Source organism: Halomonas binhaiensis, from assembly GCF_008329985.2.
Classification (GTDB): domain Bacteria; phylum Pseudomonadota; class Gammaproteobacteria; order Pseudomonadales; family Halomonadaceae; genus Halomonas; species Halomonas binhaiensis.
On sequence record NZ_CP038437.2, the window covers coordinates 4,780,520 to 4,838,190 of the forward strand.

Here is a 57,671-nt window from a genome sequence, read left to right on the forward strand (position 1 = left end):
GCTGATACCCTGGCCTGCACTGATCAGGCCCACCAATGCCAGCAGGTTGTCGGCGGTCAGGCTGGGGCCAGAGGCACCCTGCTGATGCAGCCAGTGATTGACATGCTGAGCATAGCCAGAGCGCTTGCCTTGCCCTACCAGCGGGTAGTGTTCCAGAGCTCGCAAGCTGACTGGGCGTGCATCGGTAACCAGTCCTCGGCGAGCCATGAACGCCATTTCCACCTCTCCCACCAGCCGCGACACGATACCGGGTTGGGCAAAGGCATCGGGTGCCGAGGGAATGACCACTAGATCCTGCTCACCGTCCTGAAACTGCTGATATAGGGTTCGACTCATGTCGATGGTGATATCCAGGCGTATATCGGGGCGTTCCTGGGTGAAAGAGCCTAGAAAGCCGGGTAGCCAGGTCAGCGCGGTAAGGTCGGTCAATCCGAGCCTGATACGGCGTAACTGTGTCGGCTGGCGCTTGAGTTCGAGGATGCGCTGAGCCTGGTGGACGGTCGCCTGTGCGTGCTCGAGCAAGCGTTCTCCATCCTCGGTCAGCTGTGCCCCTCTCCGAGACCGATCGAACAGGACCATTCCCGTGGTGTCCTCGAGCTCTCCAATGCGCTTGGAAATGGTCGAAGGGGTGGTATTGAGCCGTTGCGCGGCTCGCTCGAAGGTACCCAGCTCGACGATCTGCACGAAGCTTTCCAGTTGCTTCAGAGTCAGCATGAAACACCTTTGGTGAATTTATCGAATGTATGTAGGTGAAATTAATTCGCTTATTTTCATCTTTCCAGGGCTTTTATAGTGAATCGGCACAAGACTCCTTCCAATAACACCAATCAGGAGAGTCAAGATGAGACATTCGATGACCTCTCGCGGCATTCCCCATCGCAGCAGTGCCTGCCGCGGAAGCCGCTATCGTGGAAATCGCTATCACGCAAGAGTGGCCCTGGTCGCATTGGGCATGGTGCTGGGGCTTTCCCATCAGGCCCTTGCAGACAACTACCCCAGCAAGCCTATCGAGATGATCGTGGCCTTCGGTGCGGGTGGCAGCACCGATACCATGGCGCGCATCTTCGCCAAATATGCTGAAGAAGAACTCGGGCAGCGCGTTGTGGTGGTCAACAAACCGGGGGCGGGCGGCGAACTGGGCTGGACCTATCTGGCCAATGCCGATGCTGACGGCTACACCATTGGCCTGATCAACTCCCCCTCGGTGGAAACCCACCCCTTCACTCGTGCGGAAACCGTGGCCTATTCATTGGATGACCTCCAGCCATTGGCCAATGTGGTCACCGACCCAGGCGTGCTGGCAGTGGCAGCAGACAGCCCTTGGCAGACGCTCGGTGAACTGGTCGAAGCGGTGAAGGCCGAGCCGCGCTCGGTCACCGTCTCCCACGAAGGTGTCGGTGGCGATGATCATCTTGCCGCGCTCAACTTCGCCGATGATGCCGGTATCGAACTCAACTTTGTGTCCTTCAATGGCAATGCCGAGGCGACAGCAGCCCTGCTCGGCGGCCATATTGATGCCTTCGAAGGCAACATGTCGGAAGCCGCTACCCATATCAGTGAGGGCGATGTTCGAGGCCTGGCGGTGTGGTCAAACAAGCGGATGGAGGCGATTCCTGATGTGCCGACCGGTGAGGAACTGGGCTATGACGTGATGTCTTCGGCTTCGCGTGGCCTGGCGCTGCCTGCTGGTGTTCCAGACGAGGTCTACACCCAATTGCTTGAAGCGACGCGAAAGGTCATCGAGAACCCTGAGTTCGAAGCCGAGCTTGCCAGGCTCAACATGCCGCTCGACCCACTGTATGGCGAGGAATATGCCAAGTCGCTGGAGGCTAGCCAGGAACGCTTCAAGGCGCTCTGGGACGAGAATCCGTGGATCGAGCAATGATGACGCTGCAACGCATTGACCGTGTGGTGGCTCTGGCGGGAGGCGCTCTCTGCCTGGCAGTGATCGCCATCGGCTGGGGAATGCGTGGCGATGCCGGGCTTTTCCCCATCATCAGTGCATCACTGGGTATCGTGGCATGCCTCTGGCTGGCGCTTACCCGCCGCCGGGATGCGCCGGACGAGCGGCCTGCGCCGCTTGATGGTCCGCGCCTCGCCCTCTGGTGCCTGAGTCTACTGGCCTTGCTTGTATTGATGGAGCCGCTCGGTACCTTCGTTGTGTTGCCGTTGTTCCTGGTCTTCAACCTACGCTGGCTGGCAAGGCTGCGTTGGCTACCGGCAGTGGTGCTGGCGGGGAGCTTCAGTCTTGCCATCTATCAGGTGTTTGCCCGACTGCTGGCGGTGCCATTGCCGGCGGGTGTATTGGCCAGCTGAGCCAGAGTGACGGAGACATCACATGGACATTCTATTGACGGCTTTTGCCAATGTGTTGACGCCGATGGCGTTGCTGACCTTGGTGCTGGGCACGCTGGCGGGCATGTTGATCGGTGCGCTGCCGGGGCTTTCCTCGACCATGGGGGTGGCGCTATGCATTCCCATTACCTTCAATATGCCGCCGGACCTGGCATTGATCCTGCTGGGTGCCGTGTATGTTAGCTCGGTATTCGGCGGGTCAGTGACCGCGATTCTGTTGCGCACACCGGGTACGGATGCGTCTATTGCCACGGCTCTGGATGGTTATCCGTTGGCGGTGGCTGGGCGTGGAGGGGAGGCCATCGGCATGGCGGCCCTGGCGTCGCTGTTCGGCGGCTTGGTCAGTGTCTTTGTTCTGCTGGCCATTGCCCCGCCGCTATCGACCATTGCCCTGGCCTTCGGGCCCCAGGAATATACCTGGCTGGCGATCTTTGGCCTGGTCACCATTGTCGGGGTGGTCTCCGAACGACCGGTGAAGGGCGTGCTGTCCGCAGCCTTGGGCCTGGTCCTTGCCTGTGTCGGCCTGGATACCTTCACTGGCCTTCAGCGCTTCACCTTCGGCCAGAATGAACTGTTCGATGGTGTACCCCTGTTACCGGTGCTGATTGGTCTGTTCTCGGTATCCCAGGCGTTCAACCTATGCATTCCCCGGGATGGCGGTGTGCTCTCGGGTGAGGCTCAGAGCCTGCAAGGGCGCAGCCTGCCGTACTGGGCAGACCTGAAACGTTGCCTGCGTACGCTGTGGCGTTCCTCGATGATCGGCTCCATTGTCGGCATTTTGCCCGGAGCCGGGACCAGCATCGCCGCTTTTATCTCCTACAACGAGGCGCGTCGTCACTCGGCCTTTCCTGAACGCTATGGAAAGGGGGAGATTGAAGGCGTTGCCGCCTCGGAGTCGGCCAACAATGCGGTGACCGGTGGCACCCTGATCCCCACCTTGACCTTGGGAATTCCTGGCAACGCCGTCACGGCGGTATTCGTCGGTGGATTGACCATTCACGGCATGATTCCTGGCCCCAGCCTGTTTACCCAGCATGCCGAAAGTACCTACACCCTGATCGTGTCGTTGCTGTTCGCCAACGTGCTGTTCGCTGTCCTGGGGTTGTGGTTGTGCCGCTATATGGTGGCAGTGACGCGGGTGCCGGGGGCGGTTCTCGGCCCGATGATCCTGCTGTTCAGCGTTGTCGGCAGCTATGCCCTGCGCAACGAGATGTTTGATGTGTGGCTCACCATCGCCTTCGGGCTGGTGGGGTATTTCATGGAACGCTGGCGCTATCCCGCTGCGCCACTGGTGATTGCGCTGATCCTCGGGCCGATTCTGGAAGTCAATTTTCGTCGCTCCATGCAGATTGCACAGTGGGACTTGACCACTTTCTTCACCCGCCCGTTGTCTTTGGCGCTGTGTCTGCTGGTGGTGCTGTCGTTGCTCGTTCCCTTGTGGCGTCGCTGGCGGATGAGTCGCCGTGTTGCCGCTTGATTCATTCAGGTTACTGGAGAACTTCTATATGACGCTGACCCTGACGTCCGCACATGACGTGGTGGACAATGCCTTTTCTGCCGAGCTGCTGAGCGAGATCCGCGAGCGCTTCCATCATGTCGAGCAATGTCCCTATGCCGGCAAGCGAATTTTCTTCGAGAATGCCGGTGGTTCGTTGACGCTGAAGGCCGTGGTGCAGCGGGTAGCGGAAGTGGCTTCCGTGCCGGATAACGCTCACCGTGACAACGCCGCTTCCCGTGCCATTGAACAGATCGTCGATGACGGACGCGAGGCACTGGCCGATTTCTTCGGTGCCCAAGATGGGGTGATCTTCAGTGGTGAAACCGGCAGTGAGTGCCTGTTTCGGCTGATACGTGCGGCCGCCAATGCCGCACCGGCAGGCGGCAGTATCGTGGCCTGCGAGCTGGAGCATCCTTCCAGTTTCGATGGCACTGCCCAGTGGGCTCGCCGTACGGATAGAGAGTGGTTGACGGTCCCCTTTGATACCGGCGGCGGCCGAGTGACAGCCGAGCATTATGCCAAGGTAGTGCGCCCGGATACCCGGGTGGCGACGATCCTGCATACCAGCCCCGTGACAGGCATGGCCCAGGATGTCGCTGCCATCGCCGAGACCATTCGTGCCATCGCTCCGGACTGCTTCATCATCGTCGATGGTATTCAGCATGCTCCCCATGGCGCTCTGGATGTGGCGAACTATGACGTCGATGGCTATGTGGTGTCGATGTACAAGACGTTCTGCCAGTTCAACAACGGCTATGCCTGGTTGTCGCCTCGCCTGGCCTGTGTCGATCACGATCGCCTGCTGGGCAAGCCGGATGATGCCTGGGAGCTGGGTAGTCGCGACCCTTCGGCCTTCGCGGCCGTGTCGGAAATGGTCGCATACCTGGAGTGGCTAGGCGCACAGTTCACCGCGGAGACATCACGCCGACAGCGGCTATTGGCGGCAGGCGAGGCCATGCATGCCCAGGAGCAGGCGTTGGTAACCCGCTTGATCCAGGGATCACCACGAGTGGAAGGGCTTGGAGCACTCCTTGGTGTGCGCCTGATCGGTGGCACTGATGCGCCTTGGCGGGAAGGAGTGGCATCGTTTGCCGTGGATGGCATGGATGCGCCAACCGTCGTGGCCAAGCTGGGGGAACATGGCATTCGCACCCATGCACGCAAGAACGACGCCTTTTCTGGCAACATCCTGCGCCCCCTTGGGTTGTCCTCGGTAACGCGTATCTCCATGGCCCACTACAACACTATCGCCGAGGTGGATGCATGTCTGGTGGCATTGAAGGCGATTGTGTCAGATCAGTAACTCGGGTGTGCTTCAACTACTCAGGTGTACATTAACGTGCGACGTGTCGATAAAATTGGGTTTCATCGACACGTCGCACCGTCATGTCGATGGTGTCGACATGATCTGATCACGTGTCGAAACTTTGGCACTTTATCGCCATGACATGGCGAGCTTGAACCGGCCTACACCATCTTGCCCGGGTTCATGATGCCCTGTGGGTCCAGTGCCGCCTTGATAGCACGCATGACGTTCAGGGCCTCTCCGTGTTCGCTGGCCATGTAGCGGCGTTTGCCTAGTCCGATACCATGTTCTCCGGTACAGGTGCCACCGGCTGCCAGGGCGCGTTGCACCAGGCGCTCGTTGAACGCTTTCAGGGTGGCCATTTCTTCGTCGCTATTGCGATCGATCACGACCACCAGGTGGAAGTTGCCGTCACCGACATGACCCAGCAATGGTGCGACCAGCCCGCTTTCTTCAACATCCTGCTGAGTCGCTTCGATACATTCCGCCAGCTTCGAGATCGGCACGCAGATATCAGTTGCCAGGAACTCCATGCCCGGGCGCAACTGCTTGGCGGCATAGGCCGCATCGTGGCGGGCCTGCCACAGCTTCTGACGCTCTTCTTCCTGGGTTGCCCAGGCAAAATCGCTGCCACCAAAGTCGTGACACAGTTCCGCCAGGGTTTCGGCCTGCTCTTTCACGCTGGCGTGGGTGCCGTGGAATTCCAGAAATAGCGTGGGTTTCTCTGCATAGTCGAGCCCAGAGAAGCGGTTGACGGCCTGCATGGATAACGCATCAAGCAGTTCAATACGGGCCATGGGAATGCCGTATTGAATCGAGGCGATCACGGTATTGACCGCTCCGGACACGTCCTCAAAAGCCACGGTTGCAGATGAGATGGCCTCCGGCAGGCCATGCAGCTTGACGGTCAATTCGGTGATGATGCCAAGCGTACCTTCCGCGCCGATCAACAGATGCGTCAGGTCGTAACCTGCGGCGGACTTGCGGGCTCTTCCGCCAGTACGCACGATGCGTCCATCCGGCATGACGGCGGTCAGCGACAGCACATTCTCGCGCATGGTGCCGTAACGCACGGTGTTGGTACCGCTGGCGCGGGTCGAGGCCATGCCGCCCATGCTGGCATCGGCACCAGGGTCGACGGAGAAGAACAGGCCGGTGGCGCGCAGATGGGCATTCAACTGCGTGCGCGTCACTCCCGGTTGAACCGTCGCATCCATGTCTTCTGGGCGCACCTCGACGACCTGGTTCATCGCCGAAAGATCCACGCATACACCACCATGCTGGGCAATGACTTGGCCTTCAATCGAGGTGCCGACACCATAGGGGATTATCGGCACGCCAAGCCTTGCACAGGCCTTTACCACAGCGGCAACTTCATCGGTCGAGTGTGGAAAGCACACCACATCCGGCGGTGACGGGTGGTGCCATGACTCATCGCGCCCGTGCTGCTCACGAATACCCGCTGCCGTGGTAATGCGCTTGCCCAGCAGTAGTTCAAGCTCCTTCACCAGTGTTTCGATCACCTCCCGCGTCGGCCGCGGTGGAAGATGGATGGAAGACTCGGCAGGGGAAACGGCATCAGCGTCGGACATGTGGCACCTTGTAGATATAAGGTAGTAGTAAGCAGGCTATTGATTATGCCATCAGCATACCGCAATGAACGTCAGGCTACCGAATGGTTTGTCTGTTGGAAGCCTGTTGTCACAGGAGCCAGTGGTAACAGAGGTCAGTTGTAACAGGACTTATCGGGCTGTCGCATTCACATCTTGCCGCTAGCGAGGCTATTTCCATCTAAGGTCTAACGGTTTTATTTATATTATGTATGACAATCTATGGGGCATGAGGTGGGCTGCTACTTCTCTGTGGTTGCAGTTCCAGGGCCTCGTTCAGATCTCCTCGAGAGCGGATGTACTGCGCCTCGAAATGACCATTGGAGGATGGCATATGCCGAGCAACGCAACTCCCACGATTACCGACATGCAGGTCATACCTGTCGCTGGACGCGACAGCATGCTGCTCAACATCGGTGGCGCCCACTCGCCCTGGTTTACGCGCAATCTGATCATTCTCGAGGACAGCGCCGGAAATGTAGGGGTTGGGGAAGCGCCTGGGGGAGAGACGATCCAACAGTCTTTGGAGCAGGCTCGTTCTCTGGTTCTGGGGCAGCCAATCGGCAAGTTGCGCTCGATGGTGGCATCGCTGCATTCCAGCGGACGGCGTGCTGACTTCGAAGCTTTTGGTCAAGGCTCCTGGACGTTCGAGTTGCGAATCAATGCGGTGGCAGCACTCGAGGCGGCACTGCTGGACCTGATGGGCAAGTTCCTTGATGTACCTGTGGCAGAGCTGTTGGGCGAAGGCAAGCAGCGCGATAGTGTCGAGGTGCTAGGTTATCTGTTCTTCGTCGGTGACGGCCATGAAACACCGCTTGGCTACCGCCGTGGTACGCCGGGCTCTGTCCATGACTGGTATCGCCTGCGCGACGAGGCAGCGATGACGCCGCAGCAGATCGTCGAGCTGGCCCGATCGGCGCATGATCGCTATGGCTTCAGGGACTTCAAGCTCAAGGGTGGCGCGCTGGCTGGCGATCAGGAAATTGAAGCCGTCACGGCACTGCATGAAGCCTTTCCCGAAGCGAGAGTGACCATCGACCCCAATGGCGCCTGGTCACTCGATGAGGCGATTCGGTTGTGCAAGGACCTGCATGGCGTGATCGCCTACGCCGAGGATCCATGCGGGGCTGAGCAGGGCTTTTCCGGCCGCGAGATTCTGGCCGAATTCCGCCACGCCACCGGCCTGCCGGTCGCCACCAACATGGTCGCCACCAACTGGCGTGAGATGGCTCACGCCCTGATGCTGCGTTCGGTCGATATTCCGCTGGCAGACCCGCATTTCTGGACACTTTCCGGTGCTGTTCGTGTTTCCCAACTGTGCCAGGACCACGGGATGACCTGGGGTTCTCACTCGAACAACCATTTCGATATTTCCCTGGCGATGTTCGCCCAGGTGGGCGCGGCTGCCCTTGGGCGTACCACTGCACTTGATACCCACTGGATCTGGCAGGAAGGCGATGCACGCCTTACCCGCAATCCTCCACAGATCGTCGATGGCCGGGTTGCCGTCACTGACGCACCGGGACTGGGCATCGAGATTGACTATGAGCAGATCGACAAGGCGCATCAGCTATATCGCAGCCTGCCTGCCGGTGGGCGCAATGACGCCATGGCCATGCAGTACCTGATCGATGGCTGGGCCTTCGACCCCAAGCGCCCCGCGCTAGTGCGCTGAGGTCCTTCGACGATTGATACAGCGCTTCCTGAGGTAGGGGTACTTTCCTTCAGCAAGAGACAAGGGGAACACAATGAAAAAGCTACTTGGTATTGGCATGTTGACGGTTGTGATGACGCTAGCCGTGGGTGGGCAGGCAATGGCCGAAGATTACCCCACCAAGAGCATCGACATGATCGTGCCGTTCTCGGCAGGTGGCGGTAACGACACCTTCGTACGTGCCCTGCAGCCTCTGCTGGAGGAAAAACTGGGCGAGGACTTGGTCATTCGCAATCTTGCCGGTGGTGGTGGTGCTGTCGGAATGTCTCGCGCGGTTGCATCAAAGCCCGATGGCTACACGTTTCTGGCCGCCAGTAACGCCATGCTGACGCTTGAGGCGATGGGCAATGTTGCCTTCAGTCATGATGATTTCGACTTCATCGCCAAAGTGGTCGAAGAGCCCTATGTCATTGCTGTCGGTGGCGATAGTCAGTACGCGAATCTCGAAGAACTGGTGGAGGCTGCCACCTCCGGCACCACGCTCAAGGTCGGTGTCTCCGGTGTTGGCTCATCAGCACACATTGCTGCGGTAGCCATGGCAAATCGTACCGATGCCAAGTTCAACATCATCCCCTACCCGGGAGGCTCCGAGGCAATTTCCGCGGCAATGGGCGGCCACGTCGATGCAGTCGTGTTGGGTGGAGCCGAGTTGCGTTCTGCGCTGGAATCCGGGCGTCTCAAGGCACTTGCCATGACTTATGACCAACGCAGTGACTCGCTGCCCGATGTGCCGACTTTCCAGGAGTCCGGTTATGACCTGACACTGACCGTCTGGCGTGGCATCGCTGCTCCCAAGGGCATACCCGACGAGGTCAGGCAAAAGTGGGTCGAAGCGATTCAACAAATCGTTGAAGACGGCTCCTATTCAGAAACCGCAGCCAATCTTGGCACCCAGCTTGCGCCACTCTATGGCGACGAACTTGATGCCTTCATTGAGCAGTCGTCCGAGGTGATGACCGAAGCCGCTGGTGATCTGGCGCAGTAACGCTTCAGGGAAAGCCGACCTGACGGCCGGCTCCTCAGACCGGGTAGTGGCGATGCCTCGCTGCTGCCCTGAGGAGAAGCAAGGGAGTTGGGGAAGCCTGGGAGTTGGGGAAGCCTGGGAGAAAGGGAAGCTAGGAGTGTTGAAATATGCAACGTGATATCGGGAAGCCACTGTTTGATCTCGTGCTGCTGGTCACGGCGGCGGCTGCGTTCGCGCTTTCCACAACGCTGCGGAATGTCGAGATCGCCGGTGATCTTTCTGCGTCCTTCTTTCCCAAGCTGATATCGGGGCTGATTGTCCTGTTGGTCATTCCTTGCCTGATCAAGGACATTCGCGAGTGGCGAGCCGCCGGAGAAGGTTCCCCGGCCAGCAAAGAGACTGGAAGCGTGCGGAATGTGGCGCAGTGGGGGCTCATCATTGTCCTCGCCGCCGGCTATATCCTGATTTTTGAAGCATTCGGCTATATCCCGAGCACTGCGCTATTCACCTTCTTTTGCATTATCGGACTGGCGGTTGTCAGCGGTACCTGGGGTCAGCTAAGTGCAATGGCGCGGCTCAAGAGCGTGCTCATGGCTTCTGTATTCGCTGTGATTCTGGCGGTCGCAGTCTTCTATGTCTTCACCGAGCTGTTTGAGATACCGCTGCCTGATTGAAGCGCAGGGCAACGGACGGCCAGTTACTTCCAGGAGAGCGTCATGCTCAGGAGAACGTCATGATTTCCAGTTATCTCGATGGCCTGGAGATGGTGCTGCAATTGGGCACGCTTCTGGCGATTGCTGGTGGCACTCTGCTTGGTATCGTCATGGGAGCGTTGCCTGGCTTGACCTCGGCCATGGCTGTCGCACTACTGTTGCCGGTGACTTTCGGTATGCCTCCGGTCATGGGCATTGGCATGATGCTGGGAGCGTTGTGCGGAGCAGGAGCCAGCGGCTCGATACCCGCGATTCTGCTCAACATTCCCGGTACGCCATCTTCCGTGGCGACCACATTCGATGGTTTTCCCATGGCCCAGAAGGGTGAGGCCGGGCGTGCCCTTGGGTTGGCTATCGTCGCGTCTTTTTTTGGCGGCGTCGCGAGCATGATCATACTGAGCCTTCTGGCACCGCCGATCGCTGAATTCGCGCTGCGCTTTGGCGCGGCCGAGTACTTCTCTCTCAGTATCTTTGGCTTGGTGATCATTGCCTCGGTGGCAGGCAAGTCATTGCTCAAGGGGCTGATTGCCGGCCTTATCGGCTTTTTCGTCTCCACTATCGGTACTGACCCGATCACCGGTGTTGACCGGTTCACCTTCGGTCAGCTGTCATTGCTGACCGGAATCAATCTGTTGCCTGTGTTGATCGGGCTGTTCGCGGTTGCACAAGTGCTCAAGGATGCGTTTGAGTACGATCCACACCAGCGGGTGCAGGATAGCGGTCACCGTATTGATGTTGCTCGGCCACGTTTCGTCGAGACACTGCGCCACTGGAAGGCGATCGTTGCTGGCGTGGCTTCGGGCTCTATCGTCGGCCCTGTACCTGGTGCGGGTGGCAGCATCGCTTCACTGGTCGCCTATGACCAGACGCGGCGTTTTTCCAGGTCCCCGGAGAAGTTTGGTACCGGCCATGCGCCAGGCATCGTGTCGGTGGAAAGCGCCAACAACGCGTTATTGGGTGGAGCGTTGATCCCCACGTTGGCTTTGGGGATTCCTGGTGAGGCGGCCACGGCAGTGCTGCTTGGTGGCCTGATGATTCAGGGTGTCACGCCGGGCCCGCTACTGTTCGACGATCAGAGCGGCACCGTCTACGGCATTTTTGTGGCCTATCTGGTCGCCAATATCTTCATGCTGCTGATCATGTGCCTGGGGATCAAGCTGTTCATTCGTGTGCTGATGGTGCCGCGCAAGCAGTTGCTGGCGGCAATCCTGGTGTTCTGCTTCATCGGGGTCTATGGGGTCGACGGCGATGTCTTCAATCTTTATCTGATGCTCGGTTTTGGCATCCTCGGTTATTTCCTCAACCGCTACCAGTTCGGTACTGCGCCGGTGATCCTTGGCTTGATTCTGGGGCCCATCGCGGAATCCAACCTGCGACGTGGGTTGCAAGCATTCGAAGGGGACTGGACCCCGTTCTTCACTCGCCCGATCAGTGTGACCTTCCTGGTCATCGCCGTCGGGCTGCTGGCACTGACACTGTGGCAGAACCATCGTGCCAATCGGCATCCTCAAACTGCTTCTGGTAACGAAGCATGATATCGGCAGTGTTGTTCCCAATACGACCGGGGCTTCGTCAGGAGCATTGTGGTAGATGTCTCTCCTTGAGAGAACCGCGATAATTCAGTGATCACCATGTGTCGATTCACGCTGCCAATGAATGCTTGAGCAGACGGCAATGGAGGAGAAAGTGTGAGGAGAGGCATATTAGTCAAAAGATAAGCGTTTAATTCTGGAATTGTGTCGTTATGTCGCGCTACTGTTTTCGGCATAGAACATAAGATAACGACACCAAGCCCTGTGATTGCCGCGATGAGCAGTAGGTTGCTTGGATATTTACGCAGACAGGGAGTGTTGAATTGGCAGCAAACTCCTCCAACTTCGGCTTCCTGGCCGAGCATGATGAGCTTTTTGTCGAGCTGGCAGCGGGGGCAGAGCGTGTCTTCTCCAGCGACCCCAATACCACGCTGATCAAGCTGCGCCAATTGGGTGAGGCCCTGGCCCAGCATCTGGCCAGCCGAGCAGGTATCGAGTTCGATGAGCAGACCACTCAAGTGGACCTGCTGTTCCGTCTCAATCGCGAGCTACATTTCGAGCCAGTAATTCGAGAGCTGTTCCATACCCTGCGGATTCAGGGCAATAAAGCGACTCATCAGTTCAGAACCCAGCACCGCGACGCGATGGATGGGCTCAAGGTCGCCCGAGCCCTGGCCATCTGGTTTCACCAATCATTGGGGCGTGATGGTGACAGGTTCAAACCTGGCCCCTTTGTGCCACCTGCCGATCCCAGTGCCCAGTTGACACATCTGCAGGCGGATATCGAAAAGCTCAAGGCTGAATTGGTCGAGGCTAATGAGCAGTTGGATTCCAGCCAGAAACTGGCCGAGCTGGAGGCTCGCGAGAAGGCCGAATACGAAGCCCTGGCACTGGAAATGGACAAGGAGGCGCGCGCGCTTGCCCAGCAGGCCCAGGCACATGAACAGGCACTGGAACAGCAGCGCCACGAATACGAACAACGGCTCAGGGCGTTGCAGCAGCAAATTGCACAACAGGGCGAGAAAGCCCTGGCGACGCAGCGTTACAAGGTCAGTCGTCGCACTCAGGCGGCCAGTGAACGAGTCGAGCTGGATGAGTCGCTCACGCGAATTCTCATCGACCAACAGCTGGTCGAGGCTGGATGGGAGGCGGATAGCGAGAATCTGGCATATGGCAAAGGGGCTCGCCCTGTAAAAGGGGCCAACCGTGCTATCGCGGAATGGCCTTGTGCAGGACGGGACAAGGCGGATTACGTATTGTTCGCTGGCTTGACTCCTGTCGCTGTGGTGGAAGCCAAGAAAGGCAATACCAATGTGGCCGGAAAAATCAGCCAGGCAGAACGCTACAGCCAAGGCTTCAAGAATACTTCCGCCATGCTGCCAGCCTGGCAGCAGGCCGGACGCACCATTGCCTGGCCTGATGTGGACAACGGCCACTACCATGTGCCCTTCGTTTACTCCTGTAACGGTCGACCTTATATACCGCAGTTGGCTGAGCAATCCGGGACATGGTTCCGCGATGTGCGTGAGCCGAGCAATATCAAGCGCGCATTACCGACATTTCACACCCCGGATGGCTTGCTGGACCGACTGACACGCAGCAGGCAGCAGGCTGAGCATAAACTTAAACTGGAACCGTTCGGTTATCTCAAGCTGCGTGATTATCAGATCAAAGCGATTCAGGCTGCCGAGAACGCCGTGGCAAAAGGCGCCCGAACAGCTCTTCTGGCCATGGCCACCGGCACCGGCAAGACGCGGACCATCATTGGCCTGATGTATCGCTTCCTCAAGGCCGAGCGCTTCAAGCGTATCCTGTTCCTGGTCGACCGTCGGGCACTTGGCCAACAGGCGATAGATGCTTTCAATGATGCGCCGCTGGAACAGAGCCTGACACTGTCAAAAATCTACAATGTGGCAGAGCTTGGCGATATGGCTGCCGAGGCAGAAACCCGTATCCAGGTGGCTACGGTACAGGCTATGGTCAAGCGCATTCTGCTGAGTGATGAGCCTCCGCCGGTGGACCGTTTCGATTGCATCATCGTTGATGAAGCCCACCGTGGTTATACCCTGGACCAGGAAATGACCGAAGGCGAACTGGCAACCCGTGATACCCGTCAGTATCTATCCAGTTACCGCCAGGTGCTCGACTACTTCGATGCCGTCAAGGTCGGGCTGACAGCAACGCCCGCCAAGCATACCAGCGAGATTTTCGGCCACCCTGTCTATGTCTATTCCTATCGTGAGGCGGTGGCGGAAGACTGGCTGATTGATCATGAACCGCCACTGCGTTACGAGACACTGTTGTCACGCAACGGCATTCACTTCGACAAAGGCAGCGAAGTGAATGTCATCGATTCGCGTACCGGCACGGTGGAGACCGCCGAACTGGAAGATGAGCTGGATTTCGAAGTCGAGCAGTTCAATCGCCGGGTGATCAACGAGAGCTTCAATCGCGTGATCTGCGAACAGTTGGTCAAGGAACTGGACCCCTTCGGTGACGAGAAGACCCTGATCTTTTGTGCCACGGATCTGCATGCCGACATGGTCAAGCGCCTGCTGGATGAGGCCTTCAAGGCTGAATACAACGGTGATTACCACCAGGCGGCCGTGGCCAAGATCACTGGCCAGAGTGACAAGGTCGACCAGTTGATTCGCTGCTTCAAGAACGAGCGCTACCCCAACATTGCGATTACCGTGGACCTGCTGACCACCGGTATCGATGTGCCGAAAATCTGTCACCTGGTGTTCATGCGCCGGGTACGTTCACGCATCCTCTATGAACAGATGATTGGCCGTGCCACTCGGCGTTGTGACGAGATCGGCAAGACGGTATTCCGCATTCATGACCCAGTTGGCATCTATGCGGCGTTGCAGAACGTCAACACCATGAAGCCGCTGGTAAAGGATCCCAATATCACCTTGCCGCAGTTGGTCGATGAGCTGACCGACCCGGAGCAGCTTCAACAACTGCTGGATAGCCCCGGCGACCAGCCAGGGCAAAGCCAGGCTGATGTTGTGCTCGATCAACTGAGCCAGAAGGTCATGCGCATATTGCGCAAGGCCGAAAACAAGGCTGAACATCATCCCAAGGTACGCCATAAACTGGATGAACTGGAGCAATTATGGGGCGTTGAACCCAAGTTGCTGCATCAGCATCTTCGTCAACTGGGGCCCCGGCAGGCAGCGGACTTTCTCGCCCAACACGCTGGGCTGACTGTCCATCTGGATGATGTGAAATGGATGTTGGGCAGCGACCGCCAGCCTGTGCTCTCGGAGCATGAAGATGAGTGGCTGGAGACAACTCAGAGTTATGGGATACACGAAAAGCCCGCCGACTATCTCGACAGTTTTACCCACTTCATTCGTGAGCAACTCAACCAGTCTGCTGCCTTGGCGGTGGTAGTCAACCGCCCGCGTGACCTGACCCGTGAACAGCTCAAGGAAGTGCGTCTGCTGTTAGATAATCATGGTTACTCGGAAGCCAACCTGAAGTCCGCCGTGCGTGACGAGAGCAACCAGGATATTGCGGCCAGCATCATTGGTCATATTCGGCGCGCAGCCCTTGGCGAGCCGCTGATCCCCTTCGAACAGCGTGTCCGTGATGCCATGGCGCGCATTCATGCGCAGCACGCCTGGACACCCAATCAGCGCAAGTGGCTGGATCGCCTGGCTAGCCAGTTGGTGCATGAAGTCATTATCGACCGAGAGACCATCGACAAGCTTCCTGCCATGGAAGGTGGGGCCAGGCGTCTGGACAAGATGCTGGGTGACCAACTGGATACGGTGCTGGACGAGCTGAGCGAGGCGCTGTGGCCACCCAGGTCGGCCTAAGCAGCTTTGCCCGAGGAAAGTAAGATAAGCCGAGCGGCTATTTTAACTTGTTTGATAAAATGAAATAGCAGCATCGGTATTTCATTTTCCTCCGCGGTACTCTTCGCCAGCACTGCCAACTTATACTGTGAAACCGTCCTGACTCACGCCACCATTGGCAAGGTGCTTGACGCCCTGCAGGGGCTGCAATTGTGGGGTGAGCTGCATATCGTCCGCGAACTCACCGGACACAAGCGCAACCGCGTATATGCCTATAGCGCCTACATTGACCTACTGAATCGAGATGGAACGGCATGGCCAACAACGATATCGTCCAGAAACTCTGGAACCTTTGTGATGTGCTGCGTGATGACGGCATCAACTATTCCGACTACGTCACCGAACTGGTGCTGTTGTTGTTCATCAAGATGGCCCATGAACAGGCCGGTAGCTTGCAAAAGCACCCCTTGCCCGAGGGTTGCCGCTGGACGGATCTCAACAGCAAGTCCGGCACCACGCTGCTGGATGACTACAAGCGCATCCTGCTCAGCCTGTCCACAGGGCGTGATGAGAACAAGCACCTGGTGCATACCGACCCGTTGATCAGCGCTATCTATGCCGACGCCCAGACCCGCTTGCGCGAGCCGCGCCACTTGCAACAGATCATCCAGCGTTTCGATGAGATCGAAGACTGGTTCAGTGACAGCAAGGATGGTCTTGGCGACCTGTACGAAGGGCTGCTGGAAAAGAACGCCAGCGAAACCAAGTCCGGCGCGGGCCAGTACTTCACCCCGCGCCCGCTGATCAACGCCATGGTGCGTTGTCTCAAGCCGCAACCCGGTGAAGTGATTCAGGACCCCGCGGCAGGTACCGCGGGCTTTCTTATCGCTGCTGATGCCTATATCAAGGCGCACACCGATGAGTTGTTCGAACTCACCGCCCAGCAGCAGGCCTTCCAGAAGAACAAGGCTTTCGTTGGTATCGAACTGGTGCCCGGCACCCGCCGCCTGGCGCTGATGAACTGTCTGCTGCATGGTATGGAAGGCGACGACGAAGGTGTGGTGCATTTGGGCAATGCCCTGGGGCAGGCCGGTGTGGACTTGGGCCGAAGCGCCGATGTGATGCTCGCCAACCCGCCGTTTGGCACCGCCAAGGGTGGCGATGCCAGCATTACCCGCGATGACCTGACCTTCAAGACCAGCAACAAGCAATTGGCCTTTCTGCAGCATATTTATCGTGGCCTCAAGCCCGGTGGCCGTGCCGCGGTGGTATTGCCCGATAACGTGTTGTTCGAGGCCGGCGTGGGCACTGATATTCGCCGCGACCTGATGGACAAGTGCAACCTGCATACCATCCTGCGTTTGCCCACTGGCATCTTCTACGCCCAAGGCGTCAAGACCAATGTGCTGTTCTTCACCAAAGGCAGTGCCAGCGACAAACACCAGCAGGAACACTGCACCGAGAATGTCTGGGTCTACGATTTGCGAACCAATATGCCCAGCTTCGGCAAACGCACGCCCTTTGGTGATCAGCATCTCAAACCCTTCGAGAAGGTCTATGGCGATGACCCCAACGGCCAGAGCCCACGCCAGGAAGGCGAATGGAGCTTTGGCGCCCAGGAGATCGAGCTGGCCCCTGAAGCCGCCAATGCCGACGAGAACCAGGGCATCGATGAACGCCTGGCCCATAGCCGCTGGCGCTGCTTCTCCCGCGAGTGGATTCGCGAGCACAAGGGTGACTCGCTGGATATCACCTGGCTCAAGGACAAGGACAGTGTCGATGTCGCCAACCTGCCCGAACCCAGCGTATCAGCAGGAGAAGCCATGAGTGAACTGGTCCAGGCCTTGGGCGAGCTGGATGGTTTGATGCGCGAATTGGGGGCCGGGGAAGAGGCGGATGCGTTGCTTGCGGTGATTAAGAATGTTACGGGTGAGGTAGTAGAGTGAGCTTATTCAAAAGCCCTGATTTGTGGCACTCCAGTCGTTTAGAAGACCTTTTTAGCCATATAATCGGTGGTGATTGGGGAAAAAGTCCTGAGTGCGACGAGTCTGGTTATGAATTGGTAGCATGTATTAGAGGGTCTGAGTTCAAAAACTGGCTTTCTGATAATGGGAAGACAGCAGTCCAACGTAAGGTAAAAATATCAAGCCTTGAAAAAAGGTCATTGGTTCCCGGTGATATTCTTCTAGAAATATCAGGGGGAGGGCCAGAGCAACCTGTTGGTCGAACGGTGCTAATATCGCAATCTGTTATTGATCAATTTTCTGAGAAAGTGGTTGGTACGAATTTTTTAAGGTTAATGCGTCCTTCTGAATATATGGACCCAAGGTTCATAAAATACTTTCTCGATGTTTTTTATTTGTCAGGAGAGATTGTTAACTATCAGGGGGGGAGCAACAATTTACGCAACCTGAAATTTAAAGATTTCTCTCAGGTAGATGTTCCTGTTGCTACGCTCTCAGAACAAAAAATCATCGTCGAAAAGCTCGATACTCTACTGGGCCAGGTGGAAGCCACCAAGGCCCGGCTTGAGCGTATCCCACAGATTCTCAAGCGTTTCCGCCAGTCCGTGCTGGCTGCAGCGGTGAGTGGGAAGTTGACTGAGGAGTGGCGGGGAGATTCTCAATATTCGTCAATTTTCGGTATTCATTGTGCTCCTCAAACTTGGGAAGTGAGTAACTTGGGAGATAAAGTAGAGTATGTGACGAGTGGGTCGCGAGGTTGGGCGAAATACTATTCAGTTTCAGGAGCTTTGTTTGTTCGGTCTCAAGATATTAATACTGATAAGATAGAGATTGAAAGTGCGGCATATGTTTCCCTTCCAGATTCTATCGAGGGGAGAAGGACTAGACTGGAAATAGACGATATTTTATTGACAATTACAGGCGCTAATGTAACGAAGTGTGCGAGAGTTGTTGAGGATCTAGGAGAAGCATATATAAGTCAACATGTGGCATTAATCCGTCTCAAAGAAACTGAGCAGTCTCTATTCGTAGAAATAGCACTAAAAGCCTTAAATGCTGGAAGAAAGCAGTTGACTGATATGGCTTATGGAGGTGGTAAGCCAGGTTTAAATTTGCAGAATATTAAAGATGTGATCCTAGCTTTTCCTTCGTTAGAAGAACAAACCGAAATCGTCCGCCGCGTCGACCAACTCTTCGCCTATGCCGACACCATCGAAAAGCAGGTCAATGCTGCCTTGGAGCGGGTCAATCATCTGACCCAATCGATCCTTGCCAAGGCCTTCCGTGGAGAGCTGACTGCACAATGGCGGGAGGAAAACCCTGAGCTGATCAGTGGGGAGAACAGTGCCGAGGCGCTGCTGGAAAGGATCAAGGCCGAGCGTGCGGCCCAGGCGCCAAAAAAGCGGGGGCGTAAGTCAGCGATATGAGTGCAGAAAAAAAAGACAAGGATAGTGGCCAGCTGCCGCTGTTTGAGTTCCACGAAGCGAATACGCGCATAGTGGAAGATGCTGATGATCACCAGCAGACCGAAGAATCTCCATTCAGCAAGTATATTGTCTATGTTGATGAGAGTGGCGATCACAGTCTGACCAGTATTGATGAAAGCTATCCCGTCTTTGTGCTGGCTTTCTGTGTTTTTCATAAGCGCCACTATAGTGAAGCGATTGTTCCTGCCCTTGAGAAATTCAAGTTTAATCATTTTGGTCATGACCAAGTAGTGCTGCATGAAAATGAGATTCGCAAGGAAAAGGGGGCTTTCAATATTTTCAGGAGTCGCGAGGAAAAGCATGAATTTCTGAATGGCCTGACAAGAATTATCGACCATAGCAACTTTATATTGATCAGTTGCACAATAGACAAGCGAAATATCAGTGGGCAGCATGATGCAGAATCGAATCCATATCACACTGCGTTACGATTCTGCATGGAAACAATTTATGAATTTTTGACTGAAAAAGAACAGCATAGGAAGAAAACGCATGTTGTCGTTGAATGTCGAGGAGCAAAGGAAGATAAGGAGCTGGAACTGGAGTTCCGGAGAATTTGTGATGGAAATAATCGATTGGGGGTAGACATGCCCTTTGAAGTTCTATTCTCCGACAAGAAGGTTATGTCTTCAGGGCTGCAGTTGGCAGACTTGGTAGCTCGACCAATAGGCTTGAGAACCATCCGGTCGGATCAGGAAAATCGTGCTTTTGAAGTGTTAAAGCAAAAATTCTACTGTAATGGCGGACGCGATAAGGTGGGAGAAGGGTATGAAGGTGTGGGCATGAAAATTTACCCTGCCCAGAAAAGCGAAAAGCCCCGATGAAACTCACCGAGACTATAGCGCCGACCGGGAACCCCCAATCCACTTGATGGAAACCATACGTCACTCTGGCGGGGTCGTCAAGTGGCCTCTTGTTTGGGTTGATATAGAGGTGCTGGTGACGTGTCGCTAAGCTGACCGAAATCCGTACCAGCTTGTTCTATCAGGGTAATAGTAGGTTTTCAGACGCCACATTATCAGACCGGTTCTCACTAATGTGAGCCAAGAGGTTAAAGCAGGGAACGGCGCCATGAAGTAGGGTAATGCTCATGGAGCATGTGAGATAACTATATAAGCGGGTCGAGAATTGAGATGCTGAGAAGGTCTACCTTCACCAGTGCCATTCGAAGACCTGACGCAGGAGAGGAGAGCTTCGAAATGAGCGATTTCGATGACAACGCTGAACAGCAGGCTTCCGGCCCTAGTGTTGAAGTAGAGGATAGCGAAGCGGTTGAATTGGTGTGTGAGATTCGCGCACAGATTGCACAACGTGTGACCTTCGCATCCTATCAGTGTGATGTGCCGGTCATCGCTGATCTGGTGATATCCAACCCCTTTGACTATCCACTGGAAGAGCTGACGCTGCATCTCTCCTGTGAACCTCATCTTCTCGGCGAACGCACCTGGACCATCGACCGTATTGCCCCCGAATCGGAGCTACATCTGCGCGATCGCCGCGTCACGATTGCTGGAGGCCTTCTCGATAGCCTTAACGAGCGTAGCCGAGGAGAGGTAACGCTGGAGCTGCGTCAGGCTGATCAGGTTATGGCTACGTACCATCATCGTATCGTTGCTCTGGCACGTAATGAGTGGGGCGGTTCACAGTATATGCCGGAGTTGTTGGCAGCCTTTGTGATGCCCAACGATAGTGCTGTGCAGAGGCTGCTCAAGGAATCTTCAAGGATTCTCGAGAGTTCTGGAAAGCAAGGTTCGCTGGAAGGATACCAGTCGAAGTCGCGTAAGCGGAGCTGGGAAATCGTCTCAGGGATATGGGCGGCCGTTTCCTGTCGGAACCTGACTTATGCTGAGCCCCCGGCCAGTTTTGGCCGTAGCGGACAGAAGATCCGCTTCCCATCGATGATAGAGGAGCATGGGCTAGCGACTTGTCTTGATACGGCGTTACTGTTTGCTGCTGCAATTGAGCAGGCTGGCCTCTATCCCATTATCGTCTTTACCGAAGGCCATGCGCTGACAGGGGCCTGGTTGCAACCACAGAGCCTGCCGTCGTTGACGGTTGATGACCCCATGGAGATCAGGAAAGCCATTGCCCAGCAGGAACTGGTGTTGTTCGAAACCACGATGGCGACTACTGGTCACGCGCTTCCCTTTTCACGAGCGGTGAGTGAAGGGCGCCGCCAGGTTGCGGAAGAAAATGAGAGCCGGTTCATCTATGCGATCGATATTCGCCAGGCTCGTAGTAGAGATATTCAACCGCTGTCTTCGAGCGTTGCGCCTACGGTGGCAGTTGCGGAAAAGGACGACACCGTAGGAGGGGCTCCCCCCCTGGATGAGGCTCCGGATTTACCGCCCTTTGAGGAGCCGCAGCTAGAGGAAGAAGTATCTGCAGAGGTTTCACCAGAGGAACGTCTTGAGCGCTGGAAGCGAAGCCTCCTGGACCTGTCGAAAAGAAATCGCCTATTGAATCTGAAAGCGTCCAATACGGCGATCCCGATTTTCTGCCCTACCCCTGATCAGCTGGAAGACAAGCTTGCTGAAGGAAAGAAGATCAAGATTATTACGCCACCGGAAAAAACGGCATCAGACGGTCAGGTCGATAGAGAGCTTTACCATCTTCGTACCGGTGAAGATTTTGCTGAAAAGTTTGCTGCGGAAGCGCTCTCCAGAAATGAGATCGTCGCCAATGTCGATGTAAGGAGTTTGGAGAAGGGATCCATCGAGCTGTATCGCAAGGCAAAAGCTGATTTTGCGGAAGGTGGATCGAACACTCTGTTTCTTGCCTTGGGGATGCTGAGGTGGGCGCCCAAGGACGATAGCCGCAACAAGTATCGAGCACCTCTAATTCTCATGCCGGTGAAGATTGAGCGGGCCAGTGCGGCATCGCGCCCCTACCTGACCCGCCATGAGGATGACACGGTTTTCAATCTCACCTTGTTGCAAATGCTGCATCAGGACTTTCAGATTGATATTCCCGGCCTGCAGGGCGAGTTGGTGGCTGATGACAGTGGCGTCGATGTCCGCAGGATTTGGGATATCGTTCGTGCGAAGGTAAGGGATGTACCTGGCTTCGAGGTTGTGGAAGAAGTTGTTCTGTCTACCTTCAGCTTCGCCAAATACTTGATGTGGAAAGACTTATCCGAGCGAACGCAGTCGCTCAAGAATGCTCCTTTTGTAAAGCATGTTATTGATCATCCTCGTGAGCCTTATGAGCATGGAGCAGCATTCATCTCGCCACGAGATATCGATCAGAGAGTAGACCCGGCTGAGGTCCTGGCTCCTCTCAATGCTGATGCAAGCCAGATTGTTGCGATTCACGCTTCTGGCGGTAATGGCGATTTTGTGCTGGAAGGCCCCCCAGGCACCGGCAAGTCGGAAACTATCGCCAACATCATTGCTCATAACCTTGGTCAAGGGCGCCGTGTACTGTTTGTCTCCGAGAAGATGGCTGCTCTTGATGTTGTTTATCGACGTTTGAGTGCCTGTGGTCTGGGGGACTTCTGTCTCGAACTCCATTCAGCCAAGGCCAACAAGCGAGCCGTTCTCGACCAGTTGGGAGCTGCCTGGGAAAATCGTGATGCTTTATCAAGCGAAGAGTGGAAACAGAAAGCGGAGCAGCTGGGTGCTATTCGTAGTGAACTGAATGGGCTTGTTACTAGCCTTCATGAGCCTGGTCCCGCAGGTATCAGCCCTCGAGCAGCGATCGGACGTGCCGTGCGCTATGGTGATGTCCATCGTTTACGCCTGAACTGGGAGCGTGATGCGCAGGGAGTTGGTTATGCCGCCAGTCCACCGGAGTTTTCCAGGCTGGAAGATATCTCCAAGCGTCTGGGGCAGCAGTATGAAGTTCTGACTCCTGAAGATATTGAGGCTTTTGGTGGAATCACGCACACCCAGTGGTCATTTGCTTGGGTGGGAGAGTTGATTGCGGCGGCAGCGGGACTGAAAGCCGCATCCGAAGATTTAAGAACCTGCTACGAACTGTTTGCCCGACGTTTTGGAGTGGAAGCAACGAGAGATGATCCAGATGAATATGCCGCTCTTGCTGATGTAGCAGCCCTTGTTCCCGATTGTGCTGACCAGAACCTTGGTTTCGTATTATCTGCGGATGGTCGGGAAGCTCTACAGACACTTGAGAGCCTTGACAATCTGCTAGGCAAGTTCAGGAGTCAGCGTGAACAGGTTGCTGTTGGCTATGTAGACGAACGCATCGCTGGCCAACCATATGAGAGCTGGTCAGCCCAGCTAGAGGCGGCAAAAGGGAAGATCTGGCCGTTCAGTACACTTGCGGTTCGTGCATTGCGTAAGGAAATGGTAGTTCAATTGGGGTTATCCGCTGGAGGTGGTGTTAACCCCACCCGGGACATCGCCGCCCTGCAGTCACTATCGGATCTTCAAGGCGAGATGGATCGATTGTCTGGGCTCCTGCCAGGTGGTACTCCCTGGCAGGGGCTGCAGACCGAGCCTGATCGTCTGGTCCATGCTATCGGCACTGGACACCGGCTTTGTAAAGTGGTCGCGCGACTGGCTGGCTTCGGTCATGACTATGTCGAGCTTCGCACACGTATCGCTCGTATTCTGTCGGATGGCCGCGATACTTTAGCACCAGGCATGCCAGTGGCCACTGCAGCGGAAGAGTTCGTGAAAGCCTATGTGAGGTTCGATGCTGATCGAAAAGGCTATTGCAGCCTGGCAGGAAGCGATGAGGCGAGTACCGTCACTCAATTGGCTGATCTGGAACGTCAATGTTCACTGATTGGTGAACGTGAGCGTCGCTTGAATAGCTGGTGCCAGTGGGTCGCTGTCTGTCGCGAGGCCCGTCAGCATGGCTTGGCCTCAATGATTGAAGCTCTTGAACAAGGAAGCATAAGTGCTGATTGTACTGTTGAGGCACTGCGTACTGCCTATGCATGCTGGGTTGCTCCGATACTAATCGACTCGCGCCCCGCCCTGACTCGCTTTTCGGCAGTTCGTCATGACGATCTGATTCGGACCTTCCGTGAATTGGATAAGGAAGTTGCAGAGCTAACCTCGTCGTATATACGCGCAAGGCTATCGAGTGGTATTCCCCATCGGGAATCTGGGACAGCGGATGCTGGTTATGGCGTGTTGTCCCGTGAGCTGCAGAAGAAAGCTAGACACAAGCCTGTCCGTCAACTCATGACCGAGATGGGTGACTCTCTGACAACACTGACGCCCTGCCTGATGATGTCTCCTCTGTCTGTTGCTCAGTTCCTTCCAACAGACAAGGTGTTTGATCTTGTCGTATTCGATGAAGCGAGTCAGATAACCGTTCCCGATGCCGTTGGGGCAATCGCTCGTGGCCGGCGCAGTATCGTGGTCGGTGACCCTAGGCAGATGCCCCCGACAAACTTCTTCTCGCGAGGTGCCGAGGATAGTGACAACGAGGAAGTGCGTGACCTGGAGAGCATACTTGATGAGGCGCTTGCGGCAAGGGTGCCGCACCACAGGCTTACTGGGCACTATCGCAGCCGGCATGAAAGTCTAATCAGCTTCTCGAATCATGCCTACTATGGTAGTCAGTTGGTGACTTATCCTTCTGCGGATACGACTGAGAGTGCAGTGTCGTTCCGGCGTATCGATGGGGTATATGCCAAAGGAAAATCTCGAACCAATGAGATTGAGGCACGTGCTGTCGTCAAGGAAGTGGTTGATCGCCTGCGTAATCCGGTAACCCGTCATCACTCTATCGGAGTGGTAACGCTGAACTCTGAACAGCAACGCTTGATAGAAGATCTTCTGGATCAGGAAAGGCGATCAGATCCGGAACTTGAGCCATTCTTTAACGAGGGAAGCGAAGAACCTGTTTTCGTAAAGAATCTAGAAACGGTACAGGGCGACCAGCGCGATGTGATTCTGCTGTCAGTAGGTTATGGGCCTACGGAGCCAGGTACTCGCACCATGTCGATGAACTTTGGCCCTCTTAATCGGCAGGGAGGGGAGCGCCGGCTGAACGTAGCGATCACCCGAGCGACGACAGAAGTCGTTGTCTTTGCCAGCTTCGATGCAGCGATGATAGACCTCACCAGAACGTCTTCCGAAGCGGTCAAGGACCTGAAGAATTATATAGACTTTGCTGCACGTGGTCCGGTTGCACTTGGCGAAGCCATCCACTCCATGGGTGGAGATCATGCCTATGACTCCGACTTTGAAATGGCTGTAGCCGAGCGACTGCGCAGCTTTGGCTGGTCAGTGCGTACTCAGATCGGCGTATCAAAATTCAAAGTTGATCTTGGGGTCGTTCACCCAGACTTCCCAGGGAAATTCCTTGCAGGTATCGAATGTGATGGTGCCAGCTACCATAGTTCTCCAGCAGCAAGAGACCGTGATCGGGTACGCCATATTATTCTGGAAAATCTGGGGTGGAGGCTTCTCAGGGTATGGTCAACTGACTTTTTCCAAGATCCGGAAGGTGCTTGCGCCATTCTGAATGCAAAACTCAACGATATTCTGGAAGCAGATCGAGCGGCTTCCGAGGAAATCGAACAGATAGACGACACATCGTGCTCTTCTGGCGAGGAAGGTTTGATAGCGGTTGACCGGGCGGAGGAAGAGGCAGAGACCTCTGAGAAGCTTGATGGGAGTGAAGGAATGGGGGATGAGCTGACTGCTGAAGAGTTGGAGCCGGAGTATCAGCGAGTAGCTGGGCTTGCCTCTACTGGTGTTTTGGACGATCTGGGCGATCGTCATGAAAGTAGCTCGAGCCTAGCTCTGGATCCTGAGCGTTTTCATGACGCTGACTACCAGCCAGTACTACAGGAAATGGCCTTTGCAATGATTGATCACGAAGGTCCTATCACTTTCAAGAGGCTCAGTGAACGTATTGCTAGGGCACATGGCTTCCAACGAACCGGTCGTCAGATTCGACAGACAATTTGGAATGCAATCGATAAGCTCAGGGCGAATCAGGAGACCCCAGACGAGGAGACAGTTTTCTGGCCTGAAGGTGTGACTCCTCTGAGGATGATAGAGTTTCGGGGGTCGAAGGTTGGTCAAGATATTAGAGAGTGGAGAGATATTCCCCACCCTGAAAAACTCGGGCTGATCAGTGACGTATTGAGTGATATTGGGCCTGAAGAAAGCGATGCTCTTGAGAGAGAGGTGGCCAAGAGAATAGGGGCTGGAAGGTTGACGGCTCAGCTACGTTCAGAAATTCGAACACTGACGGCAGATTTCGAGGATATCTAAATTAGGCGTAAAAAAACTCCCGCACTGGAAAGCTAGTGAGGGAGTTTTTCTGGTAAATAGGGTTTTATTCAGTTGAGACGGAGATGTCGATAAGGTTTAGCTCTATTTGATGCAAGGAATCGCAGACTTTTTTTGCATAAAAGTGGTCTCCCACCCAGTTTAATTCTTCTTTTATTGTGTTGATGTCGTACTTTATATCGTTCAGCGATTCCAGAATGTTTTCGTTCACATTTATTAGAGTGCTTAGCAAATATTCCAGGTGTTCCGTGTCCATGGGCGTCTCAAGTAATTTGAAGAATTTTGTTAGTTCTTCAATGTCTTCAGGAAGCAGGGTTCTCGGATCTGTGCAGTAGTGATCGAGGATAGTATTTTAGTTGGATGGGAAAAAACATTGCCTCATGTCAATGAACGTATGCTTAATGTCTAGGCATAACCTATCGATAGATTGTTCATCTTTTTCACCACCTTCCGCAATTCGGCACTCGTGGCTTTGAGGTGCCCTCTTCCAGGGTGACTGTTTCATGGAGCCATGAGGTTTATGGAGCTGTGAGGTGCGCTTATATCAGTTGTCCTATCGATTCGGTCAAGTAGTATTTAGACACAATAATGTCTAAGCATGTTGTTTCATGCGTTTTTTAGACACAACTGTGTCTATGTCGCTTGGCATATGGCCCGATATTCCCTGCATTCCGCCGCTGAGGTTCAACAGGACCTGGTCGACTATCTCAGAGCCTGCCGCAAGGCGGCCAAGCTTTCTCGCACTGCGCTGGCCGAGCGCAGTGCGGTACTTGAGTCGACCATCAAGAAATTCGAGACGACTGAGCAGGTTTTACTCAGGCAGTTTCTGCTGTTGTGGCAGAACCTGGATGATCTGGTCAGGTTGCAGGGACTGACCGAGCCGGAGTCGCCGACTGAGCGCATGCCCACCTCCATAGACGAGGTGCTGTCCCGATGAGCCTTTCTCAATCACAGGCCTGAACCAGGAACGATTACTCAATATTCTGAATCTGCTCGCGCATCTGTTCGATCAACACCTTGAGCTCGACGGCGCAGCGGGTGGTGTCGGCGACCACGGATTTGGATGACAGGGTGTTGGCTTCGCGGTTGAGTTCCTGCATCAGGAAGTCGAGGCGACGGCCGACGGGGCCTTTCTGCTTGAGCTGGCGAGCGACTTCGGCAACGTGAGTATCGAGGCGGTCGAGCTCCTCGGCCACATCGGCCTTTTGCGCCATCAATACCACTTCTGCTTCGAGGCGCTGGGGGTCGAGTTCGACACTTAATACTTCGAGCTTCTCTTCCAGTTGTTTGCGCTGGCGCTCGAGGATTTCGGGCATACGGGCGCGTACTTCGGCAACGACTTCGCTGATCGCGGACAAGCGTTCCTCGATCAGTTCCTTGAGCCTCTGGCCTTCGCGCTGACGACCTTCGATCAGGTCATTGAGGGACTGCTTGAACAGGTCGGTAGCGGCCTGCTTGATGGCGTCCATATCCAGTCCGGAGCTTTGCAGCACGCCTGGGTGGTCAAGCAGGGCGAGGGCATTGGGCATGGGCGCTTCGGGGAGTGCTGTTCGCACTTCCTTCAAGGCTCCGGACAAGGCCTTGAGCCGCTCTGCATTGACTGTCAGGGTTTCACTGGCCTCACTAGGTTCGAAGCGCAGGTTGCATTCCAGCTTGCCGCGGGCGATGCGGTTGCGTAGTGCCTCGCGAAATGCAGGTTCCAGGTCGCGCAGACTTTCCGGCAAGCGAAAGTGTGGTTCCAGGTAGCGTTGGTTCACACTGCGCAACTCCAGCTGCAGGCTGCCCCAGTCGGCTTCATGTTCCTGGCGTGAGAAGGCGGTCATGCTGTGAACCATGGCGGGCTCCTGAATGAATAGATGGGTCTGATAGATGAGCGCTCGGGCCAGTTTACCTGATTGGCTGGCCTACCCGGGGAATGATTGCGGTAGAATGGCGGCCCATTGCCAATTTTCCTGCCTGCCACCTCATGGACTTATCTTCCTGTGTTCGGTGGTGGGCGCCAAGTGAGGTGTCATGTCTTCATCGGACATTCGCCGTCCCAGCGGACGCGCTTTCGACCAGACCCGCGAAATCCAACTCACCCGTGACTACACTCGCCATGCTGAAGGTTCGGTACTGGTGGAGTTCGGTGATACCAAAGTGCTGTGCAATGCCTCTGTCGAGGCGGGTGTACCGCGCTGGCTGCGTGGCAAGCACCAAGGCTGGGTGACGGCAGAATATGGCATGCTGCCGCGAGCAACTCATTCCCGTAGTGGGCGCGAGGCGGCGCGGGGCCAGCAAGGTGGACGGACACTGGAGATTCAGCGCCTGATCGGTCGCTCGCTGCGCGCGGCGGTGGATCTGAAAAAGCTCGGCGAGTTCACCATCACCCTGGATTGCGACGTGATCCAGGCGGATGGTGGTACACGCACGGCTTCTATCACCGGGGGCTGTGTCGCGCTGGTTGACGCCATTCGCCATCTTCAGCGCAAGAAACTGATCAAGAGCGATCCATTCAAGCAGCTGGTCAGCTCCGTATCGGTTGGGTTGTACAAGGGACAACCCGTCGTCGACCTGGATTATCCGGAAGACTCCAAGGCCGATACCGACATGAATGTCGTGATTGCTGAAAGTGGTGAGTTGATAGAGGTACAAGGAACGGCTGAAGCAGGTACCTTTACCCGGTCACAGCTCAACGCCATGCTCGACCTGGCCGAGAAAGCGGGTGCCGAGCTGTTCGAGCATCAGCGCGAAGCCTTGGGGGTTCGTGGCTGAGCTGCGCCTCCCACTAGCCTCTGCGTCTCCCTGGAAACGACAACGCCGGCCCTCGGGCCGGCGTTGAGTTATCCGGCCCGTATCCGGGCCAGACGGCGACGCGAACGGGATTACAGTGGCAGGTCGTACTCGATGATGAGAGGCGCGAACTCGGAGAAGGTGGCATCGTAGTCGATCCAGGCATCCTTCACGTGACGGCGGAAGTTCGGACCGACTACCTGGTAATCCAGGCGCCAACCTTCCTGACGGGAGCGCGGCTCGTCCTGATCCAGTTTCGGCCACCAGGTGTACTCATCGCCATCGCGGTTGATCTCGCGGAAGGTATCGATGAAGCCGGTGGGGCCGAAGACCTGATCCATCCAGGCACGTTCTTCCGGCTTGAAGCCGGGCGTCGTCTGGTTATCGGACCAATTGGCCAGATCCAGTGTCTTATGGGCGATGTGCCAGGTGCCGCAAATGATGTATTCGCGGCGCTTGCGCGCCATCTTGGCCAGATATTCCTGATACTGCGCCATGAAAGCCTGCTTGGCAGCGGGGTCGCTACCGTCGGGCATCAGGAAACTGGCGATGCTGAAACGGTCGTAGTCTGCCTGCAGAAAGCGGCCTTCATGGTCGCACTGCGGGAAGCCCAGGCCGTACATGATGGCCTTGGGAATCTTGCGGCAGTAAAGTCCTACGCCGGAGAAACCATCCTCTTCGGCATCGAGGAAATAGCCCTCGTAGCCTTCTGGATAGAGGATACTGTCGTCTAGTTCGAAGCTTTTGGCTTTGAGGTTCTGTACACAGACGACGTCGGCGTCCTGATTGGCAAGCCAATCGAGGAAGCCTCGACCGACGGCCTCACGTATGCCGTTGACATTGATACTGGCGATTTTCATACATGGTCCCTTTTGCGTCGCGCGTGTATGATACCTGACGTTTCGACGTTTGGGTAAATGGCTAGAATCGATAAACGTGATAGATAGGCGTGTCTTATAGATAGAGGCCCCTTTCTTTCACGATGGCGACTTGGTTTGCCATGTCTCATTAGTCAGGATAGAGCTCCGCGTCGAAAAGCCATAAATCAAGGTATTGCAGTCGGGAGGCCTAGTGGCTGACAAGGCAACTCAACCGTCAGGCGCGACGCGCCTCGAATCCTATCAGCGGGAATTCATCGAATTCGCCATCGAACAAGGCGTACTCAGTTTTGGTGAGTTCACCCTCAAGTCGGGCCGGGTAAGCCCTTATTTCTTCAATGCTGGCCTGTTCAAGACAGGTCGTGCCCTTGCACGCCTCGGACGTTTCTATGCCCAGGCCATCGAAGCCAGCGGCATCTCTGCCGATGTGCTGTTCGGACCGGCCTACAAAGGAATTTCTCTGGCGGCTGCGACCGCGGTCGCGCTGGCCGATCATCATGACCGCGATATGCCTTTTTCGTTCAATCGCAAAGAGGCCAAGGATCACGGTGAGGGCGGAAACATCGTCGGAGCTGCGCTAAAAGGTCGCATTTTGATCATCGATGATGTCATCACAGCCGGCACGGCCATTGGTGAAGTCATGCAACTGATCGACGCCGCCGATGCCCAGGCAGCGGGAGTGGTGGTCGCTCTCGATCGCCAGGAACGTGCCAGTGAAGAGACCGATGCCAGTGCTATCCAGCAGGTCGAAGCACGCTATGGCATATCAGTCGTCAGCATCGTCAGCCTCGAACAGGTCCTTGCTTACCTTGAAGAGCAGGCCGGGGACACGTTGAAAGCCCATGCCGAGGCTATCCGTGCCTATCGTGATCGCTATGGCGTAAGCGCCTGACGTTGGGTATCTACCATGCTTGACGTGGTGCTCTACCAGCCGGAAATTCCCCCGAATACCGGAAATTTGATCCGCCTGTGTGCCAACACCGGCTTCCGCCTGCATTTGATCGAGCCGTTGGGTTTCCAGCTGGATGACAAGCGCTTGCGCCGTGCCGGTCTGGATTATCACGAGTGGGCCCGGGTACAAGTGCACCAGAACTGGGGTACCTTCATGGCCAAGGTCAATCCCACGCGTGTGTTTGCCGTGTCCACCCGAGGGCGACGTGGCTATCACGAGCCGAGCTATCAGGCGGGCGATGCGCTGGTGTTCGGCCCTGAAACTCGTGGTCTGCCTCAAGCCATGATCGATGCGCTACCGGCCGAGCAGCGCCTGCGCATTCCCATGCTGCCGGACAGTCGTAGCCTCAACCTGTCCAATGCCTGTGCGGTACTGGTCTATGAGGCCTGGCGACAGCTCGACTTCAATGGCGCGGCCCTGCCCGTAGCCAAGGATGAACCATGAGTGCCTCCGATCCTGCTCCTCTGACCATTGGCCAACGGCTGCGCAAGCTGAACCCGCGTCAACAGGAAGCGGTGCGCTATATCGATGGTCCTTGCCTGGTGCTGGCAGGTGCGGGTTCTGGCAAGACCAGCGTGATCACCACCAAGATCGCCTATCTGATCCAGGAATGTGGCATGAGCGCGCGGCGCATTGCCGCCGTGACCTTCACCAACAAGGCTGCCCGGGAGATGAAGGAGCGGGTCAGCGGTATGCTCAAGGGTCGTGAAGGGCATGGCCTGACCGTATCCACCTTTCACACCCTTGGCCTCAACATCATCCGTGGTGAACTCAAGGCGCTAGGCTACAAGCCGGGCTTCTCGCTGTTCGACCCGGAAGATGCCAAGGCCCTGCTGCGTGACCTGATGAACAAGGATGCCCAGGTCGATGCCGATCAGATCAACCAGGTTCAGGCGGCCATCTCCAACTGGAAGAACGATCTGGTGCTGCCCGGCCAGGCGCTGTCGCATGCCTCCAGTGAGGATGAACATTACGCTGCCCGGGTCTACGAGGCCTATGTGCGCCATCTCAAGGCCTACAACGCGGTGGATTTCGATGATCTGATCCTGCTGCCGGTGGTGCTGCTGCGCGATAACCCTGATGCCCTGGAGCGCTGGCGGCGCAAGATTCACTACATGTTGGTCGACGAATACCAGGATACCAACATCAGCCAGTATATGCTGGTGCGGATGCTGATGGCCGAGCGTCAGACCTTCACCGTGGTGGGCGATGATGACCAGTCGATCTACGCCTGGCGTGGCGCACGGCCGGAGAACCTCGTCACTCTCGGCGAGGACTTCCCGCGCCTCAACGTCATCAAGCTTGAACAGAACTATCGCTCTACCGGCATCATTCTGCATGCCGCCAATACCCTGATCGCCAACAATCCTCACGTCTATGACAAGACGTTGTGGTCGGAGATGGGCAAGGGCGACCCGATTCGCATTGTGGTCACCCGCCACGAGGAAGCCGAGACCGAGCGGGTCGCCAGTGAGATCCTGACGCGCCGCATCAAAGAGCGTGCCGAATGGCGCGATTTTGCGGTGCTCTATCGCGGCAACTTCCAGGCGCGCCTGCTGGAGCTCAAGCTGCAGCACTACCAGATTCCCTACAAGCTTTCAGGTGGCACCTCGTTCTTCTCGCGCGGGGAGATCAAGGACGCCATGGCCTACCTGCGGTTGCTGATCAATCCGGCCGATGACAACGCCTTCCTGCGCATCGTCAACGTGCCGCGCCGCGAGATCGGGCCTACGACGCTGGAAAAGCTGGCCAATTACGCTACCGAGCGCAATGCATCGCTGTTTGCGGCCTGTCAGGAATTGGGGCTGGCGGAGCAGTTGCCTGCGCGTGCCGTGGAGCGCCTGACGCGTTTTACCCACTTTATTGATGGGGTTCGCCGACGTATGGACGGCGGTGATGCTATCGCCGCCATCCGCGACATGATGCGTGAGATGGATTACGAGGCGTGGCTCTACCAGAACGCCAGCGCGCCGACCATCGCCGAACGACGCATGGGCAATGTATGGATCCTGATCGATCAGCTCGAGAAGTCGATGCAGGCTGATCCGGAAGAGAGTACCGCCAGCGAGGACACCGAAACTGACAGCGTCGAGGCGGCCATCTCACGCCTGGTATTGCGCGATATCCTCGAACAGCAGGCCGAGGAGGATGACTCCGACCGTGTGCAGCTCCTGACCATGCATGCTTCCAAGGGTCTCGAGTTTCCCCATGTCTACCTGATGGGGCTGGAAGAGGAACTGCTGCCGCACCGCAACGCCATCGAGTCGGGTACCGTCGAGGAAGAGCGGCGCCTGGCCTATGTGGGCATCACCCGGGCACGCCAGACCCTGACCATGACCCTGGCTCGCCAGCGCAAGGCGTTCGGTGAAATGATGGACTGTGTGCCTAGTCGCTTCCTCGACGAACTCCCGCCCGAAGACCTGGAGTGGGAAGGGCGCGCCGATCGGGAAGATCCAGAACGCAAGCAGGAACGTGGCAAGAGTGCTATTGCCGGACTGCGTTCGTTGCTGGATTAGGTTATCCCCAGTCGGTTGATCTGCTCCGGGTGTGGATAAGACAAGGGCGGTCTCCCGCCCTTGCTGTTTCTGCTTATTGGATCGATTTTATTAGACTGGTTTTATTGAACTGGTTTTATTGGATTGAGCTTTCTGGCTGCCTGCAAGATTGCCGGCGGGTGTTTGTGGCCAGAAGTCCTACCAGTACCGCAGCGATCAACAGCGGAGCAGCCAACGCCAGAAAATAGCTGGGGCGCTGCCAGCCCTCGTCCATGAGTACGCCAGCAAGAGCTGGACCAATCACCGAGCCGACTCGTCCCATCCCCATTGCCAGCCCGGTGCCGGTACTTCTCAATGCTGCCGGGAAGGTGGTAGGGACTACGACGTAGAGCACCGCGATGGCACCGAACAGAAAGAAGCCCAATGTGATCGCAACGAGGGTGAGTAGAAGCGGTTCATAGGGAATGTTGCTAAACAGCACCATGGTCGCGAACAGGGCCAGCATGATGACAACGGCCAGGCGTCGTGCCCCGAGTCTTGTCGCCAACAGCCCGTAGAGCAGACAGCCGATAGCCCCTCCAATATTGAGCAGCATGGCGCCGGAAATACCTCCGCCAAGGCTCAAGCCGGCGTCCGTCAGGATCTTCGGCGTCCAACTGATCATGAAATAGAAGCTCATCATCACGCAGAAGTAGAGGCCGCAGGACGCCAGGAAAGGAACACGGTACTCACCGGCAAGGAGATCTTTCGGCCCCGAACGTTCCGCGCCTCCCAGACGTTGTTGCGGAAGCTGTTTCAACACGGGCAGGCGCAGCCTGGGGAGAATGGTATTGAGCCGACCCAATGCATTGCGTGGGCGTTTCTCGATCAGGAATTCCAGCGATTCTGGAAAGCCCCACCATACGAGAGGCAGCAGCAACAACGCGGCAAGCCCGCCGAACACAAAAGGTGCTCGCCAACCGAAGTGCTCTATCAGCTCGACAGATGCCAGCCCTCCGAGGGTGGCGCCAACCGGATAGCCGAGTGAAATGATGGCATTGCATAGGCTGCGGCGGCGGTCATTGGCGTACTCCGTCACCACGATATTCACCGTAGCGAGTACTGCCCCGACGCCAATACCCGTGAACAGACGGGTGATGAACAGCTGTACGACATTCTGGGCCAGCGCTGAGCACAGCATGGAAGCCATCAACAGGCTGACACAGAGCAATGCCGTGGGTCGCCGGCCGTAGCGGTCTCCCAATGGTGCCACCAGAAAGGCGCCAAGCCCCATGCCGAGCAGGCCTGCACTGAAGAGAATTCCCAGTGAAGAGGCACTGACAGACCAGTCCTCGGCGATGGCTGGGGCGGTAAAGGCCATGACCAGTACATCGAAGCCATCCAGTGCTGCGATGAGAGTGCATAGCGTGATGATCCATATTTGATAACGAGACATGGGCCTTGAATGCAGGCTGTCCCGAGGGTCCTGGGTATTCATGGTGTTGTTGTTCTCCCGTCAGCGGCTGTCTACCCGTGTGCTGGTGACCTGGCATTGGCATTGTCAAAGGTCGAGGACGAGCCGGGGCGACCTGGCTCTTGAGCAGCAGGGGGTAAACTGGTCATTGGCGGCATGCTCGCTATCGTCGAGGTAGAGGTCACGGTGATCGGGAGTGCCTTCGAGCACACCGGTCAGGCATGTACCGCAAACGCCCTGTTCGCAGGAGACCATGATCTCGACGCCGTTCTCTTCCAGCACCTGGTGAACCGTCTTGTCGGCAGGCACGCTATAGCAGTCGCCACTGCTGGCGATGACGACCTCGAAACTGCCATCGTCATCGCTGCTTGTCGTTGCCCCGGCAAAGTATTCGCAATGCAGGCGGGATTCCTCCCAGCCTTGTTCACGACAGGCTGCCAGCACGGCATCGATAAAGCCCTTGGGGCCGCAGACATACACATGCGAGTTGTCGGGGGCATCACGCAGTGTCTCTACCAGGTTCAGCTGAGTCTCGAGCTGGTCATCAAAGTGAAAGTGCACCCGCGAAGAGAAAGCGGAGGTTTCGAGGTGTTCTGCGAAAGCGGTTCGCGTTCGGCTGCGAGTACAGTAGTGCAGAGTGAAGTCCGATGCGCCATGAGCCAGGTGCTCTGCCATGCAGAGAATCGGCGTGATACCGATTCCACCTGCAAACAGCAGGCTATGAGGGGCGGGTTCCAGAGGAAAGTGATTCTTCGGGGCACTGATCTGCAGGAGGTCTCCAGGCTCGAGACTGTCGTGCATGGCCACTGAGCCGCCTCGGGATTCAGGATCCTTCAGCACGCCAATCCAATAGGAATAGGGCGTTTCAGAACGGTTGCACAGTGAGTACTGCCGGATGATGTCGTCGCTTACGCGTACATCGATATGCGCACCTGCGCTGAAGGCCGGCAGTTGCCGGCCATGGGGATCGGTAAGCTCGAAAACGGCAATATCCTCGGCAGCCATTTCCTTGCGCGCCACTTCGACAATCAGGGAAAGCGTTGGCTGACTCATGCTGACCCTACCTTTTTCAGTGTTGTTTCGGCAGTGGCTTGTTCCTCGGCAATCAGCCGTTCGATGATGCGCCTTGCCTGCACACCGCCACCGTCGATGTTGAGCTTCAGCAACTGGCGGTCGGGATAGGTCGAGAGGTTACGTTGCTGGGCCTCGAGCATGTCGAGATCCTCGGCAAAGATCTTTCCCTGGCCCTCACGAATGGTGGCTGTCAGTTGATCATCTTCAGGCTTGAAGTTGCGGGCCATGCCCCAGAAATACCAGATCGAGGTTTCTGTCTCCGGGGTGATGAAATCGACCACGATGCTGGATGCCTTGGCATCCGCAGGGGCGTCGTAGCCACCTTTACCGGCATGGGCCACGCCTACTTCAATCATGACGTGGCTGGGAGGCGTGAAGCGGCAGATCTGCCAGCGATCCACCGGGACATCGTCTGCCAGGTCATTGCCGCGCAAGGCGGCTTGCCAGAACGGCGGCGCCGGAATGTTTTCCATGGTCCGCGAAGTGACGACTTCCTCACCATTGACCGAGGTTTTCGGGGCGGCTTCCTCGATTTCCGGCTGGCCGATGCTCGAGGCATGAACATAGGTTTCATGGGTGAGATCCATGAGGTTATCGACCATGAGTCGAAATCCGCAGTGGATGTGATAAAGGCCTCCGCCATAGGCCCAGTCAGGGCTTTCTGCCCAGTGCAGGTGAGGAATCTTCTCGGGATTGGCCAGCGAGGCATCTCCCGGCCATACCCAGATAAAGCCGTGGCGCTCTACAACGGGGTAGGTCTTGATGCCAGGAAACCCTTTGACGCGCTGGCCCGGCATGCTGGAGCAATGACCTGTACGCGACATTTCGAGGCCATGGTAGCCGCAGACCAGCTTGCCATCGCGCACGAAGCCCAGCGACAAGGGCGCGCCGCGGTGGGGGCAGAAGTCTTCCACGGCTGCTACTCTGCCTTCCTCATCACGGAAGAAGACAATGGATTCATTGCAGATTTTCCGCCCCAGTGGAGCCTGTTCGAACTCGTCGGGCGTACAGGCAACGTACCAGGTATTCTTGGGGAACATTATCATTGTCCTCATTAGCGTCACGGGAGATGTTATCTTTTGGATCCAAAGTTAAGCTCTGGTAGCACCAATTCGTCAATTTAGACATTGGTTGGATCCAATTGGTGGAAGGAAGCCAATGCAACCGGATAGGAGAAGCCAGTGAGCCGCAGTTCGTCCGATATCGTGAATAGCTTGAGGAAGCTCATCAGCGATGGTCACTACTGTCCGGGAGAACGTGTAGCTGAGCTGCATGTCGCTGAAAAATTGGGTGTTTCTAGAACTCCAGTGCGACTGGCTTTTCGGACGCTGGAGCAGGAAGGGTTGCTTCAGCGGGCGGGTAAACGCGGTTATGTCGTGCGCGAATTTACCGAAGAGGATGTGCAAATCGCAGTAGAAGTACGGGGAGCTCTAGAGGGATTGGCGGCCCGGAGATTGGCAGAGCGTGGCCTATCGCAGCAGGTGGCAGAGCGACTGCAGGAATGTCTGCACCAGGGGGAGGTGCTGCTGGGAAAGGGGTATATCACAGAAGATGACATCGCCACCTGGAGCGATATCAATCGCCGTTTTCATGAGACATTGGTGGCGTCTACCGGAAGCCAGGTCATTCAGGATGCCATAAATAAAAACAACCACTTACCCTTTGCTTCAGCGGACTCGATCATCATTGATACAGAGGCATTGGACAGTGAGTATCAGAAACTGCGCATGGCGCAGATGCACCATAGGCTGGTCTATCAGGCGTTGAGTCATGGAGAGGGGGCCCGTGCCGAGATGCTGATGCGAGAGCACGCTTATGTCGGGCTGCGCTATGTCGAACTGCTGGGAATGGATCCAACTGCTACCGAGTGATCTTTCTGGCCTTGAATTGGATCCAGAGTGTTAGTGGCCTAGAAGCAAGGTGGTTCGAAACGTCATCGACAAGAGCCATGTTCGACAGGTACCGATGCCAAATCAGAGCACAGGGGAATGTGTAGCGTCCCCCGTGCTGCTGCATGTCCATTGTCGTCAGGTCATTGGACCATATAGTCCACTGCTGCCTTCACTTCCTCATCGGACAATGACGCGTTGCCGCCCCTGGGAGGCATGATGTTCAGCCCATTGATGGCGTGGTCATAGAGTGTCTCGATGCCTTGGGCCAAGCGTGGCTCCCAGGCCTTGGCATCACCACGGGTTGGTGCTCCTGCAATACCTGTGTCGTGACAGGCCATGCAGGTTTGTTGGTAGATGGCCTGGCCATCGATAGAGGCGGTTTCCTCTGCGCTTCCTGCGTCATCGGCTGCGGGTTGCTTGTCCGCCTCCTGTGTGGCTTCGCTTTCATCGGCATCGGTGCTGGCAGTCGCCTCGCCGTCGGTCGAGGTCTCGGAGGCGTCTTCGTCAGTGCCTTTACTGCTGGCTTCAGGGCTGTCCTCCGTTTTGGCTGTATCCTCGGTGGCGACGTTGTCTTGCTTGTCACCTGATGTGGCGGTGGCTTCGCCAGCGCTGCTTTCTGTGGCCGGTGCCTCTGCGGTAAGTTCCGGTACGCCTGCCTGGCACTCTTCACCCTTGACGCATAGCTTGCCAACAGGGGCCAGGCGCTTGGCCATCTCGGCATCGTCCTGCGCCATCACCTGGCCGGAAGCCAGTCCCAGTGCCACCAGACAACCCAGGATTGCTGTGCCGGATTCCTTGAAAATTGTCACGCTGTCCACCCCTCATATTCTGCTTATTATTTCGCCTTTCCTTCTTAGTAGGATAATGCCAGAGCTCATTACAACATCGGCAGGCGCATATGGCGGCAGTATAGACAGATCATTACCACCACGAAAACGAGCCATGTTGGCACATGCCGTGTTATGCACAGTCGGCAAGCATCTGATAGCCAATGGATCGAGTGGACAGCAAAGGGCATGCAAGGTAGGATATGGCTCGCCGCGAAACGCGCTTTCGTGGCCTGGCGCCCTTAGCTCAGCTGGATAGAGCGTTGCCCTCCGGAGGCAAAGGTCATAGGTTCGAATCCTATAGGGCGCGCCATGAATATCAGTAAAAACGGCCACTTAGCGAATCATCGCGGTGGCCGTTTTTCGTTTCGGTATGTCCTAGCTTCCCTGCGAACGCTTGAAGTAGCCAATATACGGTTGTCATCGCCGATTCCTGCCTGAAGCCAGCCTCATAAAAGGAAGATTCCTACAGCAATTGTCGTCGCTGCAAACTGCTCCTCTGCTGGTGGCCGTGATACTTCCTTGAGATGTACGCATATTACTGCGCAGACAGCGAGGAAGTTTTCCATGTTAGAGGTCAATGGCGTTCGAGTGTCCCGGGTGGGCGATGTGGTGGAGTGTGACTGCCCAGGAGGTCCGCATACCCTGGTGACGGGGGACAAGGATGTATTGATTCATGACCAGCCCATGGCCTTGTTGGGCGACCGGTCATCTTGCGGGGCCACGGTCGAGCAAGGCATGGCGGTATTTCTACATCGCGCCCTGGACGTGGCCTATGACGGTTGCCGGATGTCGTGCGGTGGCCATGTGCGAATCACGGATGACGAGGCATAGGCCATGTTTGCACTCTTCGCCCCAGGCTCAGGCGTCATACGGGTAGGTGACACCACGGAACACGGCGGCGTGGTGATCAGTGGGCAGGATAATTGGGTGTCGCACGGTAAGGCGGTGGCCGTGGTGGGCGACGTGGTGCAGTGTCCGAAACATGGGGCGCAGCGCATCCTGGAGGGCTTGCCGTCGTGCACCGTCAACGGTAAGGCGGTGGCCTTTCATGGTTGCCTGACAACATGCGGGGCGCGGCTCATATCATCAATGAATCAAATACATTGCATCGGGGCCGATGACGATAGTCCGCGCTCCACGCAGATGAGCCAGAACACACCAACGTACTCACATGCCCCCGTCCCTATGAACCAGGGGTATAACCGACATGTCCAGTTGCTGGATCAAGACGGCAACCCCCTGGCAGGTGTGCTGTACACCCTTGTTAGCGTCAGCGCAGGCAAACTCCGTGGTGTCACCGATGCTGCTGGACGGTCATCTATCATTGAAGGTGTTCAGGGCGATAGCTTCGACGTCTATGTGGGCGTGGAGGAGTCCTGATATGTCAGTCACTCACCTGACCAGCGTTGTGGAGCGTGCTGTACCACTCACCTCTGCGGAAGACACCGATGGAGCACAACTCCGTTTAAAGGTATTTTGGCCGACGACCAATCTCTGGAATGATGCGCATATGGCGGACTACCACAAGGAAGCGTCATCGATTGTGCAGCATTTGATCAGACAACAATACTGGAACCAGGAGGGAGCGGTAGATACTCATAGGTTTACCTGCGAAGACTTCGCCATCCGGGTTCTCTGTGAATACGCAAGTTCCAGGGGGCTGCCGGTAAAACTGTCAACGGGGGTAAGAACCTATCGCAACATGGAAGTCTACTCCCCGGCACAACATGACACGTATGCATCGCATATGTACGGTTTCACTGAAATGGTGATGCTGACTTATGGTGCGCCAGATATGCAGAGGCCCCAAAACACTATTTCACTGAGTAGTCCCGTAGAACTTCGCCCGGGTGATATTCTTGCGCAATCAAAAGATCGGCCCGGAAACCTTGCCCATCATATTCAGCTGGCAACCCGTGTTTCCCCCGAACGCATTGACATTCGCCAAGGCAATACGGGAGGAGCGTTTTACCGCCCAATCTCGACGATTCGCCGTTGGTTGGGAGAGAACCTCGCCGACCCACAGAACACCGCTTATGCAGGGCTTCCCATTGAGTCAGGGCAATACGTCCGGGCCGCTAAAGGTTGGGACTACCGAAACCTGACCACCGGCAGTAAGGCTAAAGATTTTCTGCGTATTTTCGAGTTATACCGTTGGAATTTCAGGGAGTTCAACCGTCCATGATGTCGTATGAGTTCAAAGGCTATTTGGCCGCCCTGGCGGATAGTGACGTATTTGGCACTATTGCAATACTCTGCGGTGTCATTGCACTGCTGGGGCTAATTCGCCAGGTTCGAGAGGGCCTAACGTATCGTGTGGTGAGCTTTCTGCTGTTGATGTCCATATTTGTGCTGCATGCCATCGGGAGTTATTACTTGAGTACTAACCCAGCATAGGGAGCGGTTGCCTATCTTCACTACCACCTTTCCAGCCGAGCCGGAGTAGTATCAGTTGGCCACTGAGGAAGTCATCGACCCACCCCGGGAATTGCGAAGCAGGCGGATGTGTCCAGGAAATATTGGCATGCACTTCGTTGAAAGCATCAGGTCAATAACCGGGCTTATGAGACCTCCTCTATCATGAAGAAGATAATCATTGCTGCGTTATCGTTAGCCACATTGGCGGTATGGCTGAACGTTGGGTACTACAAGTATTATGGCGTCCACGATACTGAGACATTTTTCTTTATCAAGAAACACCCGACACTCCAGATAAAATTTATGAACCTTGCTGCGAGTGATCAGGACCCGAGCTCCTTCTCTTTAATGGATGATGAAGAGAAAGAATGGTTGATGGATTATTGCAAGTATCGGCTGGGAATAATCACCAAAATCGAGTCACAGAGCGATGTAGAAAAGTGTCTGGACTATCCGCCTCTTGGGCAGGGTGTGCATTTCCCATTGTCACGGGATTGAGAGAGCCTCCTGTATCATGAGTCTAAGAAGGAAACTGTTGTGGGGTGTTGGTCTACCGGTCTTGCTGGTGACATGGTTGTATGGCGGGTATTACGTGAAGTATGACGAGTGGACCAACGATACCGTGTTTTTCATCAAGAAATGCCCCACGTTTCAAATCAAGTTTCAACAGATTCTGTATGAAAACGAGGACTTGGCCGATATACGGCGAGTGGACGACCGCCGCCGGGCCATCATCATTGACTATTGCAAATACCGATTGGGCATTATCACGGACTTAACCACACAGGAAGACTTGGAAAGGTGCCGGGCGCTCTAATTTATGCCCTGTTAGCCCTGGCCAGCCCCGCCTATGCGGAGGTATCCGACAAGGTGCCCGGCTACTTGTCCTTGGTGCTATGGCCGTTGGGCGTGGTCGTGTTGCTGGTCATTGGCAAGGTGACGGGGTGGCGTGCCCTTAACATCCTGGCGGTGGTGCTGTCGGCCTTTTGGTTGTGGGCATGGTGGGACTTTGTGTGGGTCGACGACATTTACCCGGCCGCTGTACGGGAGTTGGGAGGCGGATACGCCGTCGCCACTTATGCCCAGCTTGGTGTGTGGGCGTTGTTGCTGGTGGTGAGTCTTTGGCGGTGTGTTAAACGACGTGGCTAGACGTTGGTCAGACCAGCCACAATCAGCCATATGACCCACATCACAGAGGGCATATCCAGAGAAAATGGCATCAGCAACCCTAGGCAGATGCTAAATCCACCGGCAATAGCGCAGCCTACCTCTCAATCAAGTTATGGCGAATCCAGGCGGGGACATCGACCGTTTCGAAACCCTGGTGATGATTGAAAGTCGCTTCCTTTGGCCACGCGACGCCAACACCTGCTGCGAAGACCGCGCGATACTTGAGCAAGTTATTGTCGGGATCGGCTTTCAGTGCGTCGTTGAGCTGAGGGATTGACCACGCTTCACGCTTGAACGTCCGGTCGAGCTGGCGCTCCAGCTCATCCGCCAGCTTGCCGTAGCTGACGGTATCGCCTGCGACAAACACGGTTTCGTTCTTGAAACGAGGCTCATGAAGCAAAATTGCCGCTGTGAGATGCTCGATATCTTCCGGTGTGGTCACGGTGACCTGATTATCCCAACTGCCTAGTGCATGCACTTCGCCTTTCTCGAGATCCACGACGTCGAAGGCCGGTTCGAACAGAAAGCTGGTGAACATGCCCGTTGCAACGATGAGCCATTCGGTGTGGCTTTGAGCGCGGAGCATATCGCGCACGTCGAGCTGTTCATCGAATACGTCCTGGGCGCTGCCTCGGCCAATCGCGTCGTAGTCGACACCAAACTGCCATGGTATATACCTTTTGACGCCGGCTTGAAGCACAGCCGCGGTGATCTTTGTCTGAGTGCCACGGCCAGCCGAGAACCCAATGCAAGAAATGACGGTGTCGTAGGGAGCGAGCAGGGCCGCAAGCGCGTCCTTTTCGGTGGAGACGATATCGCCTGGAACGACCTCGATGTTTAACGCCCTCAGTTCGTCGATTTCCCGTCTTTTGATTGGCTCCGTTGTTTCTATCGTGGATGGTCTCAACAGCACGTGGACTCGCGTAGCGTGATGATCGCGGGCGTGATTGGCCAGATGGCGCAGAACCTCTAAACCCAACTCTCCTGCGCCCAATACCAGTATGGCGTCCTGCTTGTCGGTGCGATTCATGCTATCTCCAACATTGACTGCCTAGATTGAGGTAGAGGATGTTTGCACGAAAGAAATCCCCACATAAGTAGGTACACCAGTGATACCGCAAGACGAAGACAAACTGCTTTCCCGTGCACGAGCGCTCTGCGATGCGATGGAAGACGAGGATGACTGGCTGAAAAGAGAGGTGTTGTCTCACGCCGGCAATCGCTGGGCTTTCAGCGTGATATACGCGCTCAAGGAGGGAGGCAAACTCAGGCATGCCGAGCTTCGCAGGAAGCTTGATGGGGTCACCCAGCGGATGCTGACGAGGACGCTACGACAGCTTGAGCGAGATGGGTTGATCCTTCGCCTGGATCACCAGGAAGTCCCGCCCCGGGTCGAGTATGAGCTAACCTCGTTGGGAGAAGGGTTTCTGTTGCACATCATTCCGATGTGGCTCTGGATCTTTGAGCACGCCGGAGACTTCCGTACGGCTCGGGAAGCTCACTTGGTTGCTTCTAGTGAGCGGCGAGACGGTTCATTGCCATGAATACCAGTAAAAACGGCCGTTTGGAGAGTTTTAGCGGTGGCCGTTTTTCGTTTCAAACAAGCGCCGTGAGTTCACCTTGGTCCAGGCAGCGGTAGGTGAAGGACGGTCGGCCAACCTGGCCATAATGGAAGGATTCGCCCAGCACCCCTCTTTCGGTCAGGTATTTCAAATACTTGCGAATCGAGACGCGTGACATGCCTGTTGCTGGTATCAGGCTTTCTGTGGTGAAGGTGTCTTCCTCCAGCGCCAGAATGGCGCGGGCGATCTGTGCCAGGGATGGGGCCGTGAGCCCCTTGGGCAGGCCATCGCTACCCACCGGCTTGTTGGCCTTGATGGGCTGGAAGAGGTGGTCAAGGTCGCGTTGGGTGGCGTGTTCGCTGACGTGCTTGAGGGTGTGGCGGGCCTGGCGACAGGCTTCCACGGCAATCTGGAAGCGTTCGAACTCGAAGGGCTTGACCAGGTAGTCCCGTACACCCAGGCGGCGGGCTGCGCGTACGGTATCCACTTCGTTGGCAGCCGTGATCAGGACCACATCCACATCGCGGCCGGTGCGTTGCAGGTGGCGCAGGATATCCAGGCCGCTGCGATTACGCAGATAGACATCGAGGAGGACCACATCCACCTCTTCGTGCTCCAGTACATCCAGAGCGCTGGGGGCATCACTGCACTGGGCGACCAGGCTGATGTTGTCGAGCCGATTGAGGTATTCGACGTTGAGGCGCATGACCATGGGGTCATCCTCGACAATCAACACGCGCAATGGGGCATCAGCCATGGGGAACTCCTCAATCATCGGCGCCAGAATACGCTTCATACGGCAGAGTGACCTCTATCAGAGTACCGCGCTGTGGTTCCGAATAAAGGGCCAGGCTACCGGCATGCGCTTCAACCTGTTCGCGCACCATCGCAAGCCCCAGGCCCCGGTGCTGTCCCTTTGTCGACATGCCATGCTGGAAAACACGCTGCTGAAGGGCATCGGAAATACCGGTCCCGGTGTCTTGAACATGCAGCGATAAAAGGGACTCGTCGTATCCCAGCGTCAGGGTGACATAGCGCTCATCCTGCTCGCTCACGGCATCGAAGGCATTTTCCAGCAGGTTGCCGAGGATGATGACCAGGGTATGGACCAGAGCGGGAGCCTCGGGAGCGGGAATCGGTTCTTCCACGTCAATCGAGAAGACGATATCACGCTCGCGCGCCTCGCTTTGCTTGCCCAATAGAAAACCGGCCAGCACAGGTTCCTCTATGTCCTTGACCAGTGCGGCTCCTGGGGCGATATGGTGATCCGCCAGCTCACGCAGATAACGGTGTAGTGCCGGATATTCCTGCATTTGCACCAGGCCGAGCATGGCATGCAGTTTATTCTTGAATTCGTGGGTGGCTGCACGCAACGCTTCTGCATAGCGCCGGACGCCGGTCAATTCTTCGGCCAGCATGTGCACTTCACTGGTATCACGCAAGGTGGCGACCGCGCCGATGATATGCCCCTGATGCTGTATCGGCATGCGGTTGGTGAGAAGCGACAGGCCGTTGATGAGAGTTTCTTTATCCAGCGATGCTTGGCCACTTTGCAATACTTCCATCAGACCGCTTTGGGGCAGGTAGGTGTCAATCGAAGTGCCGTAGGCCGGTATCTCCAGCCCCGCACGCTGCAGCAAGCGGTGGGCCGCCGTGTTGATCAACGAAATACGCCCCTGGTTATCGATCGCCAGAATGCCCTCATGCACGGAGCTGAGAATGGCATGGCGCTCTTCCACCAGGCGTGCAATCTGGTGTGGCTCCAGTCCCATCAGGACACGCTTGAGATAGCGTGCCAGCCAACTGGCCCCCAATGCACCGAACAGCATGAGCAGTACGACACCGAACAGCACGATCTGGCGGTTCTCCGCCAGTCTGTCGCCCAGGGTGCCCAGTGTCACGCCGACAGCGACGGCCCCTAGCACCTTTCCTTCACTATCCACGACGGGGGAGAAACCACGGATGCTGGTGCCCAAGGTACCCTTGGCACGCGAGGCGTACGTCTCGCCTTGCAGGGAAGGCCCTTCATCGCCACCACGGAAATACTGGCCCACCAGGTTAGGATCGGGATGTGTCAGGCGCAGGGAGCGCAGGTTGAAGATGGAAATGAAATCGATATCCAGGCGTTGGCGCAGCTGGTTGATATCGTGCTCCAACGCGCTGTGCGGGGAGAGAATCGCATCGGGCTGATTGGCTTTCTGCAATGCAAGCACGACGTCATGTTGTGCCGCCACTGTCTGGGCAATATTGATCACACGTGCAGATTGCGCATCTTCCTGGGCGTCGCGCAGTGTGGCATCGAACAGCCACAGGGCAATGGCCAGGGTCACGGCAATGCTGCTGGCGACCAGCAATGAGATCAGCACGTTCAGACGTGGAGAAGGGAGTTTTGGCAATAGTGACACCCTGATGTTATCGCAGCCCATGCGATTGTACCGCCTCAGTAAGCCGAGGTGTGGTGCTGAATTCTACCTTCGTGTAATACCCAATACAGCACAGCTGTGCCGGCTTACGGCATCCCGTTTTCATTAATTACAAAACGATTTAGAAACTTGGCAAAGCTTGGTCATTGCTGTGTGGGCCTTATTCTCGGCAGCGTCCACTTTCTCCGCCTCGTCGTGCGGGTCCACAGCATAGGGGAACACGCCAATGAACGGTGCCTCGACACAAACACTGCAAGAGACGCAGTGCGTTTCAGAGACAGCAAGCTCGCTGCGCATCTTCGGCTTGCCGTTGCCTCTTTTCTTCATTGCCTTCGCCGTCATGGCAGTGGCCATTGTCACGGATACTCTGCCGACGGGCATGATCGGCGCGTTGCTGGTGATGGTCATACTGGGGGAATTGCTCGGCTTCATCGGCGATCGCCTGCCCCTGGTCAAGACCTATCTGGGGGGAGGGGCCATCGTGGCCATTTTCGGCGCGGCTGCGCTGGTGTACCTCAACTGGCTCCCGACGGGTGTTACCGAAAATGTCACGACCTTCATGCAAGACGGTGGCTTCCTCAACTTTTATATCGCGGCGCTGATCACTGGCAGTATTCTAGGCATGGATTCCAAGGTTCTGGTCAAGGTGGGATCCCGCTATGCGTTACCGCTGCTGTGTTCGGTGGCTTTTGCAGGGCTGTTCGCCATGGGCGTCGGTGCCTTGCTCGGCTTTTCGCCGCAGGATGCCTTGGTCGTCATTACCTTGCCGATCATGGGCGGTGGCATGGGCGCAGGTGCGGTGCCGATGAGCCAGATTTACGAGCAGCTGCTGGGCCAGCCGGCCAGTTACTACATTTCGATTCTGGTACCGGCACTGGCGTTGGGTAATGTCTTTGCCATCATCATTGCCGGTATGCTCAATGGATTGGCAAAGCGCTTTCCCAGCTGGACCGGAAATGGGCAGATGATGCCAGGGGTGGAGATCGAAGAACGTGAAAGTGTTTTCGATCTTTCCAAGCTGGGCATTGGCCTGGTCGCCGCACTGACATTCTTTGTTGGAGGAGAGATTCTGGGTGATGTGGTTCCCCTGCATCCCTATGCGCTGATGATCATCCTGGTCGCGCTGTTGAAGATAACCAACGTCGTACCAGAGAGTGTCAACGAAGCGGCATCCCAATGGTTCCAGTTTGTGGCCAAGAACTGGACCTTCGCCCTGCTGTTTGGCATCGGCATTGCCTATACCGACCTGGGCCAGGTCATTGATGCCATCTCACTCACCTATGTGCTTATCGTCTTCGCTGTCGTGGCCGGCGCAGCTTTTGGTGCGGGTATCGTGGGCAAGCTGGTGGGCTTCTATCCCATCGAGTCCGCGATCACCGCTGGGTTGTGCATGGCGAATATGGGGGGAACAGGTGATGTTGCGGTTCTCTCTGCAGCACGCCGCATGCAGTTGATGCCATTTGCGCAGATTTCATCACGCCTTGGTGGTGCACTGATTCTGTTGATCTCAAGCATCATCGTGCCGATGTTCTTCGCTGGATAGCGCAGAGACTATTGTTGCTGAAAAGCCCTGGATAAAAGACTTCAATGAAAAGCGCTCTTCGGAGCGCTTTTTTATGGGTATCTTTTTATTTGTTTCTTGTTCATGCAGGTCCGGCAAAGCGCTGGAAAAGAATAAAAAGCCATGCCAATGTATGTTTGGCTGTCTGCAGGTACTGCGGAACGGATCAATCATTGTTCATGGGAAGGCATCATGTCAGCCAGGCTGGAGCAACGCACACTTAAATTATCCATCGCGACGACACTGACCGTTGCCTCTCTCGGGATTCTTTTTGGCCTGGTTTCGGGGGCTCAGTCGATCATTTTTGATGGTGTCTTTTCAGCGATAGACTCGGCCATATCCGCCTTGTCGCTATTCGTGGCGAGACTGCTTGTGCGTGAGACCAGTCAGCGCTTCCAGCACGGTTACTGGCATCTGGAGCCTTTGGTGGCGGCGCTTAATGGCACTATTCTTCTTGTTCTATGCTTTTACGCACTCATCAATGCCGTGCGTGGATTGATCGGGGGTGGTCATGAGCTGGATTTTGGCCCTGCAACAGTTTATGCGGTGATTGTGGCGACGATATGCTTTGGCATGTACGGGTACGAAAGACGTATCAATAAGCGTGTGGATTCTGAATTCCTGCGCATTGATACCCAGAGCTGGCTGATGGCCGGGCTGATCACGTCGGCACTGCTTGGGGCTTTTGTCCTGGCCTGGATACTGGAATCTACTTCTTATGCATACCTGACACGCTATGCAGACTCTTTCCTATTGACCATATTGACGCTTTGTTTCATTCCCGTGCCCATGGCAACCATTCGACGGGCATTCAAGGAGATTTTTCTCATGGCACCGAGCTTTCTGGATCAGGAAGTACATGACGCCATGGAGCCGGTCATGAAACGTGAAGGACTACTGGAATATTATAGTCATGTCGCCAAGAGTGGCAGAAACCATGTCATTGAAATTCATGTCCTGACGACACCCGAGTTCGCAATGAATCATGGAGTGGTGGTCATGGATGAGATACGAGAACAGATTAGCTCAAGTATAAGTATTCCCCCGCAGCGGCGTTGGTTCACGGTCGCCTTTACTGCAGATGAGCGTTGGCTTTGATCTATATAACGGAAGATAAGGAAAAAATCGTCATATACAGAGATGTATAAAGATTCTTTTCTTTTGCGTGATATATTGATCGCTGGTTTATATGTTAAGGCGTTAAAATGAAAAAGATTTATGCCACTGCCGCCTGTGCCGTGCTGCTCCAGGCCTGTGCATCTTCTTCTGCCACGCAAATGTCCCAGCATCCTGACCAGGCAACATTGGAAGGTTATGACTGGAGTCTGGTATCTGCGGTGGATTCCGCTGGCCAGTCTGTTTCAGCCATCCAGTTGGATGCGGATACGCCGCTGGCGCTGTCCTTCTCGGATGAAGCGCTGAGTATCCGAGGCGGATGCAACAATCAGTCGGGAGCCTACCAGTACGATCAGGGCAGCCTGAGTGTCAGCCCGTTGCGTGCGACTTTGATGGCCTGCTCCGCTGAGCTGATGAAGCGCGATGCAGAAGTGGCCGCGCGCTTGGCAGATCCTTTGCAGGCATCGATAGTGGAAGATGGCGACCAGCCTGTGCTGACACTGACGACAGCCAGTGGTGATGAGCTGACCTTCTCCGGAGAGCCGACCCCGGAAACGCTCTACGGCAGCGAAGGCAAGACAGTCTTTCTGGAGGTGGCGGCCGAGACTGTAGCGTGCAGCCATCCGATGATTCCTGACTATCAATGTCTCAAGGTACGCGAGCGTCAGTATGATGACTCCGGCATCAAGATGCCGACCGAAGGCGACTGGCAACTGCTGTACCAGCCCATTCAGGGGTACGAACATCAGGATGGTCGGAGCACGGTACTGAGAACCAAGCAGTACGAGTGGAAGAACCCTCCCCAGGATGTTTCTTCAACCGTATATGTGCTCGACATGGTGGTTGAACAGAACGCTGAAGCGAACTAACTAAGCACTTTTTGAGAGCTGGGCTCAATCAGTCCTGTTGAATTCAGCTCTCAAGAGCTGGGCAGGCGGTATGGCACATCAGGCCAGGAGATGGCTGTTCCATCTCCTGGCCTGTCGTCATTGCAGAGCGAGTATCTCGTCCTGTCAGTAGATATCCAGATCATTGGCGAGCACGACATCGCCGTTATAGTGTGCTTTCACCTCATCGACGACGCCCTCTATCGGAGCTGCGTAATGCAGCACATGGTAGAGCACCAGACGCTTGGGCTGGGCCTGCTGGGCCAATTCCGCCAGTTCTGTGGTCAGGGTGTGAGCATATTGATGATAGGCCTGCCAGTCTTCGGAAAGTTCCTGCCAGCCCTCATGACTGATGACCTCATGGAACAGGAGGTCGGCACCTTCTGCTTGCCGCATGACTTCTTCGTTAAAGGAAGTGTCTCCCGAAAGCACGATGGTCTTGTCGGGAGTGGTGATCTTGTATCCGTAAGCCTTATCCCAGTCACCATGTGAGACCGGGAAAGCCTCGATCTTGATACCGTTCTCTGCGAGTACGACGCCAGGGCTGTCAATTTCGGTGACATTGGCCCGGTAGGCTTCTCGGTTGGTAATCGGGCTTTTATCTTTCAGGCGAGTTTGAGTGTCTTCCGCGAGCATGGCATTGGCACCCTCGCTCATCGCTTGAGTCCCGTCTGGTCCAAATACCTGAATTTGCTGCTCGCGACGCCACCAGTAGGTACCGATCAGTTCGGGGTAGTCGAGAATATGGTCGCTGTGCAGATGCGTCAGGAAGAGATGATTGATCCGGGTCGGATACAGTGCGTCGATATCATACTTTTCGTAAGCCTGTATCGCGCGCTGTACAACGCCAGCCCCAATATCAAACACATAAGCCTCATCGTTATAGATGACAGCAATGCTGGAACCGGCACGCTCGCCATTGGGTACTGGGGTGCCGGTACCTAACATGACAACTTGCGTTTCGGCATTGGCACACGCGGATGCGGCGATACCAAGAACAACGAAAGGGATGGCCAGGAGGACCTTGGTTTTGGACATTCTGCTAATACACTCCCGTTGCATTTGTTCGTAATACGGACTTTTTTGCGATAAGCGCACATGGCAGCGTAAGTGCATCCGAATCGAGTGGAAATGGCACTTAAGTCGGGGGAGCTGGTGGCAAGGTATCGAAACGAGCCACCTGCAGAGCAGTGTTGTCACTGTCGTTCCACAGGTGGCGGCGTGTTGTAGGTGTAGATCAGTGTTGGTCGTCAGGCATCGCGCCGGGCCGGTTTTACCAGCCACTCGCGGCCCTTGAGCATGGCATTCCAGTATAGCCACGGCAGCTGGCGAGCCTTGATCCACCAGGCCAGCCGGGTCGCCTGTGTCGCTTCATTCACCCAGCGAGGGAAGGTCGGCTGCAGTTGACCGTTATAGCCGAACTCGGCCAGTACCACGCGCCCTCGCTCCACGGTCAGCGGGCAGGCGCCATAACCGAGATAGGCTGCGGTCAGCGGCTGGTCGTCGATGGAGGCCAGCAGGTTTTCCGCCACGACAGGTGCCTGCTTGCGTACGGCGGCGGCAGTCTTTGCGTTGCTGGTTCCACTGACATCCCCCAGGCCAAAGATGTCAGGATGATGGACGTGTTGAAGTGTCTCTGGATTCAGTTCGAGCCAGCCTGCGGCATCGGCAAGGCCAGATGTGGCAATGAATGTGGGAGCCCGCTGAGGCGGCACGACGTGAAGCAGGTCGAAGGAGCGTTCCTGCTGGTGTTCCCCATCTTCCCCGGTGACAGCAAAGCAGGCGGTTTTCGATGGGCCATCCACGGCGATCAGACGATGCTGATAGTTCACGTCGATGTCGTAACGAGAGATGTAGCGCTCGAGAGCCGGGACAAAGGCCGATACCCCGAACAATACCGGTGCGGCATTGCAGAAGCTCACCTCGATATCCGCCAGGTGCCCCTGACGGCGCCAGTGGTCGCAGGACAGGTACATGGCCTTTTGCGGGGCGCCCGCACACTTTATCGGCATCGGGGGCTGGGTGAACAGCGCGCGCCCCTTCTTCAATGACTGCACCTGTTCCCAGGTATAGGGCGCCAGGTCATAGCGATAGTTGGACGTTACGCCGTGCTGGCCGAGCGTTGCTTCGAGCCCTTCTATCGCCCCCCAGTCGAGCACAAGTCCGGGTGCGACCACCAGCCGGGTGTAGCCCAGGCGATGGCCGTCAGCGAGCGTGACCTCATGGGCATGTGGATCGATTCGCTCAGCGTGAGTGGTATAGCGGGTTGCTTGAGAAGGAATGACCGCGGTCATGTCGCGCCGGGTATCCGTGGCGGAAAACACGCCATTGCCTACCAGTGTCCAGCCAGGCTGATAGTAATGTGATGTGGCAGGCTCGATGATGGCGATGTCCAGATCGCCACGTCGTTTGAGCAGGCTTGCGCTGACAGCGATGCCCGCTGCACCGCCTCCGATGATCACGACATCATGGTGGCTCGGGGACGTGTGGGGTGTGGCTGTCGTATGGCTCATGAAAGGCTCCATTGGGGTAGAGATACGTCCGTTTTACGCAGGATTCGCAGAAGAGGTCAGAAGCGGCCAATAGGCACCTTGAGATAGACATTGCCATCATCTTCCTCTGGTGGAAGGTGGCCGGCCCGCATGTTGATCTGCACCGAGGGCAACAGCAGCCGTGGCATACCCAGGGAGGCATCGCGTTCGGTGCGTAGCCTGACAAAGGCCTCTTCGCTCACGCCGTTGCCGATATGAATGTTATGGCGGCGCTGTTCGGCCACGCTGGTCTGATACTGGTAGGTATCACGTCCGGGAGCCTTGTAGTCGTGGCACAGAAAGAGGCGTGTCTCGTCGGGCAATGCCAGTACCTTCTGGATCGATCGGTAGAGGGTGCGTGGGTCGCCGCCAGGGAAGTCACAACGTGCTGTGCCGTAATCAGGCATGAACAGGGTATCACCGACAAAGGCGGCATCACCGATCACATAGGTCAGACACGCCGGGGTATGGCCAGGGGTGTGGAGCACATACCCCTCAAGGTGGCCAATATGGAAATGGTCCCCGTCTGTGAAGAGGCGGTGGAACTGGCTGCCGTCCCGGGCAAATTCACTGCCTGCATTGAACACCTTGCCGAAGGTTTCCTGAACGGTGGTGATGTGGGCACCAATGGCGGTCTTGCCTCCCAGTTTCTCATGCAGGTAGGGGGCTGCCGAGAGGTGGTCTGCATGCACATGGGTTTCGAGAATCCATTCAACTTCAAGGCCTTCATGCTTGATGAAGTCGATGATAGCGGCAGCAGAGTCCATGTCGATGCGCCCGGCGGCATAGTCGAAGTCCAGTACTGAGTCGAGAATAGCGCAGGTGGCCGAATCGGGATCGCGTACCACATAGCTGAACGTATTGGTGGGCTCGTTGAAGAAAGCCCTGACGATGGGCTGTCCGGACATCTGAGTTGCCTCCGATGGTGACAAACGGGTGGAGTGCCGGGGGCGGTTGGTTCGCTCCAGCGACGTCGCAGACCCTCATCATAGACCTCTGTATTTGTATAAACATATACTTATTTTGAATAAGCTATTTGTCTGGCCTTGACCTTCTCGCACTGGCAGGGAGGATAGCGGCGCCACATGAAGCGATATCAACAGCTAAGGCATGGCTTTGTGGTGGAAAAACATTCTCTTCACGTGGCCTTGAATGGAAAAATATTCTTGTTCGGCGTCAGTGGATGATAATGATGAAATCCTGTTCTCTCCCTCTACGCTTAATATGTTCCATGCCGTCCCCTCATGATCCTGGGGCAATGCGGTACGGGTTCGATGTATGAATTTTTCGTATGAATTTCCCTGTATGAAAACCAGGTGCGAATGCCATGTGTGAATGGGTACGTAATGCCATGCGGCTGCTGGACAGCGATCAGCGTCGATCCGCTGATACACACTTGTATCGACTGGATATCCCCGGGCTCGAGGCGGCGGGTATCGATATCTATCTGAAGGATGAAAGTACTCATCCCAGCGGCAGTCTCAAGCACCGCCTGGCCAGGTCGCTGTTCCTGCATGCTATCTGCAGCGGCAAGATCCAGGAAGGCACGCCCGTCATCGAAGCCTCTTCAGGCAGCACAGCGGTTTCCGAAGCCTATTTTGCCCGTTTGCTAGGGTTGCCATTCACGGCTGTCATGCCGGCGAGTACCGCAGGCAGCAAGATTGCACAGATCGAAAGGCTTGGCGGCACCTGCCACTTCGTCACGCGCTCTTCTCAGGTCTATACGGCGGCCCGGCAGCTGTCCGAGGAGCGGGAAGGGCACTATATGGACCAGTTCACCTATGCCGAGAGTGCGACTGATTGGCGAGGTAACAACAACATCGCTGAAAGCATCTTTCGTCAGATGGAAATGGAACGTCATGCGACGCCATATGCCGTGGTGATGAGTGCTGGAACCGGAGGTACGTCGGCGACCATCGGGCGCTATATCCGCTATTGTGGACATGCGACCCGGCTGGTGGTGGTCGACCCGGAAAACTCGGTATTTCATGACAGCTATCAACGGCGGGATCCGAGCCTGACGATCGAGGCCAGCAGCCGGATCGAGGGAATCGGCCGACCTCGTGTGGAGCCTTCCTTTCTGCCCGAGGTCATCGACGAGATGTTGCAGGTCGCGGATGCCTCCTCCATTGCGGCTATTCATTGGCTGGAACAGCGCCTGGGCCGTAAGGCGGGTGGTTCCACGGGTACTAACTTGTGGGGAGCCCTGACAATTGCGCAACGCATGCGCAGTGATGGCCACCAGGGTTCCATCGTGACCTTGATGTGTGATGGTGGTGAGCGTTACCTGGATACCTACTATGATGCCGACTGGATCAAGCGGCAGTTTGGTTCGCTGGAACAACCGACGACATGGTTGAACAGCTTTCTCTAGGTCACTCGCTCCAGGTCATTCGCTCTAGGCCACTCGCATCATGCGATCGGGAATGCGGTGGTGTATTTGATCTGTTCCATGGCGAAGTTTGAACTGACGTTGGTCAGACCTTCGGTGCTATTGATCAGTTTCTTGTAGAAGGCGTCATAGGCGCCAATGTCGCGCACAACGACGCGCAGCATGTAGTCCCATTCACCTGACATGCGGTAGAACTCCACCACTTCCTCGAAGCTCATCACCGTCTTGGCGAATGTTTCCAGCCAGCACTTGTCATGACGCTGTGTCTTGATCTGCACGAAGACCGAGAGACCAAGCCCCAGCTTTTCCGGATTAAGCAGGGCAACCCGGCTCCGAATGTAGCCGTTTTCTGCCAGGCGCTTGACGCGTTTCCAGCATGGCGTGGTGGAAAGGTTTACTGCTTCCGCGAGCTCCTTTATGGAAAGGGAGGCATCGCGTTGCAGGAGAAAGAGAATATGACGATCGAAGCCATCCAGGCTGGAAGGCATAACCCCCCTCCTACATATCGGAAGCGAGAATGATAATTCTACTTCTATAAATATATATTTCTAATACCAATTTTGCGTTCACAATGCCATAAAGTTCAAGAGATGTTGTGTAAAATTGTACTTAAATCAGTAATATGTGGTAGGCGATAAGCACGCTTACCAGTTCATCCTAAAGACTGGTTAATGATGGTGTCGAAATGCGTGCAAGAAATGCGTGCAAGAAATGGGTCGCCAAGGAAGATGCCTGTACAGGTTCTAGTCATCACATAGCTGACTGCGTAGGCGTCGTATGGCCTGGCTGTGAAGCTGGCATACGCGTGATTCACTGACGCCCAATACCGCGCCGATCTCCTTGAGGTTTAACTCTTCCTGGTAATACAGGCCCATCAGCAGCTTTTCTCTTTCCGGAAGTTCAGCGATAGCGGCAATCAAGGCCTGGCGCTGTTCGCCTTCGATCAGCTCACTCAGCAGACAGGAGCTCTGTTGATCACAAAAGCCCTGTTCTCCCTTTTCTTCCAGGATCTCTTCGAACGGCAATAGCAACCCATTGTTGATATCGCCGAGCAGCTGCCGATAGCTGACTAGATCCATGTCCATGGTGGCCGCTATTTCATGTTCTTCGGGAGCTCGCCCCAGTTTCTGCTGCAGCTCGCGGATAGTGGTTTCCAGGGCTCGGGCCTGGCGTCGTACTCTGCGAGGTAACCAGTCGCGACTACGCAGCTCATCCAGCATGGCTCCGTGTACGCGCTGACTGGCATAGGTTGACAATTGAGCTCCCTGGTTGGGGTCATAACGTCCCAGAGCCTCGATCAATCCGAGCATGCCGGCTTGAATGAGGTCATCGAGATCGACTCCGGCGGGCAGGCGTACCTGCAGCGCCAGTGCCTGACGCCGGACCATGGGGAGATAGGCTTCCAACTGGGCTTGTGGATCTATCTTGCCTTGGGCTGTGTACATGACGGTTCCCTGTGACATGGAGGATATGCCTCAGCGGTGGTTGACGAGCACGTCTAGCGCTTCGATCGTCACGGGGCGCTGGTCCGGGTGAAGTCGAAAGCGGAATTGCAGTGGGGCGGAGGCGGGCAGGCCGTGAAAGGCATCGCTGGCCCCGCCTTCTGCGGCCAGGTACTGGCAGTGCTGGTTCGCGCAGAGGTAAGCGGACAGCCGACTGCCGGGAGGCGCGCGGTAATGCCAGGACACCCGAGTGATCGCGCCCTTGATGGGGCCAGAAGGTGGCCGGAGAAGAGCAGAGCGTCGTGGTATCTCGCTGGAGGCGACATTCAGACGTGGGGCCGTTGCGCTCCAGGCACCTGGTGTGGCCGTGGCCGAACTGGCGAAGACAATGAGGCAGATGTTCAGCAGAACCACCTGGCCGATCTTGATGGACCAAAGACGTAGAGCTCTGCATGAGGCCATGCTTATCTGGATGTTGGCCATCAGGGGGCTCCCCCGACTTCGGTGGTGATGCGCAGAATACGGTCGTCGGGGATCTCGGCCTGGGACATCACGACCAGATGGTGCAGGCGCTGACGCAGAAAGCGGGCCAGCAGGGGACGCAGGGAATGATGAACTACCATGACCGGCGGTTCCCCGCTGGCATCATGACGATGCAGGGCATCTTCGGTTTGCGTCATCAATGTTTCAGCGAGGCCAGGCTCCAGCGCACCGTTACCGCTCATGGCCTGGGTCAGAACATTTTCGAGCGAGGGTGCCAGGCCGATGACATGGAGTGTCTCCTGTCCAGCAAACCACTGCTCAGTGATGGCTCGGCCGAGTGCTACCCGCACCATGGCAACCAATTCCATGGGGTCTTGCTGGTGGGGAGCATATTCAGCCAGTGTGTCGAGTAGCGTTCGCAGATCGCGGATCGACACGTCTTCATTCAGCAGTTGCTGGAGAATGCGTGTGAAGGCCACCAGGGACAGTGTCTTGGGTATCACATCCTCGATCAGCGACTTGTCATCACTGTCTTTGGCCAGTTTATCGAGGAGCCTCTTCACCTCATGGCGGCCCAGCATCTCGGCGGCGTGGCGGTGAAGCAATTGGTTGAGGTGGGTGGCGATCACCGTGCTGGCATCGACCACGGTGTAGCCATACACCTGGGCCCGTTCACGCTGCTCGGCATCGATCCATAAAGCTGGCAAGCCAAAAGCGGGGTCCTGGGTGGGGCTGCCATCGAGCTGGCCGGATACCTGCCCGGGATCGATGGCCAGCCAACGACCGGGCCAGGCTTCTGCGCGCCCTACCTCAGCCCCCTTGAGCGTGACCCGGTAGCTGTTGGCACCGAGCTCCAGGTTGTCGCGGATGTGTACAACAGGAGGCAGAAAGCCGACATCCTGGGCAAACTTCTTGCGCACACTCTTGATTCTTCCCAGCAGCTCGCCTTTCTGGCGTGAGTCGACCAGAGGAATCAAGCGATGACCGACCTCAAGACCGAGGGTATCGACCAGGCTGACATCATCCCAACTGGCCTCCGGCGCTTCTGGCGCGGTTGGGACTGTCTGTTGCTCCTGGGTTTCCACCAGGCGCTGCTCGGATGTTCGCGTCAGCCACCAGGCCAGGCCACCCAATAGAGCTGTGAACATCAGGAATACCAGGTTGG

The 57,671-nt window shown here is 56.1% G+C and carries 47 protein-coding genes and 1 tRNA gene (2 of these 48 running past the window's edge); 30 read left to right on the forward strand and 18 right to left on the reverse strand.

The features are described from left to right. Window positions 1-714, reverse strand: the 5' portion of a protein-coding gene (locus E4T21_RS20875) for a LysR family transcriptional regulator (RefSeq protein ID WP_149286862.1). 207 nt of this gene lie to the left of the window's left edge; 714 of the gene's 921 nt are visible here — the first part of the coding sequence; its start codon is at window positions 712-714; the stop codon falls past the left edge of the window. Window positions 715-841: 127 nt separating this feature from the next. Between E4T21_RS20875 and E4T21_RS20880 the strand changes: the two genes are divergently transcribed. Genes E4T21_RS20880 through E4T21_RS20895 form a run of 4 tightly spaced genes read left to right on the forward strand, consistent with a single transcriptional unit; the run spans window position 842 to window position 5,156 of the window. Further along, entirely contained in the window at window positions 842-1,885 is a 1,044-nt protein-coding gene (locus E4T21_RS20880) for a tripartite tricarboxylate transporter substrate binding protein (protein WP_149286863.1), read from the forward strand. Continuing rightward, the gene (locus E4T21_RS20885) at window positions 1,882-2,316 is read left to right on the forward strand and encodes a tripartite tricarboxylate transporter TctB family protein (RefSeq protein WP_149286864.1); all 435 of its coding nucleotides are present in this window, start codon (window positions 1,882-1,884) and stop codon (window positions 2,314-2,316) included. The genes E4T21_RS20880 and E4T21_RS20885 overlap by 4 nt, the downstream gene beginning before the upstream one ends. 22 nt (window positions 2,317-2,338) lie before the next feature. After that, window positions 2,339-3,832 carry a tripartite tricarboxylate transporter permease gene (locus E4T21_RS20890; protein WP_149286865.1) on the forward strand — a complete coding sequence of 498 codons (1,494 nt, stop codon included), beginning with the start codon at window positions 2,339-2,341 and terminating at the stop codon, window positions 3,830-3,832. A 28-nt stretch (window positions 3,833-3,860) separates the two neighbouring features. Next, entirely contained in the window at window positions 3,861-5,156 is a 1,296-nt protein-coding gene (locus E4T21_RS20895; RefSeq protein WP_149286866.1) for an aminotransferase class V-fold PLP-dependent enzyme, read from the forward strand. Between the two features lie 164 nt (window positions 5,157-5,320). Here the strand turns inward: E4T21_RS20895 and E4T21_RS20900 are convergent, their stop codons facing one another. Further along, the gene (locus E4T21_RS20900) at window positions 5,321-6,751 is read right to left on the reverse strand and encodes an FAD-binding oxidoreductase (protein WP_149286867.1); all 1,431 of its coding nucleotides are present in this window, start codon (window positions 6,749-6,751) and stop codon (window positions 5,321-5,323) included. A 352-nt stretch (window positions 6,752-7,103) separates the two neighbouring features. Here E4T21_RS20900 and E4T21_RS20905 point away from each other — a divergent pair, with 352 nt between their 5' ends. From E4T21_RS20905 to E4T21_RS20950, 10 genes are all read left to right on the forward strand, one after another. After that, window positions 7,104-8,444, forward strand: a complete 1,341-nt coding sequence (locus E4T21_RS20905; RefSeq protein WP_149286868.1) for an enolase C-terminal domain-like protein — start codon at window positions 7,104-7,106, stop codon at window positions 8,442-8,444. A gap of 73 nt (window positions 8,445-8,517) precedes the next feature. Continuing rightward, window positions 8,518-9,468 carry a tripartite tricarboxylate transporter substrate binding protein gene (locus tag E4T21_RS20910; RefSeq protein ID WP_149286869.1) on the forward strand — a complete coding sequence of 317 codons (951 nt, stop codon included), beginning with the start codon at window positions 8,518-8,520 and terminating at the stop codon, window positions 9,466-9,468. A gap of 146 nt (window positions 9,469-9,614) precedes the next feature. Further along, window positions 9,615-10,121: a tripartite tricarboxylate transporter TctB family protein gene (locus E4T21_RS20915; protein WP_149286870.1), complete on the forward strand. Its 507-nt coding sequence runs from the start codon at window positions 9,615-9,617 to the stop codon at window positions 10,119-10,121. 59 nt (window positions 10,122-10,180) lie between these two features. After that, a complete protein-coding gene (locus tag E4T21_RS20920) occupies window positions 10,181-11,695 on the forward strand; it encodes a tripartite tricarboxylate transporter permease (protein ID WP_149286871.1) in 1,515 nt (504 codons plus the stop codon). 320 nt (window positions 11,696-12,015) lie between these two features. Beyond that, window positions 12,016-15,522, forward strand: coding sequence for a type I restriction-modification system endonuclease (hsdR, locus tag E4T21_RS20925; RefSeq protein WP_240349238.1), 3,507 nt, complete (start codon window positions 12,016-12,018; stop codon window positions 15,520-15,522). Window positions 15,523-15,815: 293 nt separating this feature from the next. Continuing rightward, a complete protein-coding gene (locus tag E4T21_RS20930) occupies window positions 15,816-17,447 on the forward strand; it encodes a class I SAM-dependent DNA methyltransferase (RefSeq protein ID WP_149286873.1) in 1,632 nt (543 codons plus the stop codon). Next, the gene (locus E4T21_RS20935; protein WP_149286874.1) at window positions 17,444-18,892 is read left to right on the forward strand and encodes a restriction endonuclease subunit S; all 1,449 of its coding nucleotides are present in this window, start codon (window positions 17,444-17,446) and stop codon (window positions 18,890-18,892) included. The genes E4T21_RS20930 and E4T21_RS20935 overlap by 4 nt, the downstream gene beginning before the upstream one ends. Continuing rightward, window positions 18,889-19,776 carry a DUF3800 domain-containing protein gene (locus E4T21_RS20940; RefSeq protein WP_149286875.1) on the forward strand — a complete coding sequence of 296 codons (888 nt, stop codon included), beginning with the start codon at window positions 18,889-18,891 and terminating at the stop codon, window positions 19,774-19,776. The genes E4T21_RS20935 and E4T21_RS20940 overlap by 4 nt, the downstream gene beginning before the upstream one ends. 1,200 nt (window positions 19,777-20,976) lie before the next feature. Next, window positions 20,977-26,157, forward strand: coding sequence for a DUF3320 domain-containing protein (locus E4T21_RS20945; RefSeq protein WP_187775053.1), 5,181 nt, complete (start codon window positions 20,977-20,979; stop codon window positions 26,155-26,157). A 667-nt stretch (window positions 26,158-26,824) separates the two neighbouring features. Beyond that, window positions 26,825-27,112, forward strand: a complete 288-nt coding sequence (locus E4T21_RS20950; RefSeq protein WP_149286877.1) for a helix-turn-helix domain-containing protein — start codon at window positions 26,825-26,827, stop codon at window positions 27,110-27,112. 34 nt (window positions 27,113-27,146) lie between these two features. Here E4T21_RS20950 and E4T21_RS20955 read toward each other — a convergent pair whose 3' ends face one another. After that, the gene (locus tag E4T21_RS20955; protein WP_187775054.1) at window positions 27,147-28,010 is read right to left on the reverse strand and encodes a YicC/YloC family endoribonuclease; all 864 of its coding nucleotides are present in this window, start codon (window positions 28,008-28,010) and stop codon (window positions 27,147-27,149) included. Window positions 28,011-28,188: 178 nt separating this feature from the next. On the opposite strand from E4T21_RS20955, the gene rph reads away from it, so the two are divergent. Next, window positions 28,189-28,929, forward strand: a complete 741-nt coding sequence (gene rph / locus E4T21_RS20960) for a ribonuclease PH (protein WP_149286879.1) — start codon at window positions 28,189-28,191, stop codon at window positions 28,927-28,929. Window positions 28,930-29,039: 110 nt separating this feature from the next. Here the strand turns inward: rph and E4T21_RS20965 are convergent, their stop codons facing one another. Then, a complete protein-coding gene (locus tag E4T21_RS20965) occupies window positions 29,040-29,807 on the reverse strand; it encodes an exodeoxyribonuclease III (RefSeq protein ID WP_149286880.1) in 768 nt (255 codons plus the stop codon). Between the two features lie 211 nt (window positions 29,808-30,018). On the opposite strand from E4T21_RS20965, the gene pyrE reads away from it, so the two are divergent. The 3 genes from pyrE to rep are packed head-to-tail and all read left to right on the forward strand — an operon-like array spanning window position 30,019 to window position 33,293. After that, window positions 30,019-30,717: an orotate phosphoribosyltransferase gene (gene pyrE / locus E4T21_RS20970; protein WP_149286881.1), complete on the forward strand. Its 699-nt coding sequence runs from the start codon at window positions 30,019-30,021 to the stop codon at window positions 30,715-30,717. A 15-nt stretch (window positions 30,718-30,732) separates the two neighbouring features. Next, on the forward strand, window positions 30,733-31,221 hold the full coding sequence (gene trmL / locus E4T21_RS20975) for a tRNA (uridine(34)/cytosine(34)/5-carboxymethylaminomethyluridine(34)-2'-O)-methyltransferase TrmL (RefSeq protein WP_149286882.1): 489 nt from the start codon (window positions 30,733-30,735) through the stop codon (window positions 31,219-31,221). Then, window positions 31,218-33,293 carry a DNA helicase Rep gene (gene rep / locus E4T21_RS20980; protein ID WP_149286883.1) on the forward strand — a complete coding sequence of 692 codons (2,076 nt, stop codon included), beginning with the start codon at window positions 31,218-31,220 and terminating at the stop codon, window positions 33,291-33,293. Before trmL ends, rep begins: the two co-directional genes overlap by 4 nt. 115 nt (window positions 33,294-33,408) lie before the next feature. Here rep and E4T21_RS20985 read toward each other — a convergent pair whose 3' ends face one another. The 3 genes from E4T21_RS20985 to E4T21_RS20995 all read right to left on the reverse strand — a co-directional run bounded on the left by E4T21_RS20985 (window position 33,409) and on the right by E4T21_RS20995 (window position 36,839). Beyond that, window positions 33,409-34,749, reverse strand: a complete 1,341-nt coding sequence (locus E4T21_RS20985; protein ID WP_149286884.1) for an MFS transporter — start codon at window positions 34,747-34,749, stop codon at window positions 33,409-33,411. 63 nt (window positions 34,750-34,812) lie between these two features. After that, complete coding sequence (locus tag E4T21_RS20990) at window positions 34,813-35,778, reverse strand: PDR/VanB family oxidoreductase (RefSeq protein ID WP_149286885.1); 966 nt, start codon at window positions 35,776-35,778, stop codon at window positions 34,813-34,815. Beyond that, complete coding sequence (locus E4T21_RS20995; protein WP_149286886.1) at window positions 35,775-36,839, reverse strand: aromatic ring-hydroxylating oxygenase subunit alpha; 1,065 nt, start codon at window positions 36,837-36,839, stop codon at window positions 35,775-35,777. The genes E4T21_RS20990 and E4T21_RS20995 overlap by 4 nt, the downstream gene beginning before the upstream one ends. Window positions 36,840-36,980: 141 nt before the next feature. Between E4T21_RS20995 and E4T21_RS21000 the strand changes: the two genes are divergently transcribed. Beyond that, window positions 36,981-37,670 (forward strand): GntR family transcriptional regulator, encoded by a 690-nt coding sequence (locus tag E4T21_RS21000; protein WP_149286887.1) that lies wholly within the window; start codon window positions 36,981-36,983, stop codon window positions 37,668-37,670. Between the two features lie 161 nt (window positions 37,671-37,831). Here E4T21_RS21000 and E4T21_RS21005 read toward each other — a convergent pair whose 3' ends face one another. Beyond that, window positions 37,832-38,500 carry a c-type cytochrome gene (locus tag E4T21_RS21005; RefSeq protein ID WP_240349239.1) on the reverse strand — a complete coding sequence of 223 codons (669 nt, stop codon included), beginning with the start codon at window positions 38,498-38,500 and terminating at the stop codon, window positions 37,832-37,834. Window positions 38,501-38,754: 254 nt separating this feature from the next. Here E4T21_RS21005 and E4T21_RS21010 point away from each other — a divergent pair. From E4T21_RS21010 to E4T21_RS21035, 6 genes are all read left to right on the forward strand, one after another. Further along, window positions 38,755-38,831 (forward strand) — tRNA-Arg (locus E4T21_RS21010). A gap of 254 nt (window positions 38,832-39,085) precedes the next feature. Then, entirely contained in the window at window positions 39,086-39,352 is a 267-nt protein-coding gene (locus tag E4T21_RS21015) for a PAAR domain-containing protein (RefSeq protein WP_149286888.1), read from the forward strand. A gap of 3 nt (window positions 39,353-39,355) precedes the next feature. Continuing rightward, window positions 39,356-39,901: a PAAR domain-containing protein gene (locus E4T21_RS21020; protein WP_149286889.1), complete on the forward strand. Its 546-nt coding sequence runs from the start codon at window positions 39,356-39,358 to the stop codon at window positions 39,899-39,901. Window position 39,902: 1 nt separating this feature from the next. Continuing rightward, a complete protein-coding gene (locus tag E4T21_RS21025; protein ID WP_149286890.1) occupies window positions 39,903-40,706 on the forward strand; it encodes a hypothetical protein in 804 nt (267 codons plus the stop codon). Between the two features lie 395 nt (window positions 40,707-41,101). Next, window positions 41,102-41,437: a hypothetical protein gene (locus E4T21_RS21030; protein ID WP_149286891.1), complete on the forward strand. Its 336-nt coding sequence runs from the start codon at window positions 41,102-41,104 to the stop codon at window positions 41,435-41,437. Between the two features lie 303 nt (window positions 41,438-41,740). After that, window positions 41,741-42,088, forward strand: coding sequence for a hypothetical protein (locus E4T21_RS21035; RefSeq protein WP_149286892.1), 348 nt, complete (start codon window positions 41,741-41,743; stop codon window positions 42,086-42,088). Window positions 42,089-42,203: 115 nt separating this feature from the next. On the opposite strand, the gene E4T21_RS21040 is transcribed toward E4T21_RS21035, so the two are convergent. After that, on the reverse strand, window positions 42,204-43,139 hold the full coding sequence (locus E4T21_RS21040) for an aromatic alcohol reductase (RefSeq protein WP_149286893.1): 936 nt from the start codon (window positions 43,137-43,139) through the stop codon (window positions 42,204-42,206). 79 nt (window positions 43,140-43,218) lie between these two features. On the opposite strand from E4T21_RS21040, the gene E4T21_RS21045 reads away from it, so the two are divergent. Then, window positions 43,219-43,653: a winged helix-turn-helix transcriptional regulator gene (locus E4T21_RS21045; RefSeq protein ID WP_149286894.1), complete on the forward strand. Its 435-nt coding sequence runs from the start codon at window positions 43,219-43,221 to the stop codon at window positions 43,651-43,653. A 52-nt stretch (window positions 43,654-43,705) separates the two neighbouring features. Here E4T21_RS21045 and E4T21_RS21050 read toward each other — a convergent pair whose 3' ends face one another. Both E4T21_RS21050 and dcuS read right to left on the reverse strand, forming a co-directional pair. Beyond that, a complete protein-coding gene (locus E4T21_RS21050; protein ID WP_149286895.1) occupies window positions 43,706-44,428 on the reverse strand; it encodes a response regulator in 723 nt (240 codons plus the stop codon). 10 nt (window positions 44,429-44,438) lie between these two features. Next, entirely contained in the window at window positions 44,439-46,067 is a 1,629-nt protein-coding gene (dcuS, locus tag E4T21_RS21055) for a DcuS/MalK family sensor histidine kinase (protein WP_240349240.1), read from the reverse strand. Between the two features lie 253 nt (window positions 46,068-46,320). Here dcuS and E4T21_RS21060 point away from each other — a divergent pair, with 253 nt between their 5' ends. From E4T21_RS21060 to E4T21_RS21070, 3 genes are all read left to right on the forward strand, one after another. Beyond that, window positions 46,321-47,637, forward strand: coding sequence for a 2-hydroxycarboxylate transporter family protein (locus tag E4T21_RS21060; RefSeq protein ID WP_149286897.1), 1,317 nt, complete (start codon window positions 46,321-46,323; stop codon window positions 47,635-47,637). A 210-nt stretch (window positions 47,638-47,847) separates the two neighbouring features. Then, window positions 47,848-48,753, forward strand: a complete 906-nt coding sequence (locus tag E4T21_RS21065) for a cation diffusion facilitator family transporter (protein WP_149286898.1) — start codon at window positions 47,848-47,850, stop codon at window positions 48,751-48,753. 107 nt (window positions 48,754-48,860) lie between these two features. Continuing rightward, entirely contained in the window at window positions 48,861-49,640 is a 780-nt protein-coding gene (locus tag E4T21_RS21070) for an META and DUF4377 domain-containing protein (RefSeq protein WP_149286899.1), read from the forward strand. A gap of 144 nt (window positions 49,641-49,784) precedes the next feature. On the opposite strand, the gene E4T21_RS21075 is transcribed toward E4T21_RS21070, so the two are convergent. The 3 genes from E4T21_RS21075 to E4T21_RS21085 all read right to left on the reverse strand — a co-directional run bounded on the left by E4T21_RS21075 (window position 49,785) and on the right by E4T21_RS21085 (window position 53,097). Further along, window positions 49,785-50,696 (reverse strand): MBL fold metallo-hydrolase, encoded by a 912-nt coding sequence (locus E4T21_RS21075; RefSeq protein WP_149286900.1) that lies wholly within the window; start codon window positions 50,694-50,696, stop codon window positions 49,785-49,787. Window positions 50,697-50,908: 212 nt separating this feature from the next. Further along, window positions 50,909-52,171 carry an NAD(P)/FAD-dependent oxidoreductase gene (locus tag E4T21_RS21080; RefSeq protein ID WP_149286901.1) on the reverse strand — a complete coding sequence of 421 codons (1,263 nt, stop codon included), beginning with the start codon at window positions 52,169-52,171 and terminating at the stop codon, window positions 50,909-50,911. Between the two features lie 56 nt (window positions 52,172-52,227). Beyond that, window positions 52,228-53,097, reverse strand: coding sequence for an MBL fold metallo-hydrolase (locus E4T21_RS21085; protein WP_149286902.1), 870 nt, complete (start codon window positions 53,095-53,097; stop codon window positions 52,228-52,230). A 419-nt stretch (window positions 53,098-53,516) separates the two neighbouring features. Between E4T21_RS21085 and E4T21_RS21090 the strand changes: the two genes are divergently transcribed. After that, entirely contained in the window at window positions 53,517-54,563 is a 1,047-nt protein-coding gene (locus E4T21_RS21090; protein WP_149286903.1) for a PLP-dependent cysteine synthase family protein, read from the forward strand. A gap of 38 nt (window positions 54,564-54,601) precedes the next feature. On the opposite strand, the gene E4T21_RS21095 is transcribed toward E4T21_RS21090, so the two are convergent. The 4 genes from E4T21_RS21095 to flhA form a co-directional block, all read right to left on the reverse strand. Beyond that, entirely contained in the window at window positions 54,602-55,069 is a 468-nt protein-coding gene (locus E4T21_RS21095) for an Lrp/AsnC family transcriptional regulator (RefSeq protein WP_187775055.1), read from the reverse strand. 255 nt (window positions 55,070-55,324) lie between these two features. After that, the gene (locus tag E4T21_RS21100) at window positions 55,325-56,026 is read right to left on the reverse strand and encodes an RNA polymerase sigma factor FliA (protein ID WP_149287360.1); all 702 of its coding nucleotides are present in this window, start codon (window positions 56,024-56,026) and stop codon (window positions 55,325-55,327) included. A 30-nt stretch (window positions 56,027-56,056) separates the two neighbouring features. After that, window positions 56,057-56,506 (reverse strand): flagellar protein FlhE, encoded by a 450-nt coding sequence (locus tag E4T21_RS21105; protein ID WP_149286904.1) that lies wholly within the window; start codon window positions 56,504-56,506, stop codon window positions 56,057-56,059. Then, on the reverse strand, window positions 56,506-57,671 hold the 3' portion of the coding sequence (gene flhA / locus E4T21_RS21110) for a flagellar biosynthesis protein FlhA (RefSeq protein WP_149286905.1). It continues 925 nt past the right edge of the window; only the last 1,166 of its 2,091 coding nucleotides appear in the window; its start codon lies off the right edge, out of view — the gene reads right to left on this strand; it ends in the stop codon at window positions 56,506-56,508. The genes E4T21_RS21105 and flhA overlap by 1 nt, the downstream gene beginning before the upstream one ends.

Bases quoted from the DNA above. Each gene is read 5' to 3' on its own strand.
- E4T21_RS21065 (WP_149286898.1), top strand. From the start codon at position 47,848: ATGTCAGCCAGGCTGGAGCAACGCACACTTAAATTATCCATCGCGACG.
- E4T21_RS21040 (WP_149286893.1), bottom strand. From the start codon at position 43,139: ATGAATCGCACCGACAAGCAGGACGCCATACTGGTATTGGGCGCAGGA.
- E4T21_RS20910 (WP_149286869.1), top strand. From the start codon at position 8,518: ATGAAAAAGCTACTTGGTATTGGCATGTTGACGGTTGTGATGACGCTA.
- E4T21_RS20950 (WP_149286877.1), top strand. From the start codon at position 26,825: ATGGCCCGATATTCCCTGCATTCCGCCGCTGAGGTTCAACAGGACCTG.
- E4T21_RS20885 (WP_149286864.1), top strand. From the start codon at position 1,882: ATGATGACGCTGCAACGCATTGACCGTGTGGTGGCTCTGGCGGGAGGC.
- E4T21_RS21095 (WP_187775055.1), bottom strand. From the start codon at position 55,069: ATGCCTTCCAGCCTGGATGGCTTCGATCGTCATATTCTCTTTCTCCTG.
- E4T21_RS20920 (WP_149286871.1), top strand. From the start codon at position 10,181: ATGATTTCCAGTTATCTCGATGGCCTGGAGATGGTGCTGCAATTGGGC.
- E4T21_RS21020 (WP_149286889.1), top strand. From the start codon at position 39,356: ATGTTTGCACTCTTCGCCCCAGGCTCAGGCGTCATACGGGTAGGTGAC.
- E4T21_RS21080 (WP_149286901.1), bottom strand. From the start codon at position 52,171: ATGAGCCATACGACAGCCACACCCCACACGTCCCCGAGCCACCATGAT.
- E4T21_RS20905 (WP_149286868.1), top strand. From the start codon at position 7,104: ATGCCGAGCAACGCAACTCCCACGATTACCGACATGCAGGTCATACCT.
- E4T21_RS21030 (WP_149286891.1), top strand. From the start codon at position 41,102: ATGAAGAAGATAATCATTGCTGCGTTATCGTTAGCCACATTGGCGGTA.
- E4T21_RS21090 (WP_149286903.1), top strand. From the start codon at position 53,517: ATGTGTGAATGGGTACGTAATGCCATGCGGCTGCTGGACAGCGATCAG.
- E4T21_RS20880 (WP_149286863.1), top strand. From the start codon at position 842: ATGAGACATTCGATGACCTCTCGCGGCATTCCCCATCGCAGCAGTGCC.
- E4T21_RS20915 (WP_149286870.1), top strand. From the start codon at position 9,615: ATGCAACGTGATATCGGGAAGCCACTGTTTGATCTCGTGCTGCTGGTC.
- E4T21_RS20930 (WP_149286873.1), top strand. From the start codon at position 15,816: ATGGCCAACAACGATATCGTCCAGAAACTCTGGAACCTTTGTGATGTG.
- E4T21_RS20995 (WP_149286886.1), bottom strand. From the start codon at position 36,839: ATGTTCCCCAAGAATACCTGGTACGTTGCCTGTACGCCCGACGAGTTC.
- E4T21_RS20985 (WP_149286884.1), bottom strand. From the start codon at position 34,749: ATGAATACCCAGGACCCTCGGGACAGCCTGCATTCAAGGCCCATGTCT.
- E4T21_RS21060 (WP_149286897.1), top strand. From the start codon at position 46,321: ATGAACGGTGCCTCGACACAAACACTGCAAGAGACGCAGTGCGTTTCA.
- E4T21_RS21025 (WP_149286890.1), top strand. From the start codon at position 39,903: ATGTCAGTCACTCACCTGACCAGCGTTGTGGAGCGTGCTGTACCACTC.
- E4T21_RS21100 (WP_149287360.1), bottom strand. From the start codon at position 56,026: ATGTACACAGCCCAAGGCAAGATAGATCCACAAGCCCAGTTGGAAGCC.
- trmL (WP_149286882.1), top strand. From the start codon at position 30,733: ATGCTTGACGTGGTGCTCTACCAGCCGGAAATTCCCCCGAATACCGGA.
- E4T21_RS21015 (WP_149286888.1), top strand. From the start codon at position 39,086: ATGTTAGAGGTCAATGGCGTTCGAGTGTCCCGGGTGGGCGATGTGGTG.
- E4T21_RS20940 (WP_149286875.1), top strand. From the start codon at position 18,889: ATGAGTGCAGAAAAAAAAGACAAGGATAGTGGCCAGCTGCCGCTGTTT.
- E4T21_RS21085 (WP_149286902.1), bottom strand. From the start codon at position 53,097: ATGTCCGGACAGCCCATCGTCAGGGCTTTCTTCAACGAGCCCACCAAT.
- E4T21_RS20890 (WP_149286865.1), top strand. From the start codon at position 2,339: ATGGACATTCTATTGACGGCTTTTGCCAATGTGTTGACGCCGATGGCG.
- E4T21_RS21070 (WP_149286899.1), top strand. From the start codon at position 48,861: ATGAAAAAGATTTATGCCACTGCCGCCTGTGCCGTGCTGCTCCAGGCC.
- rph (WP_149286879.1), top strand. From the start codon at position 28,189: ATGTCTTCATCGGACATTCGCCGTCCCAGCGGACGCGCTTTCGACCAG.
- E4T21_RS20990 (WP_149286885.1), bottom strand. From the start codon at position 35,778: ATGAGTCAGCCAACGCTTTCCCTGATTGTCGAAGTGGCGCGCAAGGAA.
- E4T21_RS21075 (WP_149286900.1), bottom strand. From the start codon at position 50,696: ATGTCCAAAACCAAGGTCCTCCTGGCCATCCCTTTCGTTGTTCTTGGT.
- E4T21_RS20965 (WP_149286880.1), bottom strand. From the start codon at position 29,807: ATGAAAATCGCCAGTATCAATGTCAACGGCATACGTGAGGCCGTCGGT.
- E4T21_RS21050 (WP_149286895.1), bottom strand. From the start codon at position 44,428: ATGGCTGATGCCCCATTGCGCGTGTTGATTGTCGAGGATGACCCCATG.
- rep (WP_149286883.1), top strand. From the start codon at position 31,218: ATGAGTGCCTCCGATCCTGCTCCTCTGACCATTGGCCAACGGCTGCGC.
- E4T21_RS20955 (WP_187775054.1), bottom strand. From the start codon at position 28,010: ATGGTTCACAGCATGACCGCCTTCTCACGCCAGGAACATGAAGCCGAC.
- E4T21_RS20895 (WP_149286866.1), top strand. From the start codon at position 3,861: ATGACGCTGACCCTGACGTCCGCACATGACGTGGTGGACAATGCCTTT.
- E4T21_RS21105 (WP_149286904.1), bottom strand. From the start codon at position 56,506: ATGGCCAACATCCAGATAAGCATGGCCTCATGCAGAGCTCTACGTCTT.
- E4T21_RS20900 (WP_149286867.1), bottom strand. From the start codon at position 6,751: ATGTCCGACGCTGATGCCGTTTCCCCTGCCGAGTCTTCCATCCATCTT.